The sequence below is a fragment of the Thalassococcus arenae genome (assembly GCF_019104745.1).
In the GTDB taxonomy this organism is placed as follows: Bacteria; Pseudomonadota; Alphaproteobacteria; order Rhodobacterales; family Rhodobacteraceae; genus Thalassococcus_B; species Thalassococcus_B arenae.
The window spans coordinates 1,148,969-1,204,707 of record NZ_JAHRWL010000001.1; the positions used below are offsets into that span (position 1 = coordinate 1,148,969).

56 protein-coding genes and 1 riboswitch (2 of these 57 running past the window's edge) are annotated in these 55,739 nt (G+C 67.0%); of the genes, 25 read left to right on the forward strand and 31 right to left on the reverse strand.

From position 1 onward, the window contains the following. The 3 genes in view from KUH32_RS18440 to argH are tightly spaced (each overlapping or abutting the next) and all read right to left on the reverse strand, a layout consistent with a single transcriptional unit that may run on beyond the window. Positions 1-60: the beginning of a DUF2834 domain-containing protein gene (locus tag KUH32_RS18440; RefSeq protein WP_348541085.1), read on the reverse strand. It extends 252 nt beyond the left edge of the window; 60 of the gene's 312 nt are visible here — the first part of the coding sequence; its start codon is at positions 58-60; its stop codon lies beyond the left edge, outside the window. Beyond that, positions 57-236: a hypothetical protein gene (locus KUH32_RS18445; protein ID WP_254898992.1), complete on the reverse strand. Its 180-nt coding sequence runs from the start codon at positions 234-236 to the stop codon at positions 57-59. The genes KUH32_RS18440 and KUH32_RS18445 overlap by 4 nt, the downstream gene beginning before the upstream one ends. Beyond that, positions 233-1,624 carry an argininosuccinate lyase gene (gene argH / locus KUH32_RS05710; protein WP_217777080.1) on the reverse strand — a complete coding sequence of 464 codons (1,392 nt, stop codon included), beginning with the start codon at positions 1,622-1,624 and terminating at the stop codon, positions 233-235. Before argH ends, KUH32_RS18445 begins: the two co-directional genes overlap by 4 nt. Positions 1,625-1,645: 21 nt before the next feature. On the opposite strand from argH, the gene KUH32_RS05715 reads away from it, so the two are divergent. Beyond that, the gene (locus KUH32_RS05715; protein ID WP_217777081.1) at positions 1,646-2,209 is read left to right on the forward strand and encodes a TlpA family protein disulfide reductase; all 564 of its coding nucleotides are present in this window, start codon (positions 1,646-1,648) and stop codon (positions 2,207-2,209) included. Positions 2,210-2,360: 151 nt separating this feature from the next. Here KUH32_RS05715 and KUH32_RS05720 read toward each other — a convergent pair whose 3' ends face one another. Continuing rightward, entirely contained in the window at positions 2,361-2,900 is a 540-nt protein-coding gene (locus KUH32_RS05720; protein WP_217777082.1) for a hypothetical protein, read from the reverse strand. 277 nt (positions 2,901-3,177) lie between these two features. Here KUH32_RS05720 and KUH32_RS05725 point away from each other — a divergent pair, with 277 nt between their 5' ends. Then, a complete protein-coding gene (locus KUH32_RS05725) occupies positions 3,178-3,570 on the forward strand; it encodes a hypothetical protein (protein WP_217777083.1) in 393 nt (130 codons plus the stop codon). Then, on the forward strand, positions 3,567-4,493 hold the full coding sequence (locus KUH32_RS05730; protein ID WP_217777084.1) for a sterol desaturase family protein: 927 nt from the start codon (positions 3,567-3,569) through the stop codon (positions 4,491-4,493). Before KUH32_RS05725 ends, KUH32_RS05730 begins: the two co-directional genes overlap by 4 nt. 12 nt (positions 4,494-4,505) lie before the next feature. On the opposite strand, the gene KUH32_RS05735 is transcribed toward KUH32_RS05730, so the two are convergent. Next, positions 4,506-5,453, reverse strand: coding sequence for an Acg family FMN-binding oxidoreductase (locus KUH32_RS05735; protein ID WP_217777085.1), 948 nt, complete (start codon positions 5,451-5,453; stop codon positions 4,506-4,508). A gap of 85 nt (positions 5,454-5,538) precedes the next feature. Further along, entirely contained in the window at positions 5,539-5,949 is a 411-nt protein-coding gene (locus tag KUH32_RS05740) for a VOC family protein (protein ID WP_217777086.1), read from the reverse strand. A 128-nt stretch (positions 5,950-6,077) separates the two neighbouring features. Between KUH32_RS05740 and KUH32_RS05745 the strand changes: the two genes are divergently transcribed. Both KUH32_RS05745 and KUH32_RS05750 read left to right on the forward strand, forming a co-directional pair. Further along, a complete protein-coding gene (locus tag KUH32_RS05745; protein ID WP_217777087.1) occupies positions 6,078-6,809 on the forward strand; it encodes an OB-fold-containig protein in 732 nt (243 codons plus the stop codon). A 39-nt stretch (positions 6,810-6,848) separates the two neighbouring features. After that, positions 6,849-8,498: a flotillin family protein gene (locus KUH32_RS05750; RefSeq protein ID WP_217777088.1), complete on the forward strand. Its 1,650-nt coding sequence runs from the start codon at positions 6,849-6,851 to the stop codon at positions 8,496-8,498. A gap of 26 nt (positions 8,499-8,524) precedes the next feature. Here KUH32_RS05750 and KUH32_RS05755 read toward each other — a convergent pair whose 3' ends face one another. The 6 genes from KUH32_RS05755 to pncA form a co-directional block, all read right to left on the reverse strand. Then, positions 8,525-9,205: an extensin-like domain-containing protein gene (locus KUH32_RS05755; protein ID WP_348541086.1), complete on the reverse strand. Its 681-nt coding sequence runs from the start codon at positions 9,203-9,205 to the stop codon at positions 8,525-8,527. Then, positions 9,202-10,116, reverse strand: a complete 915-nt coding sequence (locus KUH32_RS05760) for a prephenate/arogenate dehydrogenase family protein (RefSeq protein ID WP_217777089.1) — start codon at positions 10,114-10,116, stop codon at positions 9,202-9,204. Before KUH32_RS05760 ends, KUH32_RS05755 begins: the two co-directional genes overlap by 4 nt. Continuing rightward, the gene (gene hisC, locus KUH32_RS05765) at positions 10,113-11,198 is read right to left on the reverse strand and encodes a histidinol-phosphate transaminase (RefSeq protein WP_217777090.1); all 1,086 of its coding nucleotides are present in this window, start codon (positions 11,196-11,198) and stop codon (positions 10,113-10,115) included. The genes KUH32_RS05760 and hisC overlap by 4 nt, the downstream gene beginning before the upstream one ends. A gap of 324 nt (positions 11,199-11,522) precedes the next feature. Then, positions 11,523-12,941: a homospermidine synthase gene (locus tag KUH32_RS05770; RefSeq protein WP_217777091.1), complete on the reverse strand. Its 1,419-nt coding sequence runs from the start codon at positions 12,939-12,941 to the stop codon at positions 11,523-11,525. A gap of 91 nt (positions 12,942-13,032) precedes the next feature. Next, a complete protein-coding gene (gene pncB, locus KUH32_RS05775; RefSeq protein WP_217777092.1) occupies positions 13,033-14,325 on the reverse strand; it encodes a nicotinate phosphoribosyltransferase in 1,293 nt (430 codons plus the stop codon). 81 nt (positions 14,326-14,406) lie between these two features. Continuing rightward, on the reverse strand, positions 14,407-15,000 hold the full coding sequence (gene pncA / locus KUH32_RS05780; protein ID WP_217777093.1) for a bifunctional nicotinamidase/pyrazinamidase: 594 nt from the start codon (positions 14,998-15,000) through the stop codon (positions 14,407-14,409). A gap of 99 nt (positions 15,001-15,099) precedes the next feature. On the opposite strand from pncA, the gene trhO reads away from it, so the two are divergent. Then, positions 15,100-16,029, forward strand: coding sequence for an oxygen-dependent tRNA uridine(34) hydroxylase TrhO (gene trhO / locus KUH32_RS05785; RefSeq protein ID WP_217777094.1), 930 nt, complete (start codon positions 15,100-15,102; stop codon positions 16,027-16,029). A 167-nt stretch (positions 16,030-16,196) separates the two neighbouring features. On the opposite strand, the gene KUH32_RS05790 is transcribed toward trhO, so the two are convergent. Next, entirely contained in the window at positions 16,197-17,423 is a 1,227-nt protein-coding gene (locus KUH32_RS05790; protein ID WP_217777095.1) for an MFS transporter, read from the reverse strand. Positions 17,424-17,529: 106 nt separating this feature from the next. Between KUH32_RS05790 and KUH32_RS05795 the strand changes: the two genes are divergently transcribed. Next, positions 17,530-18,486, forward strand: a complete 957-nt coding sequence (locus KUH32_RS05795; RefSeq protein WP_217777096.1) for an aldose epimerase family protein — start codon at positions 17,530-17,532, stop codon at positions 18,484-18,486. Here KUH32_RS05795 and fliP read toward each other — a convergent pair. From fliP to fliF, 4 genes are read right to left on the reverse strand one after another with little or no spacing between them, the layout of a single operon-like run. Then, a complete protein-coding gene (gene fliP / locus KUH32_RS05800) occupies positions 18,477-19,205 on the reverse strand; it encodes a flagellar type III secretion system pore protein FliP (protein WP_217777097.1) in 729 nt (242 codons plus the stop codon). The genes KUH32_RS05795 and fliP overlap by 10 nt on opposite strands. 3 nt (positions 19,206-19,208) lie before the next feature. Further along, on the reverse strand, positions 19,209-19,496 hold the full coding sequence (locus tag KUH32_RS05805) for a FliM/FliN family flagellar motor switch protein (protein ID WP_217777098.1): 288 nt from the start codon (positions 19,494-19,496) through the stop codon (positions 19,209-19,211). Next, positions 19,489-20,094 (reverse strand): FliH/SctL family protein, encoded by a 606-nt coding sequence (locus KUH32_RS05810; protein WP_217777099.1) that lies wholly within the window; start codon positions 20,092-20,094, stop codon positions 19,489-19,491. Before KUH32_RS05810 ends, KUH32_RS05805 begins: the two co-directional genes overlap by 8 nt. Next, positions 20,091-21,710 (reverse strand): flagellar basal-body MS-ring/collar protein FliF, encoded by a 1,620-nt coding sequence (gene fliF / locus KUH32_RS05815; RefSeq protein WP_217777100.1) that lies wholly within the window; start codon positions 21,708-21,710, stop codon positions 20,091-20,093. Before fliF ends, KUH32_RS05810 begins: the two co-directional genes overlap by 4 nt. A 114-nt stretch (positions 21,711-21,824) precedes the next feature. On the opposite strand from fliF, the gene KUH32_RS05820 reads away from it, so the two are divergent. The 6 genes from KUH32_RS05820 (at position 21,825) to KUH32_RS05845 (ending at position 25,481) form a co-directional block, all read left to right on the forward strand. Beyond that, complete coding sequence (locus KUH32_RS05820) at positions 21,825-22,346, forward strand: flagellar basal body-associated FliL family protein (protein WP_217777101.1); 522 nt, start codon at positions 21,825-21,827, stop codon at positions 22,344-22,346. Between the two features lie 9 nt (positions 22,347-22,355). Next, complete coding sequence (locus tag KUH32_RS05825) at positions 22,356-22,727, forward strand: DUF6468 domain-containing protein (RefSeq protein WP_217777102.1); 372 nt, start codon at positions 22,356-22,358, stop codon at positions 22,725-22,727. Next, a complete protein-coding gene (locus tag KUH32_RS05830; RefSeq protein ID WP_217777103.1) occupies positions 22,724-23,320 on the forward strand; it encodes a MotE family protein in 597 nt (198 codons plus the stop codon). The genes KUH32_RS05825 and KUH32_RS05830 overlap by 4 nt, the downstream gene beginning before the upstream one ends. Before the next feature lie 157 nt (positions 23,321-23,477). Then, entirely contained in the window at positions 23,478-24,026 is a 549-nt protein-coding gene (locus tag KUH32_RS05835; protein ID WP_217777104.1) for a L,D-transpeptidase, read from the forward strand. An 18-nt stretch (positions 24,027-24,044) separates the two neighbouring features. Continuing rightward, complete coding sequence (locus tag KUH32_RS05840; RefSeq protein ID WP_217777105.1) at positions 24,045-25,193, forward strand: geranylgeranyl reductase family protein; 1,149 nt, start codon at positions 24,045-24,047, stop codon at positions 25,191-25,193. Positions 25,194-25,289: 96 nt separating this feature from the next. Further along, positions 25,290-25,481 (forward strand): hypothetical protein, encoded by a 192-nt coding sequence (locus tag KUH32_RS05845; RefSeq protein ID WP_217777106.1) that lies wholly within the window; start codon positions 25,290-25,292, stop codon positions 25,479-25,481. A 37-nt stretch (positions 25,482-25,518) separates the two neighbouring features. On the opposite strand, the gene KUH32_RS05850 is transcribed toward KUH32_RS05845, so the two are convergent. Beyond that, entirely contained in the window at positions 25,519-25,782 is a 264-nt protein-coding gene (locus KUH32_RS05850) for a hypothetical protein (RefSeq protein ID WP_217777107.1), read from the reverse strand. 76 nt (positions 25,783-25,858) lie between these two features. After that, a complete protein-coding gene (locus tag KUH32_RS05855) occupies positions 25,859-26,542 on the reverse strand; it encodes an arylesterase (protein WP_217777108.1) in 684 nt (227 codons plus the stop codon). A 16-nt stretch (positions 26,543-26,558) separates the two neighbouring features. Between KUH32_RS05855 and KUH32_RS05860 the strand changes: the two genes are divergently transcribed. The 3 genes from KUH32_RS05860 to KUH32_RS05870 all read left to right on the forward strand — a co-directional run bounded on the left by KUH32_RS05860 (position 26,559) and on the right by KUH32_RS05870 (position 30,699). Beyond that, positions 26,559-27,251, forward strand: a complete 693-nt coding sequence (locus tag KUH32_RS05860; RefSeq protein WP_217777109.1) for an ABC transporter ATP-binding protein — start codon at positions 26,559-26,561, stop codon at positions 27,249-27,251. Beyond that, on the forward strand, positions 27,248-29,773 hold the full coding sequence (locus tag KUH32_RS05865) for an ABC transporter permease (protein ID WP_217777110.1): 2,526 nt from the start codon (positions 27,248-27,250) through the stop codon (positions 29,771-29,773). Before KUH32_RS05860 ends, KUH32_RS05865 begins: the two co-directional genes overlap by 4 nt. Positions 29,774-29,841: 68 nt before the next feature. Then, on the forward strand, positions 29,842-30,699 hold the full coding sequence (locus KUH32_RS05870) for an inositol monophosphatase family protein (RefSeq protein WP_217777111.1): 858 nt from the start codon (positions 29,842-29,844) through the stop codon (positions 30,697-30,699). Positions 30,700-30,927: 228 nt separating this feature from the next. Here the strand turns inward: KUH32_RS05870 and gcvP are convergent, their stop codons facing one another. The 4 genes from gcvP to KUH32_RS05890 form a co-directional block, all read right to left on the reverse strand. Next, positions 30,928-33,777 carry an aminomethyl-transferring glycine dehydrogenase gene (gene gcvP / locus KUH32_RS05875; RefSeq protein WP_217777112.1) on the reverse strand — a complete coding sequence of 950 codons (2,850 nt, stop codon included), beginning with the start codon at positions 33,775-33,777 and terminating at the stop codon, positions 30,928-30,930. A 117-nt stretch (positions 33,778-33,894) separates the two neighbouring features. Beyond that, positions 33,895-34,257, reverse strand: a complete 363-nt coding sequence (gene gcvH, locus KUH32_RS05880) for a glycine cleavage system protein GcvH (protein ID WP_217777113.1) — start codon at positions 34,255-34,257, stop codon at positions 33,895-33,897. 22 nt (positions 34,258-34,279) lie between these two features. Then, positions 34,280-35,401 (reverse strand): glycine cleavage system aminomethyltransferase GcvT, encoded by a 1,122-nt coding sequence (gcvT, locus tag KUH32_RS05885; RefSeq protein WP_217777114.1) that lies wholly within the window; start codon positions 35,399-35,401, stop codon positions 34,280-34,282. A 157-nt stretch (positions 35,402-35,558) separates the two neighbouring features. After that, positions 35,559-35,645, reverse strand: a riboswitch (glycine riboswitch). Between the two features lie 6 nt (positions 35,646-35,651). After that, positions 35,652-36,137, reverse strand: coding sequence for an RrF2 family transcriptional regulator (locus KUH32_RS05890; RefSeq protein WP_217777115.1), 486 nt, complete (start codon positions 36,135-36,137; stop codon positions 35,652-35,654). A 90-nt stretch (positions 36,138-36,227) separates the two neighbouring features. Between KUH32_RS05890 and KUH32_RS05895 the strand changes: the two genes are divergently transcribed. Continuing rightward, entirely contained in the window at positions 36,228-36,824 is a 597-nt protein-coding gene (locus KUH32_RS05895; protein ID WP_217778317.1) for a gamma-glutamylcyclotransferase family protein, read from the forward strand. Here KUH32_RS05895 and KUH32_RS05900 read toward each other — a convergent pair. Then, positions 36,808-38,196 (reverse strand): MATE family efflux transporter, encoded by a 1,389-nt coding sequence (locus tag KUH32_RS05900; protein ID WP_217777116.1) that lies wholly within the window; start codon positions 38,194-38,196, stop codon positions 36,808-36,810. The two genes, KUH32_RS05895 and KUH32_RS05900, sit on opposite strands and share 17 nt — an antisense overlap. A gap of 6 nt (positions 38,197-38,202) precedes the next feature. Then, positions 38,203-39,540, reverse strand: a complete 1,338-nt coding sequence (gene gltX / locus KUH32_RS05905; protein ID WP_217777117.1) for a glutamate--tRNA ligase — start codon at positions 39,538-39,540, stop codon at positions 38,203-38,205. A gap of 77 nt (positions 39,541-39,617) precedes the next feature. On the opposite strand from gltX, the gene KUH32_RS05910 reads away from it, so the two are divergent. The 5 genes from KUH32_RS05910 to KUH32_RS05930 all read left to right on the forward strand — a co-directional run bounded on the left by KUH32_RS05910 (position 39,618) and on the right by KUH32_RS05930 (position 43,357). After that, positions 39,618-40,568, forward strand: coding sequence for a 1-phosphofructokinase family hexose kinase (locus KUH32_RS05910; RefSeq protein WP_217777118.1), 951 nt, complete (start codon positions 39,618-39,620; stop codon positions 40,566-40,568). Between the two features lie 16 nt (positions 40,569-40,584). After that, complete coding sequence (gene thpR / locus KUH32_RS05915; protein ID WP_217777119.1) at positions 40,585-41,121, forward strand: RNA 2',3'-cyclic phosphodiesterase; 537 nt, start codon at positions 40,585-40,587, stop codon at positions 41,119-41,121. Positions 41,122-41,214: 93 nt separating this feature from the next. Beyond that, positions 41,215-42,141, forward strand: a complete 927-nt coding sequence (locus KUH32_RS05920; protein ID WP_217777120.1) for an MBL fold metallo-hydrolase — start codon at positions 41,215-41,217, stop codon at positions 42,139-42,141. A 197-nt stretch (positions 42,142-42,338) separates the two neighbouring features. Then, positions 42,339-42,695 (forward strand): metallopeptidase family protein, encoded by a 357-nt coding sequence (locus tag KUH32_RS05925; protein WP_217778319.1) that lies wholly within the window; start codon positions 42,339-42,341, stop codon positions 42,693-42,695. A gap of 170 nt (positions 42,696-42,865) precedes the next feature. Beyond that, positions 42,866-43,357 carry a lytic transglycosylase domain-containing protein gene (locus KUH32_RS05930; protein ID WP_217777121.1) on the forward strand — a complete coding sequence of 164 codons (492 nt, stop codon included), beginning with the start codon at positions 42,866-42,868 and terminating at the stop codon, positions 43,355-43,357. Positions 43,358-43,498: 141 nt separating this feature from the next. On the opposite strand, the gene KUH32_RS05935 is transcribed toward KUH32_RS05930, so the two are convergent. Then, positions 43,499-45,157 (reverse strand): NAD+ synthase, encoded by a 1,659-nt coding sequence (locus tag KUH32_RS05935; RefSeq protein ID WP_217777122.1) that lies wholly within the window; start codon positions 45,155-45,157, stop codon positions 43,499-43,501. Positions 45,158-45,292: 135 nt separating this feature from the next. On the opposite strand from KUH32_RS05935, the gene KUH32_RS05940 reads away from it, so the two are divergent. The 3 genes from KUH32_RS05940 to KUH32_RS05950 all read left to right on the forward strand — a co-directional run bounded on the left by KUH32_RS05940 (position 45,293) and on the right by KUH32_RS05950 (position 48,701). Then, positions 45,293-46,804 (forward strand): MORN repeat-containing protein, encoded by a 1,512-nt coding sequence (locus KUH32_RS05940; protein ID WP_217777123.1) that lies wholly within the window; start codon positions 45,293-45,295, stop codon positions 46,802-46,804. Beyond that, positions 46,805-47,848 carry a glycosyltransferase family 4 protein gene (locus KUH32_RS05945; protein ID WP_217777124.1) on the forward strand — a complete coding sequence of 348 codons (1,044 nt, stop codon included), beginning with the start codon at positions 46,805-46,807 and terminating at the stop codon, positions 47,846-47,848. Between the two features lie 64 nt (positions 47,849-47,912). After that, a complete protein-coding gene (locus tag KUH32_RS05950; protein WP_217777125.1) occupies positions 47,913-48,701 on the forward strand; it encodes a hypothetical protein in 789 nt (262 codons plus the stop codon). Between the two features lie 6 nt (positions 48,702-48,707). Here KUH32_RS05950 and KUH32_RS05955 read toward each other — a convergent pair whose 3' ends face one another. The 5 genes from KUH32_RS05955 to gyrB all read right to left on the reverse strand — a co-directional run. Next, positions 48,708-49,208: a hypothetical protein gene (locus KUH32_RS05955; protein ID WP_217777126.1), complete on the reverse strand. Its 501-nt coding sequence runs from the start codon at positions 49,206-49,208 to the stop codon at positions 48,708-48,710. A 364-nt stretch (positions 49,209-49,572) separates the two neighbouring features. Beyond that, entirely contained in the window at positions 49,573-51,099 is a 1,527-nt protein-coding gene (locus tag KUH32_RS05960; protein WP_217777127.1) for a cryptochrome/photolyase family protein, read from the reverse strand. Further along, complete coding sequence (locus KUH32_RS05965) at positions 51,096-51,761, reverse strand: SDR family NAD(P)-dependent oxidoreductase (protein WP_217777128.1); 666 nt, start codon at positions 51,759-51,761, stop codon at positions 51,096-51,098. The genes KUH32_RS05960 and KUH32_RS05965 overlap by 4 nt, the downstream gene beginning before the upstream one ends. A 39-nt stretch (positions 51,762-51,800) precedes the next feature. Next, positions 51,801-53,495 carry an adenine deaminase gene (ade, locus tag KUH32_RS05970; protein WP_217777129.1) on the reverse strand — a complete coding sequence of 565 codons (1,695 nt, stop codon included), beginning with the start codon at positions 53,493-53,495 and terminating at the stop codon, positions 51,801-51,803. A gap of 28 nt (positions 53,496-53,523) precedes the next feature. Further along, a protein-coding gene (gyrB, locus tag KUH32_RS05975; RefSeq protein WP_217777130.1) for a DNA topoisomerase (ATP-hydrolyzing) subunit B crosses the window boundary here: on the reverse strand, positions 53,524-55,739 show its 3' portion. The gene runs 202 nt beyond the window's last position; the window shows 2,216 of its 2,418 coding nt (coding positions 203-2,418); its start codon lies beyond the right edge, outside the window; its stop codon occupies positions 53,524-53,526.

Below are 55,739 nucleotides of genomic sequence, written 5' to 3' on the forward strand. Positions count from 1 at the left end.
ATACATCGGGTGCACCGCGCCCCACAGCGCCAGCGCCAGCCACAGCCACCGCAGGCTCACAGCCCGACCCCCAGCGTGAATGACCCGCGCTGTTGCGTGATGGTGGTCGATGTCGACACGCCGTCGCTGCCCACGCTTACCTGCGTGGTGACGCGCGGCGGTTCGGGGCGTTCCGGTTCGCCATCGGCGCCGCAAGCCGCCAGCAACAGCAGCCCAAGTCCCGCCAGTCGTCTCATCCCAACACCTCTTTCCACCGCGCCACCTGTTCGCGCACCCGGGCCGGCGCCGTGCCGCCATAGCTGACCCGCGAGGCGACCGAGTTGTGCACGCCCAGAACGTCGAACACCGCCCCGGTGATCGCCGCGTGTTCGGCCTGCATCTCGGCCAGCGTCAGTTCCGGCAGGTCGCAGCCCTTCGCCTCGGCCCGGGCAACAAGTGCGCCGGTCACGTGATGCGCCTGGCGGAAAGGTAGCCCGGTTTCGCGCACCAGCCAATCGGCCAGGTCCGTCGCCGTGCTGAACCCCGCCGAGGCCGCGGCCTCCAGCGCCGGGACATTGGCGGTCATGTCGCGCACCATGCCCTCCATCGCGGCAAGCGCCAGCATCCAGTTGTCGGCGGCGTCGAAGACCTGTTCCTTGTCCTCCTGCATGTCCTTGGAATAGGCCAGCGGCAGCCCCTTCATCACCATCATCAGCGCCACGTTGGCGCCGAAGATGCGGCCCACCTTGGCGCGGATCAGCTCGGCCGCGTCGGGGTTCTTTTTCTGCGGCATGATGCTGGAGCCGGTCGAGAAGCGATCCGACAGCGTGACAAAGCGGAACTGCGCCGACGACCAGATCACCAGTTCCTCGGCGAAGCGCGACAGGTGCATCGCGCTGATGCTGGCCACGCTCAGGAATTCGATGGCGAAATCGCGCGCCGAAACCGCATCCAGCGAATTCGCCATCGGCCGGTCGAAACCCAGTGCCCCTGCGGTCATGTGCCGGTCGATGGGAAAGCCGGTTCCGGCCAGCGCGGCGGCGCCCAGCGGGCATTCGTTCATCCGTGCGCGCGCATCGCGGACCCGGGACAGGTCGCGCGAGAACATCTCGACATAGGCCAGCATGTGGTGGCCCCAGGTCACCGGCTGCGCGGTCTGCAAATGGGTAAAGCCGGGCATCACCCAGTCGGCACCGGCCTCGGCCTGGGCGACCAGCGCCCGCATCAGTGCCAGCAAACCGGCCTCCGCCGCGTCCAGCTGGTCGCGCACCCACAGCCGGAAATCGGTCGCCACCTGGTCGTTGCGCGACCGCCCGGTGTGCAGCCGCCCGGCGGGGTCGCCGATCAGGTCCTTCAGACGCGCCTCGACATTCATATGGATGTCTTCGAGCGCGGTGGAAAACGCGAACGTCCCGCCCTCGATCTCTGACAACACCGTGAGCAAACCTTCCCGGATCGCGCTTGCGTCGCTATCACTAATGATGCCTTGTGCGGCCAGCATCGCCGCATGGGCCCGCGAACCGGCAATGTCCTGCGCCGCCATCCGCTTGTCGAACCCGATCGAGGCGTTGATCGCCTCCATGATCGCGTCCGGCCCGGCGGCGAAACGGCCGCCCCACATCTGGTTCGAGGTCTTGTCGGTCATCTTTTGTCCTTCGGAGGCGACATGAAGAAACTGGGTCTCGCGCTGCTCTATACCGCCGCCCTCGCGCTTGCAAATCCGGGCAGCGCCGACATCGCCGCCGCCGAGGCCGCCCGCGACGGTGACATGAAGAAACTGATCTTCCACGCCGAGCCCCAGCCGGCCGGGACGGCGGATTTCATGACCTTCGACGAAGCGCCACTGAACTTGCGCGACTGGCAAGGCAAATGGGTGCTGCTGAATTTCTGGGCCACCTGGTGCGCGCCCTGCCGCAAGGAAATGCCGATGCTGTCGGAATTGCAGACAGAATTCGGCGGTGACGATTTCGAGGTTCTGACCATCGCCACCACCCGCAACGCGCCACCGGCGATGCAGGCCTTTTTCGACGAGATCGGCGTGACCAACCTGCCGCTGCATCGCGATCCGGGTTCGGCCCTGGCGCGCGAGATGGGCGTGTTGGGCTTGCCGATCACCGTGATCCTGAACCCCGAAGGGCAGGAAATCGCCCGGCTGCGCGGCGATGCCGACTGGGCTTCGGACAGCGCCAAGGCGGTGATCCGCGCCTTGCTCGGCCGCACGGAAGGCTGACGTGTAACATATGCCGCGCGGGGAACGCCGATCCTGAAACGCAAACAAGGGGCGGCCCCCGGACCGCCCCGAACTGGTTACCGAACCCCCGGCACTTTTTACGAAAACACAGAGAGAGAGAGAGAGAGAGAGAGAGAGAGAGACCTGAAGTTTACTTGAGGGCGATCATCACGCGTTTGGTCCGAACCTTCTTGCCGGATTTCTGCTTGCGCCAGCCACCCTTGGCCACACCGTCGGCATCCAGTTCGATCGCGCCCTCGGCCATCAACCCGTCCAACCCGTGTTCCTGCCAGACCAGCCCGTCGGCTGTGGCCCGAGTGACACGCACGCGGTTTTCGACAAAGCCGTCGGCATGGGTGATGGTGTAGCGGCATTCGCCCAAGGTGCGATTGCACCGATGCGGGGCAAATTGCGTCACTACGCCGTCGAATTCGATCTGCCGAACCACGTCGCCCGTCGCGGTCGTCAGGTAGCTGCCCAGATAGGTGGCGCCGGCGCCGCGCCCTGCATATGTGTCGAAGCGCTTGAGGCCTTGCACGTGACCGCGTGCCACATGCATCCGTTCCACCCCGTCGCTGTCCTTGAGAACCATGACCGATCCCGGAGTCATGCGGGCGGTGTTCCAGCCGATATCGGCCAGTGCCACGGTTCCGGAAAACGCAAGGGCCAGGACCAGTATCAAACCGCGCATCGTGATGCTCCGTGTCTCGGGCCCCCACCCGATGTCCGAATTTATGAGGCGGAATTGTGGCAGCCGTCCAGCCTCTGCCCGCAATTCCGCCGCATTTCGGATCACAGCGGAAACAATGCGCCGGCAGACGCTTGGGCCGTTTCCGGTCAACTTGGCAATCGCGCCACATTCCCGCCCCAATCTGCCGCAATTCCGACCGAATCGCGTGTCGCTTTGACGCCACGGCGGTTTTGACAGACCCGCCGTCCTGGGCAGAATGGGACGCAGGAGGGGGCGCATGCCGCTCAGCATTCTCATCGCTCTTGTTGTCGGCGGAATCGCCGGGATCGCGGTTCTGACGCATCTTGCGGGCTTTTCATCGGCCCGCCGTTTCGGCGACGCCGAGGCGGTGCGCGCTGCCTGGGCACGGGAATTCGCGACTGTCCCGGTCACGGCGGTCACTTTGTGCCAGACCGGCAATGCCGCGCTGGTGTCCACGCCGAACGGGCCGGGGATAGTCTGGGCGATGGGCGCCGACAGCACTGCGCGCTTGCTGATCGGCGCGCAGGTCCGGAGCCACGGCGACGGCCTGACGGTGACGCTTCCCGACTACACGGCGCCCAAGATCCGCCTGCGGCTCGACCCGCGGGAAACCGAGGAATGGCGCGCACAGATCGGAGCGACCGCATGACAGACCAACTCAGCTATCCCGACGTCGTCCAACTGGCGGTGCCGTTCTTCATCGCGGCGATCCTGGCGGAGCTGGCGTGGATCGCGATCAGGAAACGCGGCGGCCGTTACGAAACGCGCGACGCGGTGACCTCGCTCATCATGGGCGCGGGCAACGTCGCTTCGGGGATCGTGCTGGGCTTTGTCGCCTGGGGGTTCTTCATGGCGCTTTGGGCGATCACGCCGCTGGACATGGGCACATCGGTTTGGGTGGTGGTGCTGTGCTTCGTGCTGGACGACCTGCGCTACTACTGGGTGCACAGGTTCGGTCATCGCATCCGCTGGGTCTGGGCCAGCCACGTCAACCACCATTCGTCGCAGCATTACAACCTGACCACCGCGCTGCGGCAGACCTGGACCGGCACTTTCACCTTCATGATGATCGTACGCGCGCCGTTGATCCTGCTCGGATTTCACCCGGCCATGGTGCTGTTCTGCGGCGGGTTGAACCTGATCTACCAGTTCTGGATCCACACCGAGGCGATCGGCCGGATGCCCCGCTGGTTCGAGGCGGTGATGAACACGCCGTCGCATCACCGCGTGCACCACGGGCGCAACCCGCGTTACCTGGATGCCAACTATGCCGGGGTGTTCATCGTCTGGGACAAGCTGTTCGGCACCTTCGTGCCGGAACGCGACGACGAAAAGGTCGACTACGGGCTGGTGCACAACCTGGGCACCTTCAACCCGATCCGCGTGGCGTTTCACGAATGGGTCGCCATCTGGCGAGACGTCACCCGATCGGGGATCGGCTGGCGCGACAGGCTGATGTACGCCGTCGCCCCGCCGGGCTGGAGCCATGACGGATCGCGCGAGACGTCGCAGACGATCAAGGCGCGCCACCTGGCCGACCATCCCGAGGATCGCGGCCAGCCGGGATTCTGACGCACGAACCGGTCAGGCGATGACCATATCGCTCAGCGGTCGGCGCGGAGCGTGGCTGCCGGCCTCCTTGGGATGGCCGAACCGCAACAGAAGCTGCGGCTTGTCCTGTCGACCGGTCAAGCGGCGCAAGGCGCCGCGCAGCTCGCCCACCTGGATCGGCTGGTTGAGATAGCTGGCCTGCACGCCCTTGGTGACTGCGGTCAGCAAGACACGCTGCAGGGCCTGCCCGGCGGCCAGCCATTCGGCTTCGGTATCGCCATCGGTCGACAGCACCGCCAGCAACGGCGAAGCTTCGGCCAGTTCGGCATCCTTGGCGCCGATCCCGCCGCCCATGTCGAAACTGCGCACCAGCATCTGCGCCACCGGCACCGCGATGCCGGGCAGGCTGAGCCCGTCGCCCTTGCGGCGCGGATGCATCCAGGCCGCCAATTCGCGGCGCCAGCGGCGGTCGCTCCATTGCGCGGCATCGCCCTGCATCACCAGCGCCGCAGCCGAGTGCCGCGCGGCTTCGGAATCCAGCGGGATCAAGAGCGCGTTCTCCTGCTCGGCCTCGCGGATCAGCCGCGTGACCAGATCGGGATCGACCGGCGTGTCGCGAAACGCCTTGCGGTGGGTGTGCCGCAACGGGATCGCTTCGGCGAGACCGGCCAGATCCCTTTCGACCGGGCCTTCATGCCAGAGCCAGGCCAGCAGATCGGGATCGTCGGCCTCGGGAAAGCAATCGATGCGCATCCCGTCACCCCGGGCCGCGGCCGCGACCCTCAGGTTCATCAGCGCGCAACCGCAGCTGATCGTCAATTCCCGGTCATCCGGATCGTTGACGGGCAATGCCCGCGTGCGGTCGGCGATCAACCCGATGCGGCCGTTGCGGCGCTGGAACAGCCAGGGCTGTGTGTTGTGGCTGGACGGCGCGAGGCGGGCGGCATCGAGCAACGTATCGGGAAGCGGGGAATCCAACATGGGTGCACCTGTGCAAAGGTTGTCCCTTTCCCCCTACGCCCATTCTGCAGGTGCAACATTGATCTGCCGCAACGCAGCGAAGAATTCAGTCCGGTGCGACTTCGTGAACCTCGATGACGTTGCCGTCCGGATCGTAGAAGAAGATCTGCTGCCACCCCTGAACCGCGGTATGGCCCCAGTCCGAATAGGGCACGCCCTGCGCGTCCAGATGCGCCTTGAACGCGTCCAGATCGTCGGTGCGATACGCGATGTGCCCGCGCGAGACGGGGTTGACGATCTGCCCGGTCTTGAACCCGGCCAACACGTCGCGCCCCGCCAGGTGCATCTGGATCGCGCCATCGGTGACGAAGGCCACGTCGGCGGAATAGCCCTTGCCCTTTTCCAGAACCGGCAATCCGTCGGTTTCGGTCTTCAGTCCCAGAACATCGCGATAGAACGCATCCATGCGCGCGACGTTTTCGGTGCTCAGGTTGATGTGGTGCAGCGTGAGTTTCATGGCTTGTCCGATCCGCTGTTCACAATACCCTCGTACTGTTGCACGGTTTCAGAGGCGTTGCCATTGCAGCGCATGCGCGAGGGCCATATGTGTAGTATACAATTGCATACTGATTTTGCCGGTGCGTGATGATTGATCTGCTTCTCGACAGGGCGATGGCGCCTTTCACCTTCGCCATGGCCCTGCTTCTGGGCCTTGTGCTTCTGGAACTCGCGATGGCCCTGCTGGGTGGATCGCTGTTCGGCCTCGGCTCCGATGCCCAGATCGAAGCGCCCGAGATCGCGGCGCCGGACCTTGCCGAACTCGACCTGGCCGATCTGGATTTGGGCGAAGTCGAGCTCGACTTCGACGGTGTGGGATCCGAGCTGGATGCGACCGCCGGGCCGGACATGCCAGCTGTCGGCGGTCTGGCCGCCTGGATGGGGTTCGGGCGCATGCCCTTCCTGATCTGGCTTGGCACGGTTCTGGCGGGGTTCGGTCTGTCCGGGTTCGTCCTACAATCGGTCATGCAGGCGGTGACGGGCGGGTTTCTGCCAGGCGCGGTCGCCGCCATGCCCGCCGCCGCGACGGGGCTGTGGTTTGCCGGACGCTTTGGCGCGCTCTTTGCCCGGCTGCTGCCGAAAACCGAAACCCAGTCGGTGTCGGAACGCCATCTGGGCCGCCGTGTCGGCGTTGTCACGCAAGGCACCGCCGCGCGCGGCCGACCCGCCGAGATCCGCGTCACCGACCGATTCGGCAACCTGCATTACCTGCGCGCCGAACCGCTCCGCGACACCGCAGAGATCGCCCAGGGCACGCAGGTGATCGTCCTGCGGCATCGCATCGACGGCGGCTACCTGATCGTTCCACTGACCGACTGACACACATTCATCGCCTTCACCGACCTTACAGGAGACACTATGGACCTTTTCTCGTTGCTCATCCCCGTGCTGATCATCCTTGTCCTGCTGATGCTGATCGGGCTTGTCCTGGGTCGGTTGTATCGCCGCGCCACGCGCGAAGTGAGCCTGGTCAAGACAGGTGCCGGCGGCAAGAAAGTCATCATGGATGGCGGCACGATCGTCATTCCCCTGCTGCACGAAATCAGCCCGGTGAACATGAAGACGCTGCGGCTCGAGGTGAAACGCGACGGCGATGCCGCGCTGATCACCCAGGACCGGATGCGCGTGGATGTGGGTGTCGAGTTCTACGTCTCGGTCAGCCCCACCGACGAAGGTGTGGCCCGCGCGGCGCAGACGCTGGGCGCCCGGACCTTTGACATCGATCAGCTGCGCGAGATGATCGAGGGCAAGCTGATCGACGGCCTGCGCGCCGTGGCCGCGCAGATGACCATGGACCAGTTGCATGAAAACCGCGCCGAATTCGTGCAGGAGGTGCAGAACACCGTCTCGGAGGACCTGACCAAGAACGGTCTGTCGCTGGAATCGGTGTCGCTGACCGGGCTCGACCAGACACCGTTCGAGGCGCTGGACGAAAACAACGCCTTCAACGCCGTGGGGATGCGGCAGCTGGCCGAGGTGATCGCCAAGTCCAAGAAGGAACGCGCCGAGATCGATGCCGAGGCCGAAGTCGCGGTGCGGCGCGCGGCGATGGAGGCGCAGCGGCAGAAACTGCTGATCGAACAGGACGAGGAACAGGCGCGGATCGAACAGATCCAGAAGGTCGAGACGCTCAAGGCCGCGCAAGAGGCCGAGATCGCTGCGCGGCGCGAGGACTCGATGCGCGAGGCCGCCCGCGCCCGGATCGCCCGCGAACAGACCATCCGCGCGGCCGAGATCGCCAAGGAACGCGAACTGGAAGTGGCCGAGCAGGAACGCCAGATCATCATCCAGCAGAAATCCGAGGAAGAAAGCCGCGCCCGCGCCTCGGCCGATCTGGCCCGCGCCGAGGCGAAAAAGGCGCTCGAGGCAGTGACCACGGCGCAGGAAGTGGCCGAGGCCGAGCGTCTCAAGCAGATCGCGCTGATCGAGGCCACGCGCGAGGCGGAACGCGAAGCCACCCGCATCCGTCTGTCCGCGCAGGCCGAAAAGGATGCCGCGCAGGACCGTGCCGCCGCCCGGCGAGAGGAGGCTCAGGCCGAAGCCGACGCGATCACGATCCGCGCCAACGCCAAGAAGGCCGACATGCTGGCCGAGGCCGAGGGCAAGCGCGCCATCATCGAGGCCGAGAACGCCCTGTCGGCGGCCATCGTCAGCATGAAGGTCGATCTGGCCAGGCTCGAAGCGTTGCCGGAGATCATGGCCGAGATGGTCAAGCCGGTGGAAAAGATCGACTCGATCCGCATTCACCAGGTCTCGGGCCTGGGTGGCGGCAGCCTGGGTCACGGGGTCGGCGCTGTGGGCGACAAGCCCGTGGTGAACCAGGCGCTCGACTCGATCATGGGTATGGCTGTGCAGATGCCCGCCCTGCGCAAGCTTGGCGACGAACTTGGCCTGTCGATGCAGGACGGTATCGCCGGGCTGGCCTCGGGCGCCCTGGGCGTGGCACCGGACAAGCCCGCAGCCCAGGAAAAGGATCAGCCGTCAGGTGACGAAAAACCCGTCGCCTGAGTGCGTCGGGGCGCGGCGCGGATCGCTCAGCGGCAATAGCTGCCGCTGCGATACTGCGCCGTGTCGAAATGGAAATGATCGCGGTGAAAGCGGTCGGAGTTCGGGCCCAGAACGGTGCCGAACGGGCCGCAGGCCGACTGGTGCATGTCGCGCAGGATCTGACCGTGACGCTTGCTGTTCCAGCCGTTCAGAACGGTGATTTCCGAACCGTCGGTCAACCGGATGGCCGAGATGTCGATGGCGCGGCCCTTGCCATGTTCGCTGATCCTGGCGCCGCGCTGGTGGTTGCGCGTCCGGCAGGCGTAATGCGCCGCCACCTTCAGGCTCGAAATCTGCACCCCGCGCGAGGCCACCGCCGGTTTGGCCCCGGTGTCGATCCATTGACGCAGCGCCTTGGCGGTCTCGCAATTGATCGTGGCGGGCTGGCTCAACGCCACACTGCCCACCGCACGCAGCCGCACGGCCCCGTCGATACCGCAGGCGCCTTTGCCATCGACCGTTCCGATCGGCTCGCCGATCAGAACCGGATCGCCGCACAACCCGCCGCCGGCAAAGCTGCGCGGTTCCTCGCTGGCCGTCGAAGCGAAAGCGTTGTTCAGAAACCCGCGAATGCCGGACAGGTTGTCGGTTTCGGCGGGCGGCGTTTCCCGCGCCGAGCAGGACGCCAGGACCACCATCGCAACAATCGCAAGGCTCGTGCGCTTCACCGTTCCACCTTCACGCGGCCGAAATCTGGTGCAGAAGTATCCTGACCAGCCTCCAGAATACCACGACGGATTGCACGGGTGCGGGTGAAATAGGCGTGAAGTTGCTCACCATCGCCGGTGCGGATCGCGCGCTGCAGGGCGAAAAGCTCCTCGGTGAACCGGCCGAGGATCTCCAGCGTGGCGTCCTTGTTGGACAGGAACACGTCGCGCCACATCGTCGGATCGCTGGCGGCGATGCGGGTAAAGTCGCGGAACCCGGCGGCGGAATACTTGATGACCTCGCTGTCGGTCACCCGGCGCAGGTCGTCGGCGACTCCGACCATCGTGTAGGCGATCAGGTGCGGACAATGCGACGTGACCGCCAGAACCAGGTCGTGATGGTCGGGGTCCATGACATCGATGTTGGAGCCGAGCGCACGCCAGAAACGCCCCAACCGCTCGACCGCGTCAGCATCGGAGCCTTCGGGCGGAACCAGCAGGCACCAGCGGTTGTCGAACAGCGTGGCAAAGCCGGATTCCGGTCCCGAATGCTCGGTCCCGGCCAATGGATGGGCGGGCACGAAATGCACGCCCTCGGGCAGGTGCGGGCCGACGTCTTCGATCACTTGCCGCTTGACCGATCCCACATCGGTTACCGTGCAGCCCGGTTTCAGATGCGGCGCGATGTCCCGCGCCACCGCGCCCATGGCGCCAACCGGCACCGCCAGCACGACCAGGTCGGCATCGCGCACGGTCTCTTGCAGGCTGTCGAAAACCTGGTCGCAAAGGCCAATCCGGCGCGCGGTGTCGCGGGTTTCCTGCGACCGCGCGTAGCCGGTGACATGCCCGGCTTCGCCGGCACGTTTCATCGCCCAGTACATCGACGAGGCGATCAGCCCCAGCCCGATCAGCGCCACCCGGGGATAGATCATCGTGCGCCCGCCTTGAATTGCCCGATGCAATGCGCGACCCGGCGGCACGACGCCTCGTCGCCCACGGTGATGCGCAGCGCATTGGGCAGCTTGTAGCTGGTGACGCGGCGCACGATCACGCCCTGGCTTTGCAGGTAGGTGTCGCAGGCCTCCGCCTCGTCCTGACTGCCGAAGCGGGCCAGGATGAAGTTCGCGCAGGATGCGTCCGACGGCACGCCGTGTTCGGCCAGTGCTTCGGCCAGCCAGGCGCGCAAACGGGTGTTCTCGGACCGCGACCGCTCGACATAGGCGGTGTCGCCCAACGCCGCCTCGGCCGCCGCCAGGGCCGTCGAAGACAGGTTGAACGGCCCGCGGATGCGGTTCAGCACGTCGACGACGTCTTGCGGGCCATATCCCCAGCCGACGCGCATCCCGCCCAGCCCGTACAGCTTGGAGAACGTGCGCGTCATAACGACGTTGTCGCGCGCCTCGACCAGCCGCGCGCCGCCATCGTATCCGTCGACATATTCGGCATAGGCACCGTCCAGAACCAGCAGCGCCTGATCCGGCAGGCCTCCGGCCAGTCGTTCGACCTCGGCCAGCCCGATCATCGTGCCGGTCGGGTTGTTGGGGTTGGCCAGGAAGACCAGCCGCGTGGCATCGGTACAGGCCGCCAGGATCGCGTCGACATCGGTCACGCGTTCGCGCTCGGGCACCTCGATCGGGGTGGCGCCAACCGATTGCGCACCGATGCGATAGATCGCGAAACCGTGCTCGGTATGGATCACCTCGTCGCCCGGCCCGGCATAGGCCTGGCAGAGCAGGGTCAGGATCTCGTCGCTGCCGACTCCACAGATGATCCGGTCGGCGTCCAGACCATGCGCCGCGGCGATGGCCGCGCGCAGATCGGCATGATCGGTCGGCGGATACCGGTGCAGGTCCAGCGCGGACCGGCGTACCGCCTCCTGCGCGGCAGGCGAGGGGCCGAACGGGTTCTCGTTGGAGCTCAGCTTGATGACGTTGCTCACACCGTCGACATGGGATTTCCCGCCCACATACAGGGCGATGTCCATGATTCCGGGCTGCGGCGTGATCTTGGTCATGACGGGCTCTCCTTGCGCGTTGTGCTTACAAGGCCGCCACGCTCAAGAAAAGCGCCAAACCGCAACCGCACACGCCCCGCGGGCCGGCGGCGGGTCAAGGATCGCGCGTTGCGCGACCGCCGCGTGCGGCGGCATGTCCTTGAGGCGCCGCCGGACCGCTGCACACTCGAAACGGCGCCCTGGGGGCAGACCTGCCCCTCAGGCGCTTCTCAGCAGAATACAGGACAGCCGCGGCCCGACCCCGGTTCGGGCAAACGCGTCGCCCATCCGCTGGCAGCATGAAAGCGCGCGGTAGCGCACATTCGGATCACCGTCCGTTCGGGGTCAGCTGGCCAGCACGTTGCGGAACTGCCAGGGGTCGCTTTCGTCGATATCCTCGGGGAAATGTTCCCAACGGTCCTGCAACGGTGTCCAGTCGGTGTAATGCGCCTCGACCGGGCCCAGATAGGGGCGCTGCACTTCCAGGCAGCGGGCATGGTCCATCTCGTCCGTCTCGACGATGCCGGCATTCGGGTTCTCCAGCGCCCAGACCATGCCTGCCAGTACGGCGCTCGTCACCTGAAGCCCGGTGGCGTTCTGATAGGGTGCCAGGCGCTTGGTTTCTGCGTTGGACAGGCGCGACCCGAACCACAGCGCGTTCTTTTCGTGGCCATATAGCAGCACGCCAAGCTCGTCGATGCCGTCGACGATCTCGTCCACGTCCAGGATGTGATGCACGCTCTGCTGGCGGCCCGAGCCGAACATCTCGTGCAGGCTCAGCACGGCATCGTCGCAGGGATGATAGGCGTAGTGGCAGGTCGGCCGGTACTCGGGATCGGCGCCCGCGCCGACGGTGTAGTAGTCCGAGATCGACACCGCCTCGTTATGGGTCACCAGGAAGCCGAATTGCGGCCCCGGGGTCGGGCACCAGGTGTGCACGCGGGTGATCGCGCCGGGCCGGTCCAGCCAGATCGCAGCCCGGCAGCCGGTTTCGGGCCGATAGCCGTTTTCGGGGAACCAGGTCTCGTGCGTGCCCCAGCCCAGTTCGGCGGGCTGAAAGCCCTCGGCGATGAACCCTTCGACCGACCAGGTGTTGACGAAGGTGCCGCGCGGCTTGGGTTCGCGCCGCACCTGGGTGTCGCGTTCGGCGATGTGCACGCCCTTGACGCCCAGCGACTGCATCAGCCTCGCCCAACCTTCGCGGTCGGCAGGCGGGGTCGCGTCGCGGCCGGTGTCGCGCGCCAGGGTCAGCAGCGCCTCCTTGACGAACCAGCTGACCATACCGGGATTGGCGCCGCAGCAGCTGACCGCAGTGGTGCCGCCGGGATTGGCAGCCTTTTCGTCGCGGACTTTCTGGCGCAGGGCATAATTGGTGCGTTCGGCGTTGTCGCGGGTGTCGAAGTAATAGCCGGCCCAGGGTTCGACCACCGTATCGATATACGGCACCCCGATCTCGCGGCAGAACTTCATGATATCCAGCGACGATGTGTCGACGCTCAGGTTCACGCAGAACCCGCCGTCCTTGAACAGATCGCCCAGAACCTCGCGGTAATTGTCCGGCGTCAGGGCCAGCTGCATGTGGTTCAGCCGGTGCTGTTTCAGGAAATTGGCCTGGGCGGGGTCCGGTTCGATCACCACCAGCCTGGCGGCGTCGTATTCGAAATGCCGCTCGATCAGCGGCCAGGTCCCCTTTCCGATCGACCCGAAACCGATGATGACGATCGCTCCGTCGATGCGCCCGTAGACGGGGTGTTCCTTGGCCATGCCGAAATCCTCCTGGTCAAACGCCTTCCCGGATAGGGGCAAAGCGCGGTTCTTGCAACGAAAAGCACCCTTGGAACCGGGTCTCTGGCTGTCAGACGATGACTTCCAGCCGTTCCTGTTCGCCGACCCTGAAAACGCGTTTGTAGCGCGCGATCTGCTCGGCCGGGCCCATCGCCTTGTTGGGGTTGTCCGACAGCTTGACCGTCGGCCTGCCGTTGGCTGCCACGGCCTTGCAGACCAGGCTGAAGGGTGCCAGACGGTCATCGGGCGTCAGGCCGCGGAAATCGTTGGTCAGCAGCGTGCCCCACCCGAACGACACCCGCACCCGGCCGGCGAACTGGGCGTGCAATTCGACGATCTTCTTTTCGTCCAGCCCGTCGCTGAAGATCACCAGCTTCTGTCTTGGGTCTTCGCCCCTGTCCTGCCACCAGCGGATGGCGATTTCCGCCCCTGCGGCCGGATCGCCGCTGTCGATGCGGATACCGGTCCAGCCGGCCAGCCAGTCCGGCGCGTTCCGCAGGAACCCTTCGGTGCCATAGGTGTCGGGCAGGATGATCCGCAGATTGCCCTCGTGTTCGTCCTGCCAGTCCCGCAGCACGTCATAGGGCGCCTGGGCAAGTTCTGCATCGTCCCGCGCCAGGGCGGCATAGACCATGGGCAATTCATGCGCATTGGTGCCGATCGCCTCGAGATCGCGGTTCTTGGCGATCAGGCAGTTGGACGTGCCGACGAAACTGTCGCCCAGCCCCTCGACCATCGCCTGCACGCACCAGTCCTGCCAGAGAAAGGAATGCCGCCGCCGGGTGCCGAAATCGGCGATCCGCAGACCCTGCGTCTTGCGCAGATGTTCGACCTTTTCCCACAGCTTGGTCATCGCGCGTGCGTACAGCACCTGCAATTCAAAGCGTCCCATCTCGTTCAGAACCGCGCGGCCGCGCAGTTCCATGAGCACCGCAAGCGCCGGGATTTCCCACAGCATGACCTCGGGCCAGTTGCCTTCGAAGGTCAGCTCGTACTGGTCGCCGACGCGCTCCAGGTGATAGGCCGGCAGGCGCATCGCCTCGAACCATTCCATGAAATCCGGCCGGAACATCTGCCGCTTGCCGTAGAACGTGTTGCCCCGCAGCCAGGTGCTTTCGCCGCGCGCCAGCGACAGCGACCGGATGTGGTCCAGCTGTTCGCGCAACTCGCCTTCGTCGATCAGCCGGGCCAGGGGCACGTGGGTCGACCGGTTGATCAGGCTGAAGGTGACCTGGGTGTCGGGCTTGTTGCGGAACACCGACTGGCACATCAGCAATTTGTAGAAATCGGTGTCGATCAGCGACCGCACGATCGGGTCGATCTTCCATTTGTGCGACCAGACGCGGGTGGCGATATCGACCATGGGTCTCTCCTGACGGACCGTGGATTTGTGCCAAACTGCGGATCGGGGGGCAAGGCGCAAGCGGGCCGGGGCGCGACCCCGTCAGCGCAGCGCGACGCCGGCCGCCTGCATCCCCTGTTGCGCCGCGGCCAGCGATCCGTCCATGTCGATGGCGCGGCACAGATCCTGCCGGACGGTCACGGCAAAGCCCAGCCTGGCCGCATCGACCGCCGAGAAATTCACGCAGAAATCCGTGGCCAGCCCGACCAGGGTCAGCCTGTCGATCCCGCGGGTCCGCAGATAGCCCTCCAGCCCGGTGGGCGTTGTCTGGTCATTCTCGAAGAAGGCCGAATAGCTGTCGATGGCCGGGTTGTAACCCTTGCGCAGGATCAGGTCGGCCCGGTCGGTTTCCAGCGCGGTGTGAAAGGCCGCGCCCGGACTGCCCTGGATACAGTGGTCGGGCCACAGAACCTGCGGGCCATAGGGCATCTCGGTCATTGCGAACGGCGCCTTGCCCTCATGCGACGACGCGAACGACGAATGCCCCGCCGGGTGCCAGTCCTGCGTCAGGATCACCGCGTCGAAGTCCGCCATCAGCGCGTTGATCGGCTGCACGATCTCGTCGCCGCCCGCCACGGCCAAAGCGCCGCCGGGGCAGAAATCGTTCTGGACGTCGATGACAAGCAGCGCGTGCATGGGCGGCCTCCGGTCTGATGGGTCAGGCCTAGGCGCGGGGACCGGGTGCGTCAAGGCTTGCCATTGCATGGCGCGTCCCGCCTGCGTATCTGACCGGGCATGTTCACCGTCAGTGCGCTCTATCACTTCACCCGCTTCGACGATCCCGGCGCGCTGCGCCCCGGGCTTGTGGCGCTCGGCCGCACGCATCGGATCACCGGCACGCTGCTGCTGGCGCCCGAGGGGATCAACGGCACCATCGCCGGACCGGCCGACGGGATCGAGGCGATGCTGGCAGCGATCCGCGCCCTGCCCGGTTGCGCCGATCTTGAGGACAAGCGCTCGACCGCGACTGAGCGCCCCTTCGACCGGCTGAAAGTCCGGCTGAAACGCGAGATCGTGACGATGGGGCAACCGGATGTCGATCCGCGCGCCCGCGTCGGTCATTACGTCGAACCGGCCGACTGGAACGCCCTGATTTCCAGCGACGACGTCGCCTTGATCGACACGAGAAACGACTACGAGGTCGCCATCGGCACGTTCGACGGCGCCATCGACCCGCAGACCGACAGCTTCCGCGACTTCCCCGCCTGGTGGGAGGCCAACAAGGACCGCTTTCACAACAAGCGCATCGCGATGTTCTGCACCGGCGGCATCCGCTGCGAGAAATCCACCAACTGGCTGCTGGGTCAGGGGGTGGATCAGGTCTATCACCTCAAGGGCGGCATCCTGAAATACCTCGAAGAGGTGCCGCAGGATGACAGCCTCTGGCACGGGGCCTGCTTTGTCTTCGACAAGCGCGTGTCGGTAGAACACGGGCTGCGCGAAGGCGCGCATGTGCTCTGCCACGCCTGCCGTCGGCCGATCCTGCCTACCGACCGCGACCGCCCCGAATACGAACACGGCGTATCCTGCCATCTGTGCGTGGACCAGACCAGCGACGACGACAAGGCGCGGTTCCGCGAGCGGCAGAAACAGATCGCGCTGGCCGCTGCGCGGGGCGAACGGCATCTGCATGTGGATATCGAGGACGCGGACGAAGGGCTTTGAAGCAGCCTGCCGGATACCTGAGGCATTGAACGGCCATTCCGTTAGCGCCGTCCCGCGCGGTGGCGCCATCGTGCCGCCCCATGGGGGCGGGTCGGCGCGGCGCAACGGTGTCCGTTGCGCGGAACATGAAACCGAAGCGACGTGCCTCAGGTTTCAGGCAGGCCGCTTCAGGCCGTCGCAGGCACCGAACGGCCCGGCAGCCGTCGACCGCGGGTCAGGATCACCACCATGATCGCGATGTTCAACCCGTTCCAGACGATGCCGTTGACGAAGGCCCACTGGTAGGACCCGGTCAGGTCGTAGATCACCCCGGTCATCCAGCCGCCCAGGGCCATGCCGAGGATCGTCAGCATCATGACAAAGCCCACCCGCGCTCCGGCCTCGCGTGCGGGCAGATATTCCCGCACGATCACCGCGTAGGCCGGCACGATCCCACCCTGGCTCAGGCCGAAGATCAGGCTGACGACATAAAGGCTGACCAACCCGCCCGCCGGCAGGTAGAGAAACAGCGCGATGCATTGCAAGGTCGAGCCGATCAGCAGCGTCCGGATGCCCCCCAGCCGGTCCGACAACAGCCCCGACACGATGCGCGACGCGACCCCGCCCAGCAGCATCAGCGACAGCATTTCGGCGCCCGCTGCGGCGCCGAACCCGTAATCGACGCACAGCGCCACGATGTGGACCTGCGGCATCGACATCGCGACGCAACAGCCGATCCCCGCCAGGCCCAGCAACCAGGTGAACTGGCGCGGCGTGAACCCGGTCTCGCCGCGACGGGCGATGGTGGCGGTGTCGGCGGCGGCCAGCGCTTCGGGCGGGACGCGGCGGCGCAGGAATTGCGCGGCGGGCAGGATCGCGGCCAATGTCAGCACCGCCAGGATGCCGTAGACCGCACGCCAGTCTGCATCGGTGGCCACCGACCGGATCAGGATCGGCCAGATCGCGCCACTGAGGTAGTTGGCCGACGCCGCGATCGCCACGGCGATGCCGCGCCGCCGCTGGAACCACAGCGACACATCGGCGATCAGCGGCCCGAAACTGGCCGCGGTCCCGAAGCCCACCAGAAGCTGAACCAGGCTGAGCACCGCCATCGTCGGCGCCACCGCCGCCAACAGGTACCCCACGGCGCTCAGCACCGCGGCGGCGCACAGCGCCCAGGTGATCCCGAACCGGTCGACCGCGCGGCCGATCATCAGGTTGCCCAGGGCGAAGCCGATCATCGTCGTCGTGTAGGGCATCGAGGCCGCCGCCCGGCCCGAGCCGAATTCCGCCTGCACCTCGGGCAGGATCACGATGATCGCCCACATGCCGACATTGCCGACCACGCCGATCAGCAGCGTCAGGCCAAGACGCAGCCAGCTGTAACGGCTGTCGAACGGATCGGTTTCGGTCATGCCGTCAGGCTAAGCGCTTTGGCGGGGCCACGACAGCGCGAAAGCGACATGGGCTTGCCGGTGGCCGGTCATCCGGGGCATGACGACGACCAGGGAGGCGCCGCACATGACCGACGATCCGATCCGCAGACACGTTCTCGGCGACGGCGCCGTGTGTGTCACGGTGCTGTCCATGGGGGCCGCCGTGCAGGACTGGCAGGTCGGCGGGCGGCGCATGGTGCTGGGCTATGCCGATCCCGAGGATTATCGCGCCAATCCGATGTCGATGGGCGTGATCTGCGGCCGCGTGGCCAATCGCATCGGCGGCGCGCGGTTCGCGCTGGACGGCCGCGACTGGGTGCTGCCGGCCAATGACGGGCGCAATCATCTGCATGGCGGCCCGCGCGGCTTCGGCAGGCGAAACTGGGCGATGGAGACCGATGGCGACAACGCCGTCCGGATGACCCTGCATTCGCCAGACGGTGACATGGGATATCCCGGCGCGCTGGACGTGACGGTCGTGCTGCGCCTGTCGGGCCACGCTCTGACCTGGGACATGACGGCGATTCCGGACCGTGTCACGCCGGTCAACCTCGCCCAGCATCTGTATTTCTCGCTTGGCGTGGCGACCGTGCATGATCTGTCGCTGCGCGTGGATGCCGATGGCTTCACGCCCACCGCGCCCGACCTTGTGCCCACCGGACAGATCCTGCCGGTCCGGGGCCGGACCGATTTCCGGCAGGCGCGGCGGCTGGCCGAGGCCGATCCGCAGCGTCTGGGCCATGACGGCAATTTCGTGTTGCGCGGCAATGCCGATCCGGCGGCCGAGGCGACCGCGCCGGACGGCGTCCGACTGCGACTCCGAACCGATCAGCCCGGGTTGCAGGTCTACATGTCGAACAGCCTGCGCTCGTACGGCACGCCGCTGCCGGGCCAGCGTCATGACCGGTTCGCAGCGCTCTGTCTCGAGGCGCAGGGCTTTCCCGACGCGGTCAACCAGCCCGGTTTTCCATCGATCCTGTGCAGCCCCGACCAACCCTATCGGCAGGTCACGACGGTCGAGATCGCACCGGCTCAGAAATAGCTGCGCACCAGGCTTCCGGCCAGCAGCGCCCAGCCATCGGCCAACACGAAGAAGGCCAGCTTGAACGGCAGCGACACGATCGCCGGCGGCACCATCATCATGCCCATCGACATCAACACAGCGGCGACCACCAGATCGATGATCAGGAAGGGCAGGAAGATCAGAAAGCCCACCTGGAAGGCACGGGCGATCTCGGACAGCATGAAGCTGGGCACCAAAACGGATAGCGGCGCTTCGGGGGCCAGCGTCGTGCCGACCGCGTCGGGGCGCAGATCGGCCATCGCGGCATAGGTGTCGGGATCGGCGCGGGCGGCCATGAACTGCCGGAACGGCTCGATGGCGCGGGTCAGCCCCTCTTCCAGCGGGATCTGTTCCTCGACCAGCGGCGACAGGCCGGTTTCCCAGGCTTCGGTGAAAACCGGCTCCATCACGAAATAGGTCAGGAACAGCGCCAGGCTGACCAGCAGCATGTTGGGCGGCGATTGCTGCAGGCCAACCGCCTGGCGCAGGATCGCCAGCACCGTCACGATGAACGGAAAGCAGGTGATCATGATGGCGATGCCGGGCGCGAGGCTCAGCAGCGTGACCAGAGCGATCAGCTGCAGGCTTGCGGCGGTGACCGATCCGCCGCCTTCGCCGAGATCGAGGGACAGCTGCTGCGCTCCGGCCCAGTGCGGCAGAAACAGCAGGACCGCCAGCAGCGCCAGGCGCGCGGTCATGGTTCAGCCGGCCGGCTGGTTGTCGATGACGTCGGTGATGCGCACGGCCAGTTGCCCCGCTTCGCCGCCCTCGACCACCTCCAGCGCGCCGATGGCGATCAGCCGGTCGCCGACATACAGTTCGACGGGGTCGTCGAGCTTCTTGTCGAGCGACAGAACCGAGCCGTGCGTCAGTTGCAGAAGGTCGCGCACCGTGGGTCTGGCGCGCCCGACCGACACGACCACGTCGATCGGGACCGAGGTGAAGGGCGTGCCGTTCTTCTTGCGCGGCTGGGTCTGGACGTCATCCATGGGCGGTTTTTCTCCGTGTGTCGTAGGCAAAGCCCTGCACGGCGTCCTTGACACCCTGCAGCACCTCGCCCAGGTCGATCCGTCTTTCATCCCCGGCGAACCGGATATCGGCCTGGCCGTCGGCAAGGCTGTCGTCTTCGATCAGGCGCAGCGGAAATCCGAACGGCTCGTCAACGAGCGGCGCCAAGGCTTCGGCGTGAACGGGAGCGACCGCCAGATCCACCGCCAGCCCGTCGCCCTCGCGCGCGATGTCCTGAAGCTGGGCCACCAGGTGCAGCCTCAGCGCTTCCTGTTCGAGCCCGGGCAGAAGGACGGTCGCGATTTCGTTCAGCAGGGGCGTCATCGCCTTGAGCACGTGGCTGTAGGCCTCGTGATAGGTGAAGGACAGGTCCTGCAGGTTCTGCGCAAGGTCGCCGGCAATCCGCTTGCCGTCCTCGTTCTGGGCCTTGAGCGCATCGTCCCAGCCCGCGCGGTATCCCTGGTCGAAAGACTCGAGCCGAAGCTGTTCCACATCAACGCCGTCTGCTGCGACGGGGTCGGCGTCGCGAGCCCCGGGCCTGGTCCGGGCGAAATCCTCGAGAACCGACCGCAGGGTCACGACTGCACCTCTTCGGGGTCGTCCTCAAGCCAGCTGCGCAGGATCTCGACCGTCTCGGATTTGCGTTCCTCGATCAGACCGCGCAGACGGTCGACCGGATCTTCCGTGCTCGTCGCGTCGAAATCCATCATTCCCATGCCCGGGAAATCGCCGTTCGAGGCCAGCATCGGCAGATCGGCGGCGGTCTCTTCGGGGTCGATTTCGCCGGTAAGTGCCGGACCGGGCGCATCGCGCGGCCCTGGCAGAGCCATCCCGGGTGCCGGCAGCGCGGCGCCGCCGCGCGGCGACAGGACCGGTCGGACGACGAAGAGACCCAACAGCAGTGCCACCAGCGCGAGAGCCCCCACCTGGATGACCTGCATGATGTCCAGCGGCGCCGCGAGGATGCCCGCCGACGCCGCCTCGGTTCCCAGGCCCTCGGGGCGCTCGAAAGGCAACGAGTGCAAGGTGATGACGTCGCCGCGGGCTTCCTCGAACCCCACCGCCGACGCCACCAGGTCGCGCAGGGCGGTCAGTTCGGTCTCGGGCAGCGGAACGAACTGCGCCGAACCGTCGGCTGCGGTTTCGTAGCTGCCGTTGACCAGAACCGCGACGGTCAGCCGCTTGACCGCCCCGGGCAGGCGCGTGACCTCGCGCATGGTTTCGGACACTTCGTAATTCACCCGCTCGCGGGTCTCGGAATTCTGCGAGCTCGAGTTTTCTCCTCCCGCGGCATCGCCATCGGGCAGGTTCGACGCCACGGTGACGGCGCCGCCGCCGCTGTCCTGCGCGGAATTGCTGCGCTCCTCGGTATCGGTCGATACCACCACGCGGCCCGCCGGATCGAAACGGCGTTCCCGGATCGATTCGCTTTCGGTCACGGTGTCGACGCTGACTTCGACCACCGCATTGCCCAAGCCCACCCGTGCCTCGATCAGGCGCTGCACGCGGTCGCGCAGTTGCGCCGCCCGGTCCTCTCCGGTCATCGGTCCGCCGATTTCCTCTTCGGACGCAATCAACCCGCCCTTGCCATCGATCACCGCGACGCCATCGGGATCCAGGCCGGGCACTGCCGAGGCGACGAGGAATTTCAGCGCCCGCGCCTGCGACGGATCCAGCACGCCGCCCGTCGTCGTGACCGAAACCGAAGCCGATGCGGTCACGTCGCGCTGAAACGGGTTGGCCGAGCCGTTGGCGATATGCACCCGGGCCGACGCGATATGCGGGGCCGACACGATGGTGCGGGCCAGTTCGCCTTCCTTCGCACGCCAGTATGCGGCGTCGAACATCTGCGATGTCGTGCCGAAACCCGACAGCGTATCGAGCAGTTCGTAGCCTTGCGTGGAATTCGCCGGCAGACCTTCGGCGGCCAGGGTCATGCGCAGCCCGTCACGCTGCGCCACGGGAACGAAGATCGCGCCGCCGCGAATGTCAAAGGCGACACCGCGGCTTTCCAGCGCCTGCACCACGTCGCCGGCGGCACCGTTTTCCAGACCGGAATAGAGAAGCGCCATGTTCGGCTGCGCCGCGATGCGTGCAAGGGCGAGCACCGCGAGCATCATCGCGACCGTGGCAAGACCGACCACGACGCGGCGACCGGGCGACAAGGCGCCCCAGACTGACAGGACCTGCTGCAAGACCAACCTCCGTCCAAACCTTCTGTTCGGATGGCGGCACCTTGACCCGATCAGGCTTAACAATCGGTTAGCCCCTTTGACCTTATCGTCACGGCAATCGCAAAGAGGTTGAGAATGTCTGATACGACCGTTGCCGACGCTCCACCACCGGCGTCGAAAAAGGGAAAACTGCCTTTGATCCTTGGGCTTGTCCTGGCCCTGGCCGGCGGCGGCGGCGGCTTTTTCGCCGTCCAGTCCGGTATGCTCGACGGGCTTTTGGGCGGCAAGTCGGGTGATTCCCACGCCGCCCCCGACAAGGCGGCCAAGGATGACCACGACGATGGCAAGGGGGTCGGCGATATCGCTTTCGTCGAAATCCCGCCGCTTGTCATCTCGCTGGGCCCGAACAGCACCGCCCGGCATTTGCGCTTCACCGCCAGCCTCGAGGTGCCCAAGTCTTCGACGGGCGAGGTCACGACGCTGATGCCGCGCATCCAGGACGTTCTGAACGGCTATCTGCGCGCGCTGCGCCCCTCCGATATCGAATCCCCGGGCGCCTTGATCGAACTGCGCGCGCAGATGCTGCGCCGCATCCAGATGGTCGTCGGGTCCGGCAATGTCCGCGACCTGCTGGTCATTGAATTCATGTTGAACTGAGAGGCCGGGATGGATCTGATCGCCGATATCCTGCTCGCCGCCGGTGCCCTTGGGGCCGGCTTTTACTGTTTCATCCTGTCGCGGCGCCTGACCCGGTTCACCGACCTGGAAAACGGCGTCGGAGGGGCCGTGGCGGTGCTGTCGGCGCAGGTCGACGACTTGACCCGCACGCTGGCCCAGGCGCGCAAGGCGGCGGGCGAATCCGGCACCCGGCTCGAGGTGCTGACCGATCGCGCCGAAGACGTGGCCAAACGGCTCGAACTGCTGGTGGCCTCGATGCATGACGTTCCGGCGACACCGGCGCAGACCGCGCCGGCCGAACCGGTCGAGCGGGCCGAGCCGATTTTCGTGCGCCATCCGCGCAACGGGGCGTTGCGATGACGGCGCCGGTCCGCAAACCGGGCAAACGCCGCCGCACGCGCGGCGCGCTGGCGGTCATCGGGGGGTTGCTGGTGACTTCGGCGGTCCTGCGGCTGGCTTTGGGCGCCGAGGCCGCTCTGGCGTTGGCGCCCGGCGATGCGGCGTCGGCCGGTCAAGCGCCCGAAGCCCGGGAATGCCGCTCTTCCGACGACATCGCCCCGGTTCTCGCGGCGCTGCAGGCGCGCGAAGACCGGCTGGATGGCCGCGAACGGGATCTCAAGGTGCGTTTGCAGGCCCTGACAGTGGCCGAGACCGAAATCGACCGTAAGCTGGCCGCGCTCGAGGCAGCCGAACAGAAGCTGCGCGCAACGCTGGCCCTGGCCGAAACCGCGGCCGAGGACGACCTGACGCAGCTCACCGATGTCTATTCCAGCATGAAGCCGAAACAGGCCGCCGCGTTGTTCGAGGCGATGGACCCGGCCTTCGCCGCGGGTTTCCTGGGCCGGATGCGGCCCGAGACCGCCGCGACGATCATGGCCGGCCTCAGCCCCGAAACCGCCTATGCCGTGTCGGCGATCCTGGCGGGCCGCAATTCCGAGGTGCCCAAGCCCTGACATGCGCAATGGCCCGGCATGGGCTTTCGCGTCGCGGCCGGCGGGGGGATGTTGCACACACGCCATCGTGACGCGGGTCCGGTCCGTTGGGCCATTGATTTGCAGGGTCCGTTCGGCACAATGGGGTCTGTTTTGAAATGGAAAGACGAGTGCTGCCATGATCACCCGCCGTACATTTGTCGCCGCCGCTGCCGCAACCGCCGCCCTTCCGGCGCAGGCCTTCGAGATCGAACCGGTGTTCCGGCCGCAGCAGGTGCGCATCAAGAAAGACCTTCAGCCCGGCCAGATCCTGATCCTGCCGCGGGCACATTTCCTGTATTACGTGAACGGCCCCGGCCAGGCGATGCGCTATGGCGTCGGCGTCGGCAAGGCGGGTCTCGAATTCACCGGCAACGCCGTCATCCAGGTCAAGAAGGAATGGCCGACCTGGCGCCCGACCGACGAGATGATCGAGCGCGAGCCGCAGCTCTACACCAAGTTCATCGACAACGACTACGTTCAGCCCGGCGGCCCGGAAAACCCCCTGGGCGCGCGGGCGCTCTACCTGTTCCAGAATGGCCGCGACACGTATTTCCGAATCCACGGCACCACCGCGCCCCGATCCATCGGCCGGTCGGTGTCGAACGGCTGTATCCGGATGCTGAACGAACACGTCATTGACCTGTACCAGCGCGTCCCGATCGGCACGCCGGTCACGGTTCTCTGACGGCGCGGCGGCCAGTCCATGGCCGCCTTCGACCTGATCGTGCTCGGCGCCGGCCCGGCCGGTGCCGCGGCGGCGACGGTCGCGGCCCGCGCTGGCCTTGCCGTCGCACTGGTCGACAAGGCCGCGTTTCCGCGTGACAAGCTGTGCGGCGGCGGGCTGACCGGCCGAGCCCTCGGACAGTACCGGCAGATCTTCGAACGCGCCGCGCCGCCGGTTGCGACCGAATGGCGGGCCGAGATCACCTTTCGCGCGTTCGGCACCGATCTTGGCACCCTCGGCGACGTGCCGCCGCTGGCGATGATCATGCGCCGCGCCTTCGATGCGTCGATGGTCGACGACGCGCGGGCCGCGGGGGCAACCCTGTTCACCGGAACCGGACCGACCGGCCTGGACGCGGATACCGGCCGCGTCGACCTCCCCGGCATCCGGCTGAAAGCACCCCTTCTGGTGGCGGCCGACGGGGTCAACAGCCCGGTGGCCCGGGCGCTGTTCGGCGCCGCCTTCGACCGCAACCGGATCGGTTTCGCGCTCGAGGTCGAACAGCCGGATACGGATCGGCCGCTGCGAATCGATTTCGGGGCTGCGGACTGGGGCTATGGCTGGCAGTTTCCGAAAACGACGGGCACGACGATCGGGGTCGGGGGCGTATTGGCCCGCAACACCGACATCAAGTCCCGCCTCGCGGCCTATCTGGCCGATCTCGGAATCGACGATCCGGCGCCCGTGAAGGGCCAGTTCCTGCCCTTCGGCGACTTTCGCCGCCTGCCCGGCAAGGGCCGTGTCCTGCTGGCCGGCGACGCCGCGGGGCTGGTCGACCCGATCACCGGCGAAGGTATCGGCTACGCGTTGGAAAGCGGCGCTCTGGCCGCCCGGGCCGCCGCCGCCGCGCTGGCGGCCGGACGACCCGACGGGGCGCTGCGGCACTACGCAAAGGCGCTTGCACCGGTTCACCGCGCCATCCGCCAGGCCGGTTGGCTGCGCAACCTGATGTTCCGCCCGGCGTTCCGACCCGCCTTCATCCGCAGCTTTCGGCGGTCGCGGAATCTCAAGTTCGCCTATCTCGACGTGATGGCGGGAACGATGGAATACGACCGGCTGCTGCGCCGCATGACCGCCCGGCTGCCGGCCTTCGCCTGGCAAGCGATGGGCGGGAAATGGCCGATCTGAGGCCCATGCGCGTTGAATGCCTAATTCCTGCCCTAATTTCCCGTATTAAGTGTTTCGTAACCTGCGCGCTGCAAGCTGCACCCAAGGGAGCCATGCATGGCGATCATAGCACTGATATTCGGAAGCGTTCTGGGCACCCTGGCGGGCTTGCTCGGCTGGACGCTGTTCGGATTGTCGGTTGGATCGGTGTTGGCGCTTTATCTCGGCACCAGCCTGTCCTTCGTCGTCCTGCCCAGGATTCCCTGCCTGCTGCGCAGCGTGATGCGGCGCGGCGCCCCACAGGTCTGACAGGACCGGCCTGACGCCTTTCCGGGCAAATCGACCGTCACAGCAGAACGTGGATCACCAGCAGGTTCGGAACGATCAGCGCCGCGGCGATGCAGAACAGCTTGGCCAGGTGCGACGCTTTTGCAAAGGCAGAGCTTTCCTCGAGCGCATTGCCATAGGCCAGCGCGGCAAAGACAAGGGCGCCGGCCTGGCCTTCCTCGATGCGCCGGTTGCGCAAGAGCGCGGCCTTGGCCGAAGCATACCGATCTTCCAGCTTTCGCCGCTCTTCGAGGCTTTCCAGGCGGTCATCAACGTTGGACATGGCGTGTCTCCCTTGTTCGGTCGCACCAGATGGCGCGGCGTCGCCGGTTGACAAGGGTCGCGGACGGAACGCGGCGTCAATCCGCCGCGGCGCGGTCGATCAGGCGTTCGACCGCGGGTCCGAGAGCGGCGACAATGCGGGCGACGCCCTCGCGATTGGGATGGATGCCGTCCGCCTGCATGAACCGCGCCAGATCGGCGGGTGCTGCCGGTTCGGCGCCGGGTTCGCGCAACCCGTCGAAAAACGACGGCACCAGCAGGGCGTCATAGCGCTCGGCCAGTTCGGGATACATCGCGTCGAACGCCGCCTTGTAGTCGGGGCCATAGTTGCCGGGCGCCTGCATGCCGACCAGCAAGACCTCGACCCCGGCCTCCTGCGCCACCTGCAGGATGCCGTCCAGATTCCGGCGCGAAAACGCCGGGTCGATGCCGCGCAGCAGGTCGTTGCCGCCCAGCGCCACGATCATCGCGTCGGTGCCGGGACCCAGCGACCAGGCCGCGCGTGACAATCCGCCCGCGGTGGTGTCGCCCGACACGCCCGCGTTGACGACACGCACATCGTGGCCCCGCGCCGCCAGCCACTCGGTCAATTGCGGCACCAGACCGTCCTGGATCGGCAGCCCGTACCCCTCGGTAAGGCTGTCGCCCAGCGCGACGATTTCGACCGGTTCGGCGGCCGCCGGTGCCACGGCCAGCACCCCCGTCAGAACGATTGCCTTGCTGAGAGCACCCCAGGCCCCATATGTGAAAGCACGCAACATCCCGGTGCTCCTTGTCATGTCCGATTCCGTCATTGCCCTTAAAGATGTGAACCTCAGCCTGCAGGGCAATGCCGGCCGGGTGGATATTCTGCACGATATCACCCTCGACGTGCCGCGCGGCACGTCGCTGGGGCTGATCGGGCCCTCCGGGTCGGGCAAGTCGTCGCTTCTGATGCTGATCGGCGGGCTGGAACAGGCCAGCAGCGGCAGCGTGACGGTGCTGGGACGCGACCTGACCGCGATGTCCGAAGACGCGCTGGCGCGCTTCCGGCGCGACAACATGGGCGTGGTGTTCCAGTCCTTCCACCTGATCCCCACCATGACCGCGCTGGAAAACGTCGCCACGCCGCTGGAACTGGCGGGCCATCGCGACGCCTTCGACCGCGCCCGGGCCGAGCTCGAGGCCGTCGGCCTGGGCCACCGGCTGGACCACTACCCGGCGCAGATGTCGGGTGGGGAACAACAGCGCGTGGCGCTGGCCCGCGCCCTGGCGCCGCGCCCGGCGATCCTGCTGGCGGACGAACCCACCGGCAATCTCGACGGTGCCAACGGCCAGGCGATCATCGACCTGCTGTTCGGGCTCAGCGACCGCCACGGCGCGACGCTGATACTGGTCACTCATGCCACCGACCTCGCCAACCGCTGCGACCGGGTGGTGCGGCTGACCGACGGGCGCATCGACGAACCCGCGCGAAAGGCCGCCGAATGACCCTGCGCACCGCCGCCCGGCTGGCGCGCCGCGAATTGCGCGGGGGCCTGCGCGGGTTCCACATCTTCCTGGCCTGCCTCGCGCTGGGCGTCGCCGCCATCGCCGGGGTCGGCTCGGTGCGGGCGGCGATCGAGGCCGGGATGTCCGCCCAGGGCGCCGAACTGCTGGGCGGCGACGCGCTGGCCGAATTCACCTACCGCTTCGCCGACGACACCGAGCGCGCCTGGCTCGAGGACCGCGCGGTGCAGGTGTCCGAGATCGTCGATTTCCGGTCCATGGCGGTGGTCGACCGCGGCGGCGAGACCGAGCGTGGCCTGACCCAGGTCAAGGGCGTCGATGCCGCTTATCCTCTGAAAGGCGCGGTGCGGCTCGATCCGCCGATTACGCTGGAACAGGCTCTGATATCCGGCGATCAACCCGGCGCGGTGATGGCCCCCGTGCTGGCCGACCGGCTGGGCCTGTCCATCGGCGACAGGTTCAAACTGGGCACCCAGAGTTTCACCCTGACCGCGCGGCTGCTGGCCGAACCCGACGATGCCGGCGACGGTTTCGGCCTGGGTCCGCGCACCATCGTCCGGACCGACGCGCTGGCCGGGTCGTCCCTGCTGGAACCCGGCTCGCTGTTCGAAACCGAATACCGCCTGTCCCTGCCCGAGGGCACCGATCTGGCGGCCCTGCAATCCGAAGCCGAGGCACGGTTCGAGGAAACCGGCCTGCGCTGGCGCGACGCCCGCAACGGCGCGCCCGGCGTGGCGCGCTTCGTCGACCGGCTGGGCGGGTTCCTGGTGCTGGTCGGCCTGTCGGGCCTGGCCGTGGGCGGCATCGGCGTGTCCTCGGCGGTGCGCGCCTATCTCGCCTCCAAGACCAGCGTCATCGCCACGCTGCGGACGCTGGGCGCCGACCGGGCGACGATCTTCCAGACCTATTTCCTGCAGATCGGCGCGCTGGCGCTGCTGGGCATCGCGTTGGGGCTGATCCTCGGCGCGGCGGTGCCGCTGCTCTTCGCGCCGCTGATCTCGGCCTCGCTGCCGATCCCCACCCTGTTCGCGCTCTACCCCGCCCCGCTGGCCGAAGCCGCGCTCTACGGCGTGCTGACCGCGCTGCTGTTCACGCTCTGGCCGCTGGCCCGCGCCGAAGAGGTGCGCGCCGCAGCGCTGTTCCGCGACGCGCTGGATCGCGCCCGCGCGTTGCCGGCGCCGCGCTATGTGGTGCTGACGCTTCTCCTGATCGCCGCTCTGGTCGGCGTGGCGGTGGCGTTTTCCGGTGCGCCGGCGCTCACGCTCTGGACCGCGGGCGGCCTGCTGACGTCGCTGGTGATCCTCGCACTGGCCGCCTTCGGCATCCGCCGCCTCGCCCGGCGCGGCACACCTGCTGCGCGCGGCCGCCCGGCGCTGCGTTGGGCGCTGTCGGCCATCGGCGGGCCACGCGACGCAGCCGGCGCGGCGGTGCTGTCGCTGGGATTGGGCCTGACCGTGTTGGCCGCCATCGGCCAGATCGACGGCAACTTGCGCACCGCCATCGCCCGCGACCTGCCCGAAGTCGCGCCGTCCTATTTCTTCGTCGACATCCAGAAAGACCAGATGCCGGGTTACATGGACCGGCTGCAATCCGACCCCGCCGTCAGCCGGATCGACAGCGCGCCGATGCTGCGCGGCATCATCACCCGCATCAACGGGCAAAAGGCGTCGGATGTCGCCGGCGAACACTGGGTGCTGCGGGGCGACCGCGGCATCACCTATGCCGAAACCCCCGACGCCCGCACCACCGTGACCGCGGGCGAATGGTGGCCGGCCGGCTACGACGGCCCGCCGCAGATCAGCTTCGCGGCCGAGGAAGCCGAAGAACTGGGCCTGAAACTGGGCGACGCACTGACCGTCAACATCCTGGGGCGCGACATCGACGCGACGATCACCAGCTTCCGCGAGGTCGATTTCTCGACCGCGGGCATCGGGTTCGTGATGACGATGAACCCCGCCGCCCTGCAAGGCGCGCCGCATACCTTCATCTCGACGGTCTATGCCGACGAAGCCGCCGAGGCGGCGATCCTGCGCGATCTCGCCAGCGCTTATCCCAACATCACCGCGATCCGGGTGCGCGACGCGATCGAACGGGTCTCGTCCCTGCTCGACGGCATTTCCGAGGCCGTCCGCTGGGGCGCCGCCGCCACCCTGCTGACCGGGTTCCTGGTGCTGATCGGTGCCGCGGCAGCCGGAGAGGGCGCCCGCACCTACGAGGCCGCGCTGCTCAAGACGCTGGGCGCCAGCCGCGCCCGCATCCTGCAAAGTTTCGCCCTGCGCGCCGCCCTGCTGGGCGCGGCGGCCGGGCTGGTGGCGCTGCTGGCGGGCATCCTGGGCGGCTGGGCGGTGATCCGCTTCGTCATGGAGGGCGACTTTGCCGTGATCTGGCCCTCGGCCATCGGCATCGTGACCGGCGGCGTGGCGGCGACGCTGCTGGCCAGCCTGGCATTCGCCTGGCGTCCGCTGGCCGCCCGGCCCGCCCGGGTGCTGCGGGCGCGCGAATAGTCGCCTTGAACGCCGGCCGGCGGGCTGACACACCTGAGACCAGCCATAGCCGACCCGGGGGATTCGCCTTGACCGACCAGCTGCCCATGCCCGTCACCGCCCTGACCCGCGCCCAGCGCAACGCGGTGATGAACCTCGTGCGCCGCGCCGCCCGGGCCGAGATCATGCCGCGCTTCCGCAACCTGGGCGCGCACCAGATCGACCAGAAATCCGGGCCGCAGGACCTGGTGACCGAAGCCGACCGCGCCGCCGAGGCGATGATCGCCCGCGGGCTTCAGGCGATGTTCCCGCACGCCCTGATCGTGGGCGAGGAACACGCCACCGACCACCCGGAAATCCTCGACCGCATCGCCGAGGCCGAGCTGTGCTTCACCATCGATCCCGTGGACGGCACCTGGAACTATGCCCACGGCCTGCCGCTGTTCGGCGTGATGCTGTCGATCCTGCGTTTCGGCCTGCCGGTCTTCGGCCTGCTGTTCGACCCGGTGGTCGGCGACATGATCTGGGCCGATACCGACACCACCGCGCAGTTGCAGAACGCCCGCCGCCTGTCGCGCCCGGTGCGCGCCTCGGCCGGCGGCCCGGTGGAAAAACTGGTGGGCTCGGTGCCGCTCTACCTGGTGCCGGCCGACAAGCAGGCGCAGACCGCCGCGACCCTGCCGCGTTTCGCCCGCGCGGTCATGCTGCGCTGCGCCTGCCACGAATACCGGATGCTGGCGCAGGGCCAGCTCGATTTCGTGCTGTTCGCCAAGATGACCGCCTGGGATCACCCCGCCGGCGCGCTGATCGCGAAACAGGCCGGCGGCCATGTCGCCATGCTCGACGGGTCCGACTATCGCGGCGACGTCAAATCCGGCTACCTGCTGGCCGCCTCGGACGCCGCCACCTGGGGCCGCGTCCGCGACGTGTTCGACTTCCTGCTCTAGGCAGACCGGCGGACTGCTGAAGCAGGCTGGCGGAAACCTGAGATACGTCGCTTCGAATTCATGTGCCGCGCAACGGGCACCGTTGCGCCGCGCCGACCCGCCCCCATGGGGCGGCGCGATTGCGCCACCCCGCGGGTCGGCGCTAACGGAGTGGCCGTTTGATGTCTCTGGGTTCAGGCACGCCGCAGCCGATGCGCGGCGGGCCACCCCGGGCCTGACGAGCCGCCCCTACTCCGCCGCTTCGGCGTAATCGCTCATCGGCGGGCAGACACAAACCAGGTTGCGGTCGCCATAGACGTTGTCGACCCGGTTGACCGGCGGCCAGTATTTGTCGACCCGAAACGCGCCGGGCGGGAAACAGCCCTGTTCGCGCGAATAGGGCCGGTCCCAATCCTTGACCAGGTCCTCCATCGTGTGCGGCGCCAGTTTCAGCGGGTTGACCTCGCGGTCCATCTCGCCCGCCTCGATGGCGCGGATCTCTTCGCGGATGGCCAGCATCGCGTCGCAGAACCGGTCCAGCTCGGCCTTGGTCTCGCTCTCGGTCGGCTCGACCATCAGCGTGCCCGCCACCGGCCAGCTCATCGTCGGCGCGTGGAACCCGCAATCGATCAGCCGCTTGGCGATGTCCTCGACCGTGACGCCCGCGCTTTTCTCGAACGGCCGCACGTCCAGGATGCATTCATGCGCCACCCGGCCCTGGCTGCCGCGATAAAGCACGTCGAACGCCCCTTCCAGCCGCCGCGCGATGTAATTGGCGTTCAGGATCGCCACCCGCGTCGCCTGGGTCAGGCCGCCACCGCCCATCATCAGGATGTAGGCCCAGGAAATCGGCAGCAGCGACGGCGACCCGAAGGGCGCGGCGCTGACCGGTCCGGCGCCCTTGGCGTTCAGCGGATGGCCGGGCAGGTGCGGGATCAGGTGTTCCTTGACGCCGATCGGCCCCATGCCCGGCCCGCCGCCGCCATGCGGGATGCAGAACGTCTTGTGCAGGTTCAGGTGGCTGACATCGCCGCCCAGGTCGCCGGGCCGCGACAGCCCCACCATCGCGTTCATGTTGGCGCCGTCGATATAGACCTGCCCGCCATGGTCATGGGTGATCTTGCAGACCTCCTGCACCGTCTCCTCGAACACGCCATGCGTGCTGGGATAGGTGATCATGCAGGCCGCCAGCCGGTCGGAATGCCTTTCCGCCTTGGCGCGGAAATCCTCCAGGTCGATCGACCCGTTCGCGTCGCATTTCACCGCCACCACTTCCCAACCCACCATGTGGGCGCTGGCGGGGTTGGTCCCATGGGCATTGACCGGGATCAGGCAGACATCGCGCTGCCCCTGCCCGCGCGCCACCTGCCAGTCGCGGATCGTCAGCAGCCCGGCATATTCGCCCTGCGCGCCGGAATTGGGCTGCATGGAAATCGCGTCATAGCCGGTGATCGTGCACAGCTTGGCGTTCAGATCGTCGATCAGCGTCTTGTAACCCTTCCACTGGTCCTCGGGCGCATAGGGATGGATCAGCGAGAACTCGCGCCAGCTGACCGGCATCATCTCGGCGGCCGAATTCAGCTTCATCGTGCAGGACCCCAGCGGGATCATCGCCCGGTCCAGCGCCAGGTCGCGGTCGGCCAGCCGGCGCATGTAGCGCATCATCTCGGTCTCGGCCCGGTTCATGTGAAACACGTCGTGCTGCAGGTATTCGCTCTGCCGCAGCAACGCCTCGGGCAGCCGGTATTCCGGCGTCAGGTCGTCATCCTTGCGCACCAGGCCGAAGGCGCGCCAGACCGCCTCGATGATCTCGGGGCGCACCGCCTCGTCCATGGTGATGCCGACCCGCGACTTGCCGACCTTGCGCAGGTTCACGCCTTCGCGCACCGCGGCCTGCAGCACCCCGCGCTGCAACAGACCCACATCCACGGTGATCGTGTCGAAATAGACCGCCGGCTCCACCTTGAAGCCCGCCGCCTCCAGCCCCTTGGCCAGGCGCACGGTCTTGCGATGGATGCGCTGCGCGATGGCGCGCAGACCCTTGGGGCCGTGAAAGACGGCATAGAACCCCGCCATCACCGCCAGCAGCGCCTGCGCGGTGCAAACGTTCGACGTGGCCTTCTCGCGGCGGATATGCTGCTCGCGGGTCTGCAAGGCCAGCCGATAGGCGCGGTTGCCGTGGCTGTCGATGGAAATGCCGACGATGCGGCCCGGCATGGCGCGTTTATAGGCTTCGCGGCAGGCCATGTAGGCGGCATGCGGCCCGCCGAACCCCATCGGCACGCCGAAACGCTGCGTGCTGCCCACGGCGATGTCGGCCCCCATCGCGCCCGGCTCCTTCAGCAGGCACAGCGCCATCGGGTCGGCGCTGACGATGCCGATCGCGCCCGCTTCGTGCAGCGCCGCGATCTGGTCGGTGAAGTCGCGCACATGGCCATGGGTGCCGGGATACTGGAACAGCGCGCCGAACACGGTGTCGGCCTCCAGCGCGTCCGGACTGCCGACGATCACCTCGATCCCCAGTGGCTCGGCCCGCGTCCTGACCACCGCGATGTTCTGCGGATGGCAGTTCTCGTCGACAAAGAACGCCCCGGCCTTCGACTTCGCCACCCGCTGCGCCATGGTCATCGCCTCGGCGCAGGCCGTGGCCTCGTCCAGCAGCGACGCGTTGGCGATCTCGAGCCCCGTCAGGTCGCAGACCATGGTCTGGAAATTCAGCAACGCCTCCAGCCGGCCCTGGCTGATCTCGGGCTGATAGGGCGTATAGGCGGTATACCAGGCCGGGTTCTCCAGGATGTTGCGCTGGATCGCCGGCGGCGTGACGGTGCCGTGATAGCCCTGCCCGATCAGCGAGGTCAGCACCTTGTTCTTCGCCCCGGTCACCCGCATGTGGTGCAGCAACTCGCGCTCCGACATCGGCTTGCCGAAGTCCAGCTTTTCCGCCTGCCGGATGTCCCTGGGCACCGTCTGGTCGATCAGCGCGTCCAGCGACGGCACGCCCAGCACCTCCAGCATCTCGGCCATTTCCTCGGGCGACGGCCCGATATGGCGCCGGTTGGCGAAATCGTAAGGCAGGTAATCGATCGGCTGATAGCTCATTCCGTTCTCCGTCGCATGCGGGTCCAGACCTTCTCTGGTTCGAAAATATCCCGGGGGTGAATTGGCCCCATAGGGGCCAAGAGGGGGCAGCGCCCCCTGCCCCCCTTCTCCCGGCCCCTATCCGATGAATTTCTTGTAGGCGGCCTCGTCCATGTAGTCGTCCATCGCCGACAGGTCGTCCGGCTTGATCCGAAAGAACCAGGCCTCGCCCTCGGGATCGTCGTTGACCTTGCCCGGCTCGTCGGCCAGCGGTTCGTTGACATCGACGATCTCGCCATCCAGCGGCGCCAGGATGTCGGATGCGGCCTTGACGCTTTCGATCACCACGATCTCGTCATCCTTGCTGACGGTCTTGCCGACCTCCGGCAATTCCACGAACACCACGTCGCCCAATTGCTCGGCGGCATAGGCGGTGATGCCGACGGTCACGATTCCCTCGTCATCGACATCCAGCCATTCGTGTTCTTCGGTGTATTTCATGTCCCTGTCCCTTCTGTCCGGATCACCGTTTGAATCCTGCCGGCACGAAGGGCAGGCTGGCAACAGAAACCGCCAGCCGCTTGCCCCGCACCTCGCCCCACAGCCGCGTGCCCGGCTCGGCCAGGGCGGCGGGCACGTAACCCATCGCCACCGGCGCGCCCAGGCTGGGCCCGAACCCGCCCGAGGTCACGCGCCCCGCCGCAGTGCCGCCCGTCTCGGCATCGAACAGCGCCGTGCCCTCGCGCATCGGCGCCCGACCCTCGGGCCGCAACCCGACCCGCCGCATCGCGGGCGGGTCGGAAAATTCTCCCAGAATTTTCGCCGCGCCGGGAAAACCGCCGGCGCGGTCGCCGCCGCTGCGGCGCACCTTCTGGATCGCCCAGCCCAACCCAGCCGAAACCGGCGTCGTGGCGGCGTCGATGTCATGGCCGTACAGGCACAGCCCGGCTTCCAGGCGCAGCGAATCCCGGGCCCCCAGTCCGATCGGCGCGACGCGACCGTCGGCCAGCAGCGCCCGCGCCAGCGCGACCGCGGCGGCCTGCGGCACGGAAATCTCGAACCCGTCCTCGCCGGTATAACCCGACCGCGACACCCAGCATTCGGCCCCCGCTAGCGGCAGCGTCTCGACATCCATGAACCGCATGTCCCGCACGCCGGGATGATGCTCGGCCAGCACCGCCTCGGCGGCCGGTCCCTGCAACGCCAGCAGCGCCCGGCTCTCCAGCAGTTTCACGGTGATGCCCAGCGGTTCCAACGCCGCGCGCATCCGCGCCACGTCCGGCTCCTTGCAGGCGGCGTTGACCACGACGAACAGGTGATCGCCGCGATTGGCGACCATCAGGTCATCCTCGATCCCGCCATCGTCATTGGTGAACAGGGCATAGCGCTGGCGGCCCTCGGCCAGCCCGGCGATATCCACCGGCACCAGCGACTCCAGCGCCGCCGCCACGCCATCGCCGCGCAGCACCACCTGGCCCATATGGCTGACATCGAACAGCCCGGCCTGCGCGCGGGTGTGCAGATGTTCCTTCAGCACGCCATCGGGATATTGCACCGGCATCTCGTAGCCGGCAAAGGGCACCATCCTGGCGCCCAGGTCGATATGCAGATCATATAGCGCCGTGCGCTGCAAAGCGTCGCCCATGGGCCCTCCGGTTTTTCATCCCGGTTCGCGATGCTGCGCAATTCCGGGCATTCCCGACACCGGCGCAAACCGGTGCCACGAATGCCCCCTCTGTCCTTTCGCCTGAGATCGTTATCCCTTCGGCGGACGCCCTGCGGCGTCACTCTCCAGAGTGTTCGGTATCCCGTCGGTCCCTTGCGCCTGAGAGTTTCCGGGGCGGTTGCTCCTTCGGCACCGGCCAGGCCGGTTCTCCCGTCGAGATAGGCCCTGATTAATGCACCGCCGCGCGCCGCGCAACTGCGCTTTCGGCCGTTCTGCAGCGCCCCGTGGTGCCCAGCAGCGCCATCAGGGGTTCGTTGTCGCAGGTCAGCGTGTCCAGCGTCAGCGGGTCCAGCGTCTTGAAGAACGCCTCGGCCGCGTCGTTCAGCGCATCGCGCAGACGGCAGCAATCGCTGAGCGGGCAGGTATTGTCGACATCGCCGAAACACTCGGTCATCGGGATGCGGCTCTCGATCGTGCGGAAGATCTCGCCGATGACGATCTGGTCCGGCGCCCGCGCCAGTTCCAGCCCGCCGTTGCGGCCCCGCTGCGTATGCAGGTAACCCAGCTGCGCCAGCTGGTTGATGACTTGCGCCAGATGGTTTTCCGAGGCATTCGTGGCCCGGGCGATCTCGGCCTTGGTCACCAGCCGGTCGGAATTCGCCGCGCAGAACATCAGGACGCGCATGGCAATATTGCTTCGTTTCGTGACTCGCACCGTCTCGCTCCTTATCGGTCGGGTAAGGGTTTGAATACATCACTCCCAGGTAAATGAATTGACATAAGTCAATTGGGGTCCAATTTGCGAATCGGCGATGCATATTTCTTCGGATACGGGTCCCTGGTGAATCGCCTGACCCATGGCTATACGCCCTGCCACAAGGCGCGCCTGCGGGGCTGGCGGCGGGCCTGGCGCTATACCGCGGCTCGGCAGGTGGCCTATCTGACCGTCATCGCCGATCCGGGTTGCGAGATCGACGGGTTGATCGCCCCGGTGCCCGAAGACGGCTGGCGCGTGCTGGATCACCGCGAACGCGCCTATGACCGGCTGCCCGCCAGCCACGCGGTCAGCCATGCCGCGGGCGGCGATCCCGAAATCGCCGTCTACGCCATCGCTCCCAACCGGCTGCACCTGCCCGATGCCGATCACCCGGTGCTGCTCAGCTATATCGACGTGGTGATCCAGGGCTACCTTGCCGAATACGGCCGCGAAGGCGCCGAACGCTTCGTCGCCACCACCACCGGCTGGGATGCGCCGGTGTTCGACGACCGCGCCGCGCCGGTCTATGCCCGCGCCCAGCGCCTGACCGGCCCCGAACGGAATTTCGTCGATGCGGTGCTGCGCGAGACCGGCTGCAAGCCTTTCGCCGCGCCGCTCGACCGTGCGCCTACCGGCGATGCATGAACAGCGACAGCAATCGCGCCTGGCGCTGAAACGGCTCTGACGTCTGCGCTCCGCCGCGCTCGGCCATCACCCGCCGCGCCAGCACCCAGGCCAGCACCGCGAAAAGCACGCCGCCCGCGGCCTGTCCGATCAGCACACCCGGCGCGCCCAGCAGCGCCGCGCCCGCGATGACGAACGGGATCGTGCCCACCGTGTGCCGGCCCCAGTTCACCCAGGTCGAATAGAACGGCCGACCCAGGTTGTTGAACGCCGCGTTGGCCACAAAGATCACGCCGTTGAAGAAGAACGCCAGCGCCAGCGGCCCGCAGAACAGATAGACCAGGTCGCGGGTGACGCCGTCGGCGTCGAACAGCGCGGCGATGGGCGCGCGCAGACCGAACAGCAGCGCCGCCATGCCGGCCACGAACAGCGCGGTGAACAGCAGCGCGGCGCGGAACGCCTCGGCCACGCGGGCGGCGTTCCCGGCGCCGTAATTCTGACCGATGATCGGCCCCACCGCGCCCGACAGCGCAAAGATCACCCCGAAGGCCAACGGCGTCAGCCGCGCGACGATCGCCATGCCGGCCACCGCCGCTTCGCCGAACTCGGCCATGGCGCGGGTGACATAGGCCTGGCCCACTGGCGTGGCCAGCTGGGTCAGGATCGCCGGCAGCGCGATGGCCAGCACCGGGCGCAGATCGGCGGCCAGCGCGCCCGGTGCCGGCCGGGTGAACCCGCCATAGTGGCGGACCAGCGGCAGCACCGCGGTGGCCGCGATCACCAGCCGCGCCGCGACGCTGGCCAGGGCCGCGCCGGTCAGCTCCAGGTCCAGCCCGAAGATCAGGATCGGGTCCAGCACCGCATTGGTCAGCCCGCCCCAGATCGTCGCCATCATCGCCCGGCGCGCGTCGCCATGGGCGCGCAGGATCGCGCCGCCCATCATGCCGACCATCAGGAACGGCAGGGTCGGCACGATGATGCGCAGGTAGGACACCGCCAGCGCCGCCGTCTCGCCGCTGGCGCCCAGCAGGGCGACGAACCACGGCACGCAGACCCAGACCGCCGCGGCAAAGACCGCGCCGAAGGCGACGCCGTAGATCAGCGCATTGGTGGCCTTCAGCCGCGCTTCGTCGGGTTGCCCGGCCCCCAGCGCGCGGGCCACCAGCGCGCCCGCGGCGATCGCCATGCCGATCCCGAAGGAGGTGGTGAAGAACAGGATCGCCCCGGCATAGCCCACCGCCGCGGCCAGTTCCGCCTTGCCCAGCATGGCGATGAAGACCATGTCGATGAAGTCGACGGCAAAGATCGCCATCAGCCCGACCGACGCGGTCAGCGACATCACCGTGACATGCGCAAACAGGTTGCCGGAGAGGAACTTGGCCCGCTCCGACATGCGCGCCTACCCGCCGGCCAGACGCCGCGCCGGCACCTGTTGCAGCAAGGGCATCACGTCGGCCATCTCGGGTCCGCGCTCGCGGCCCGTGACGGCCTTGCGCAGCGGCATGAACAGCGCCTTGCCCTTGCGGCCCGTCGCCTCCTTGACCGCCGCGGTCCAGTTGGACCACGTGTCATGATCGAACGGACCGTCAGGCAGCAGCGCCATCGCCTGCGCGACAAAGGCGCGGTCCTCTTCGGTGACCAGCGGCTCGGCGCCTTCGGAGAACAACCGCCACCAATCCTTGAGATCGGCGCGCTTGACGATGTTCTCGCGGCAGACCCGCCAGAACAGCTCGGCCTTGTCCGCCGGCACGCCGATCTGCGCGATCTCGTCGGCGATCTCGGCAAAGGGCAGCTCGTGCAGCTTGCGCGCGGTCAGCGGCCACAGGTCGCCGGCGTCGAACTTGGTCGGCGCGGCGCCGAATTGCGACAGGTCAAAGCCTTCGGCGATCTCGTCCAGGCTCAGCCGCAGCTCGACCGGCTGGCTCGACCCCAGCCGCGCCATCAGGCTCAGCAGCGCCTCGGGTTCGACACCCTCGTCGCGCAGGTCGTGCAGGCTCAGCGTGCCCAGCCGTTTCGACAGCGACTCGCCCTGCGGACCGGTCAGCAGCGAATGATGCGCAAAGACCGGCGGCGTGCCGCCCAGGGCGCGCATGATCTGGATCTGGGTCGCGGTGTTGGTCACGTGGTCGGACCCGCGCACCACATGGGTCACGCCCATCTCGGTATCGTCGACGACCGAGGCCAGCGTGTACAGGATCTGCCCGTCGGCGCGGATCAGCACCGGGTCCGACACGCTGGCGGCGTCGATCGAGATGTCGCCCAGGATGCCGTCGGGCCACTCGATGCGCTCCTGGTCCAGCAGGAACCGCCAGACACCGGCGCCGCGCTCGGCCTGCAGTTTCGCGCGGTCGGTCTCGCTCAGCGCCAGCGCGGCGCGGTCATAGACCGGCGGCTTGCCCATGTTCAGCTGCTTCTTGCGCTTGAGGTCCAGTTCGGTCGGCGTTTCCCACGCCTCGTAGAACCGGCCCATCCGGCGCAATTCGTCCGCCGCGTCCTCGTATCGGTCCAGCCGGTGCGATTGCCGCTCGATCCGGTCCCAATGCAGGCCCAGCCAGTCCAGGTCGCGCTTGATGCCGTCGACATATTCCTCTTTCGACCGCTCCGGGTCGGTATCGTCGATGCGCAGGATGAACGTGCCGCCCGCCTTGCGCGCGATCAGGTAGTTGAAAAGCGCCGTGCGCAGGTTGCCGACATGGATCCGGCCGGTGGGCGACGGGGCGAAACGGGTGGTGGTCATGGGCGCCTCCTGACAGAGGCTTGCCATTCCACAGGCGGGCCGATTTGTCTAGGGTCGCGGCAGCATCGGAGACACTCATGACCGAGATTCTGACGATCACGCTGAACCCCGCGCTGGACCTGTCAACCAGTGCGCCGCAGGTCGTGCCCGGCCCGAAACTGCGCTGCGCCGCGCCGGTCGTGGAACCGGGCGGCGGCGGGATCAATGTCAGCCGCGTGGTGCATATCCTGGGCGGCGCCTCGCGTTGCCTGGTGGCCCTGGGCGGCAAGACCGGCGAACGGCTGGGCGCGCTGCTGGGCGCGGCGGGGCTGGATGTCGTCGCCATGCCGGCGCCGGGCGAAACCCGGCAAAGCCTGGCCGTCACCGATGACGGCAGCGGCGCGCAATACCGCTTCGTCCTGCCCGGACCACGCTGGGGCGAAGGCGATGTCGCCGCGGCGCTTCAGCTTGCCCAGGACACCGCGACCGCGAACGCCATCGTCGTGGTCAGCGGCAGCGCACCGCCGGGCGTGCCGGTCGATTTCACCGCCCGGCTGACCGCGGCGCTGACCCCGCAGGGCGCCCGGGTGATCGCCGACACGTCGGGCGCGGCGCTGGCGCATCTGGCCGAAGGCGGGCGCGCGGCGATGCCCGAGATCCTGCGCATGGACAGCGAAGAGGCCGAGGGCCTGGCCGGCCGCGCCCTGCCCGAACGCCGCGACAGCGCCGATTTCGCCGCTTCGCTGGTGGCGCGCGGCGCGGCGCGGCAGGTGATCGTGGCGCGCGGTGCCGACGGCTCGGTCCTGGCCAGCGGCGACGGACACTGGCACGTGCTGGCGGCGGATGTGCCGGTGCGCAGCAAGATCGGCGCGGGCGACAGTTTCGTCGGCGCCTTCACCTTCGCGCTGGCGCGCGGCGACACGCCCGACCGGGCGCTGGCCTGGGGCCAGGCCGCGGCCTCGGCCACGGTGACGACCGAGGGCACGCAGCTCTGCCCGCGTGCCCTGGTTCAAGAGCTGCTGCCGGCCTGCCCGGTCACGCCGCTCTGACCGGGCCGCGACCGCCATGCGCGCCTTCGTCGCCCTGCCGCTGCCCGATGCGCTGATCGACCCGGTTCAGGCGATCCAGGCCCGCCTGCCCGCCGGGCGCGCCGTGCCGCAGGACAACCTGCACCTGACGCTGGCCTTTCTCGACGACCAGCCCGAGGACGCGCTGGCCGAGATCGATTTCGGCCTGTCGGCGCTGCGCGCCGCACCGGTGCCGCTGCGGCTGGCCGGTCTGACCAGCTTTGGCGGCGATCACGGCCAGGCACTGGCGCTGATCGCCGATCCCGACCCGGCGCTGATCGCGCTGCACGACGCGGTGCGCCGCGCGGTGATGGCGGCGGGCGTGACCCTGCCCCGGCGCCGCTTTCGACCCCATGTCACCATCGCGCGGCTGCGCCGGGGCGACACCGCCCGGCCCGACATGCAGGCCGCGCTGGCCACACAGGCCGGTGTCGCGCTGCCCCCGGCCTTGGCCGACAGGCTGGCGCTGGTCGGCTCGACCCTGGCGCCGGGCGGCGCGCGGCACGAGATCCTGGCCACCTACCCGTTGGGTTGAGCGTTTTCGCGCAGCGCCCTGCGCAAAAGCGCACGCAAGACAGTCCGCGATTCCGGGCTACCTTACGCAGCGGAACCATACAGGGAGTCCATGATGTCACAGAAATTCACCCTCTCCCGCCGCGCCGCGCTGGCCGGCGCCGCCGCCCTGCCGCTTGCCGCCACCGCGCTCAGGGCCGGCAGCCATGCCGCGCCGATGCAGGGCGCCCAGGTGCCGCGCGTCAACCGCGTCATGCTGGGCGATTTCGAGGTCAGCACGCTGCTTGCCGGCACCGCCACGCGGGATGAGCCGCAGACCATCTTCGGCATGAATGTCAGCGCCGAGGAATTCGCGCAGGTCTCGGCCGAGGCCAAGCTGCCCATCGACAAGGCACAGTTCTTCTTCACGCCGACGCTGGTCAATACCGGCTCGGAACTGATCCTGTTCGATACCGGCCTGAATCCCGAAGGCATCACCGCCGCGGTTCAGGCGGCCGGCTACGGCACCGACCAGGTCACCCATGTCGTCATCACCCACATGCATGGCGATCATATCGGCGGGCTGATGGGCGAGGGCGGCGAAACCTTTGCCAATGCCGCCTATATCACCGGCCAGGCGGAATACGACCACTGGGCCGCCGCCGGAAACGAGGGTTTTGACGGCAAGGTCCGGCCGCTGGCCGAAAAGATGACCTTTCTCGGCGATGGCGGGGCGGTGACCTCGGGCATCACCGCGATGGCGGCCTTCGGACACACGCCCGGGCATATGGGCTACATGCTGGAAAGCGGCGGCAAGCAGCTGATGCTGATCGCGGACCTTGCCAATCACTATGTCTGGTCGCTGGCCTACCCGGATTGGGAAGTGCGCTTTGACGCCGACAAGGCCGCCGCCGCCGCCGCGCGCCGAAATGTGCTGGGCATGCTCGCCGCCGATGGTGTGCCCTTCGTGGGCTACCACATGCCGTTCCCGGCGCTGGGCTATGTCGAGACCCGCGGCGAGGGGTTCCATTACGTGCCGCATTCCTACCAGCTGATGCTGTAACGCGGATTGCGCCGCGCCTGTCGGCGCGTCGCCACGGGGGGCGGGCGCGGCCTGACGGCCGCGCCCGCCCCTTTGCGTCTGCCGCGCGGCCTTGCCCGGTGTCGGGATTGCGGCGGCGTCGGAAATGCGTATTTGGAAAAGAGAAGAAGCAGGGGGTGGGTTTGCGGCTGGAAACCGACATCGCGGGTTTCGAGGCCATGGCGCAGGCAGCGGTGGCGGGCTTTCCCGAGCCGTTCCGCGCATTGGCGGCGCCGGTGCTGCTGCGCGTGGTCGACTGGCCGCCCGGCGACATCCTGGACGAGATGCAGATCGACGACCCGCTGGAGCTGACCGGGCTGTATGACGGCATCCCGCTGACCGAGAAATCCGTCGCCGATCCGGCGCCCTTTCCCGATACGGTCTGGCTTTTCCGCGAACCGATCCTGGCGGAATGGCGCGACCGCGGCGATGTCGACCTGGCCGATCTCGTCGCCCATGTCACGGTGCACGAATTCGCCCACCATTTCGGCTGGTCGGACGAGGACATCGCGGTGATCGACCGCTGGTGGGAGTGAGCGATCCGGGCGGACAGCGCCCGTGTTCGCGCCCGGCGGCCATGCTGCGGCAGATCTCTCGAAACGGCCCGGCGCAGGCCGAAATCCGCGCATGACGGCCCGGGGCCATTGCAAACCGATCGCTTTCGGGCAGGGATCGCGGACATGGGGGCGGCCAGACGAGACCTTCGATGCGATACCTGATCCTGACGGCGGCGCTTTGTCTTGGCGCTTGCGGCGGTGCCCCCGAAAGCCCTGCGCCCGACGGGCCGGCAAGCCGCGCCGCGCCGCTGTATCCCGGCGAGACCGCCGCGCTGCGCGCGATGATCAACGAAACCGCCGATGCCCAGGGCGTCCCCCGCAGCCTCGTGCATCGGGTGATCCAGCGCGAAAGCGACTACCGGCCCCAGGCCCGCAACGGCCCGTATTACGGGCTGATGCAGATCCTGCCCGCGACGGCGCGCCAGATGGGATTCCGGGGCCGGGATTCGGACCTGCTGGATGCCCGCACCAACCTGACCTATGCGGTGCGGTATCTGCGCGGAGCCTGGCTGGTGGCGGACGGAAACGAATCCGAGGCGGTGATGTGGTACGCCCGCGGCTATTACTACGAGGCGCGCAACCGCTGCATGCTGGTCGAGACGGGGCTGCGCGACACCGAGGTGCGCAGGCATTGCGGATGACACAACGCTGGGCATGGCGATGCCGAAGGTCAGGTCCGCGGGGCAAAGCCGAGCTTCGGCGAGACCGTCCCCTGGCCCGGCGGTGTTCCGGCTCGGGTCGTCCGCCAGGGGCTCGACCCGGTCGATCCTCCTGCCCGCCGCCTAGCCGCCGTCCCGCCAGCGGTTGACGATCGGGTAACGCCGGTCCAGCCAGAAGGCGCGCCTGGTCAGGCGGGCGCCGGGCGCGGCCTGGAACCGCTTGTATTCGCTGATATAAATCAGGTGCTCGACCCGCTTGGCATCCGCCTTGTCAAAGCCCGCCGCAACGCAATCGGACACGCTGCCGTCCTGGTCCACCAGGATATCGAGGATGCCGTCCAGCACCGGGTAATCGGGCAGGCTGTCGCTGTCCTTCTGATCGGCGCGCAACTCGGCCGAGGGCGGCTTGGTGATGATCCGCTCGGGGATCACCATGCCTGCGGGCCCCTGCATCCACCCCCGGTGGTTGGCATTGCGCCAGCGGCAGGTCTCGAACACCCGGGTCTTGTAGAGATCCTTGATCGGGTTGTAGCCGCCCGCCATGTCGCCGTAGATCGTGGCATAACCCACCGCCACCTCGGACTTGTTGCCGGTTGTCAGCAGCATTTCGCCGAACTTGTTCGACAGCGCCATCAACAGCAACCCGCGCAGGCGCGACTGGATGTTCTCCTCGGCGATACCAGGCTCTGTTCCGGCGAAAAGCGGCGCCAGCGTGTCGGTGATCGCGCGGCGGCCCTCGGCGATCGGCACGAAATCATAGCGGCATCCCAACGCCTCGGCGCAGGCCCTGGCATCCTCCAGCGAATGCTCGGACGTGTATTCCGAGGGCAGCATCACGCAGCGCACGTTGTCGGCGCCCAGCGCGTCCACCGCGATGGTCGCCACCAGCGCCGAATCCACCCCGCCCGACAAACCCAAGAGCACGCGGCCAAAGCCGGTCTTGCCGCAATAGTCGCGCAGCGACTGCACCATCACGCGGTAATCCTGTTCCCATTCGTCGGGATGGGCGGTGAAATCGCCCTCCTGCGCGACCCAGCCATCGGGCCCGCGCAGGAACTCGACGGTCGAGACGGCCTCTTCGAGCACCGGCAGCTTGACGGCCGGCCGGCCATGGGCGTTCAGCACGAAGGAACCGCCGTCGAACACCTGGTCGTCCTGACCGCCGATCATGTTCAGATAGACCAGCGGCAGGCCGGTCTCGACGACCCGGGCGACCATCTTGTTCAGCCGCGTGTCGAACTTGTCGCGGAAATAGGGCGACCCGTTGGGCACCAGCAGGATCTCGGCACCGCTTTCGGCCATCGCCTCGGCCACGTCCGGGTACCAGGCATCCTCGCAGACCGGCATGCCGACGCGCACGCCGTTCACCGAAACCGGCCCCTGCATCCGGTCGCGCGAGAACACCCGCACCTCGTCGAACACATTGAAATTGGGCAGGAAATACTTGTGCGTGACCGCCGCGACCTTGCCACCCTCAAGCACGTAATAGCTGTTGTGCAGCTTGGTCCCCTGCGGGCAGGGCCCGCCGATGGCCAGCGCCGGTCCGTCGGCGCAATCGGCTGCCAGCGCCTCGATATGGCGCACGGCATCTGTGACGAAGGCGGGCTTCATCACCAGGTCCTGGGCCTGGTAGCCGGTGATGAACATCTCGGGCAGCGCCACCAGGTCGGCCCCGGCGGCACGGCCCTGCGCCCAGGCCTCGCGCGCCTTTGCGGCGTTGCCCGCAAGGTCGCCCACCGTCGGGTTGAGCTGCGCCATCGTCAGCCGGAACCGGTCGGTCATCCGCTGTCCTTTCCGTTCTTCACAGGCGTCACATAGCAGATGCTGGCGCAAGGAAAAGCCGATGCGGCAAAAGACATTGCCCCGCCCCGGCGGCTTGATTACCTTTCGCGCAAGGCAACAAGAGAGCACCCGAGCATGACCCGTGCAGGCTTCACCATCGCCGCGACCATCGCCCTGCTGGCCGCGCCCGCGCTGGCGCAGGACGAGGGCGTGCTGACCAAGCAATACGACGATGGCGGGGTCTACGAAGGCACCTTCAAGGACGGGCTGCAGCACGGCACCGGCACCTACCGGCTGCCCAACGGGTACGAATATACCGGCGACTGGGTCGATGGCGAAATCCGCGGCAAGGGCGTGGCGCGCTTCCCCAACGGCTCGGTCTACGAAGGCGATTTCGCCAAGGGCAAGCCCGAGGGCATCGGCAAGATCGTCTTTGCCGATGGCGGCACCTACGAAGGCAGCTGGCTGGACGGCAAGATCACCGGCCAGGGCGTGGCGATCTACGCCAACGGCGTGCGCTACGAAGGGTCGTTCCGCAACGCGCTGCATCACGGTCGCGGCACCATGACCTCGCCCAACGGCTATGTCTACGAAGGCGACTGGGTGAACGGCGCCAAGGACGGACAGGCCACCATCTCGTATCCCGACGGGTCGGTCTATATCGGTCGCGTGGCCGATGGCGAACGGGCCGGACAGGGCAAGCTGACGATGGCCGACGGCCTGGTCTACGAAGGCACCTGGAAGGCCGGCCAGATCGACGGCATCGGCACCCTGACCCAAACCAACGGCGACGTCTACGAGGGCGAACTGGTGGCCGGACGCCGCGAAGGGCGCGGCAAGGTCACCTATGCCAATGGCGACATCTACGAGGGCGATTTCCGCAACGACCAGCGCCAGGGCCAGGGCACCTTCACCGGCGCCGACGGCTACCGCTTTTCCGGCACCTGGGTCGCCGGGCAGATCGATGGCGAGGGCGAAGTCACCTATCCCGACGGGTCGGTCTATGTCGGCACCTTCCGGGGCGATCTGGCCAACGGCAAGGGCAAGATCACCTATCCCGACGGCTCGACCTACGAAGGCGACTGGGTCGATGGCGTGATCGAGGGCCGCGGCATCGCCACCTATGCCAACGGGCTGGTCTACGAGGGCGAATTCAAGAACGCCCGCAACCACGGTCGCGGCGTGATGACCTATCCCGACGGCTACCGCTACGACGGCGACTGGCTGGACGGTCAGCGCCATGGCCAGGGCACCGCCACCTATGCCGACGGCACGGTCTATGTCGGCCAGTTCCAGAACGGCCAGCGCCACGGCACGGGCGAAATCACCATGCCCGGCGGTTTCCGCTATGCCGGCGATTGGAAGAACGGCGAAATCGACGGCCAGGGCGTGGCCACCTATGCCAATGGCGACGTCTACGAAGGCATGTTCAAGGATGGCAAGCGCCAGGGGGTCGGCACCATGCGCTACGCCACCGGCGAAACCGCGACCGGCGACTGGATCAACGGCGCGCTCAGCGCCGACGACGCGCCCGCGCCCGCCGACACGGATGCGAATGCGGCGCCCGATGCCGAGACCGACCCCAACGCGACCACCGGCGCCGGTGCCGATGCCGACGCGGCCACCGGCGAGGCCGGTTCGAACTGAATGGCGCGATTGCTGTTCACCCTGCCGCGGTTCCACACCAACCTGTGGTTCGCGGTCCGCGCCATGCGCGCGGCCGGGCACGACCTGTGCTTCCTCGTCAATGAAAGCGCCAAAAGCGAAGACCACAGCCACCTGACCCCGGTGGTGATGGGCCGCCATCCCAGCCGCTCCGAGGTCGCCCGCGCCATCGCCGATTTCGCCCCCGACCTGGTGGTGGTCCGCAACGCCTGGGCGCTGTCGCGCCGCGCCGCGCGGGTGGCACGGCAATCGGACATCCCCTGCCTGCTCTACAACCTTCTGCCCTATCTCGGGAAAACCTCGCTGCTCCGGCAGGCCGAACTGCGCTGGAAGGGTCTTCCGGTGCAACGCATCACGCCGGTGCGCGGCCTTGGCCCCGACCGCCCCGCCGATCCCTTCGCGCGCTACCTGCCCTGGCCGGTCGGGCGGTTCGACGCCCCCGATCCCTGGCCGCGCGAACCCGGCAAGCTCAACGTGCTCTGCGTCGGCAAGCTGGGGCTGGCGCGCAAGAACCAGCCGTTGCTGCTCGACGCCATCGACAAGGCCGGGCTGCAGGACCGCGTCAACGTGCTGCTGGTCGGCTCGACGCCGCGCAAGACGTCGGCCCAGGCCAGCCACGCCGCCCAGCTCGCGGACCTGACCACCGCGCCCTGGGTCCGCATGATCGCCGGGCTGCCGTTCCGCGACATGGCCAATGTCTATGCCGGCGCCGACGTCGTCGTCCTGCCCAGCACCGGCGAGCCGCTGGGCGTCGCCCCGATCGAAGGCATGGCCTATGGCGCGATCCCGATCATCTCCAGCGAAAGCGGATCGGCAGGGTACCTGACCCACGGCGAAAACGGCTTCGTCGTCGACATCCGCCGGCCCGGTTCCCTTGCCGACGCCCTGCGCGCCGTGCTGCCCGACGCCCCGCGCGCCGCGATTTCCGCCGCCGCCCGCCGCACCGCCGAGACCGAGCTGGGCGAGGCGGCGTTCCTCGACCGGCTGCACGCGATCCTGCAAGGCGAAGGCGTGTCGGTCGGCTGATCGCGGCCCCGGGAAAATTGCGCCGCATCAATCGCGTCCTGCCGGTTCTCGCCATACTGGCCGCATGGGAAAATACGGCTATACCCGCAAATCCGCGATCCGCGCGACCCGAAGCACCCGGCTGGGTCAGGGCAACACCGCTCGGGGCGCCGCGGGCAAGGTCATCAAGAGCTCGCTGAAGAAGAAGGTCGGCCCGCTTCTGGCCTTCGGTGTCGGCTTCGAGATCGGCAAGTACCTGAATTACTTCGTCCACATGGCCGACGACCTGTCCGACCGGATCTTCAAGGCCCGCCATCCCAAGGACCCGCGCAGCACCGGCAAGATGATCTACAAGTTCAAGGGCGATGTCACCGTGACCGGCGATTACGTGCCCTGGACGGTCGCCAGCGACGATGCCGGCGGGCGCAGTTCGCATCCCGGGCTGTTCCGGCGCGAGGACCAGATCGGTGCCCGTCTCGATGCGCTGGTGAACGATCCCGGGCTGCACAAGGCCGTCGAAGGCTACATGCGCAAGACCAACCCGGTGCGCCGCCGCACCTTCCGGAAACCCAAACCCGCCACCCCCAAGACGCCGGCGATCAAGGCCGGCACCGCGGCCGTCCGGCGACGCAAAAAGGTCTCGTACACGCCGCAACGCCGCACCGCCAAGGCGCCGGTACCGAAACGGGCCACCTCCGACATCATCCGCATCGGCCATAAGTATTTCCCCGATACCAAGCCGTCGCAAAGCGCGGTCATCGGGTCGGGGCACTACCGCGACCCGATTTCGACCTATGTCAGCGGCAACCGCAGGCGGATCCAGCCCAAGCCGGTTTCGCCCGATATTCTCGATATCGGCCGGTCGATGAAGTGATGCCCCCTACTGCGCTTGCTTGCCGGCCTCGGCGGCCAAAGCCTCGCGCGGCACCGATATCGACCCATGCACCCAGATGTTGATCCGGTCGGGGTTTTCGGCATCGATGCTCCATTCGATGGATTGACCGTCCGGCAGCGTCGCGTAGGCCCGCGTGATGGCTTTCTGTTCCAGTGCCGGGATCAGCTTGACCATCAGCCGTTTCAGCGCATCGACGGCGACATCCTCCAGCGTGCGCCACAGCACCTTGCCGGCAAAGGCCATGACGCCCAGGCCGACCGCCGTGCCGATCATCGACAATTGCAGAACCACGTCCTCGTGGGTGCGCCGGGTGTCAAAGGTGTCGCCCCAATCCGTGACCGTCCAGTCATCCGATCCGTCAAGCGTCTGGCGCAGCACCGTGCCGCGCTTGCGGTGGGCCTCCCAGGCGGTCGGGGAATCGTCGCTTTCGCCCCGTGCGCGGTTCTCGAAATTCCGTCCGATGGTCAGTGCGATGTCAAACGCCATGCTTTCGCCCCCCCTTGGCCAAGGATCGGCTGGCAGTATGACACCCCGGCTGCGGGTCCGGATTGATCCGGTGCAGGGCGCACCGGCCCGGCTGCCGCGCCCGGATCGCAGCCGGCATCGGGGGGGCTGGTGGATTGCCACCAATTTCGGGAATTAACCATTTTTCGCCGAAACCGGGGCCCGCGCCGGGTGGTGCGGCAGCAATCTGTCCCGAACCGGCGGCGAACAGGACGGCTTGGTCGAATCCGTGCCGCGGACTGTGCGAATCCCGCCCACCGATCCGTCCCGAACGCGGGCCCAAAAGGACGGATCGCTGCCGTGAATCGCCCATCGACCGTTGCGTTAACCGCACCGCGCGCCGCGTTCAGACGATCTCGCCCTTTTCCATCCGCGCCAGGAAATCCTCGGCCTCGCGCAGGATCGTGTCGCGCTTGTCCTCGGTCATCCGGTCCCAGGTTCCATACATGTTGCCCATGCGCGGATTGCCCTCGAACTTGCCCCGGTGACGGTGCAGGAAATGCCAGTAGAGCAGGTTGAACGGGCAGGCCCCGTCACCGGTCTTGACCTTGACCTTGTAGTCGCAGGACTTGCAGTGATCCGACATCTTGTCGATGTAATTTCCCGAGGAAATATAAGGCTTTGACGCGATGATCCCGTCATCGGCGAACTGGCTCATCCCGATGGTGTTCGGCGCCTCGACCCATTCGAACGCGTCGATATAGACGCGCAGATACCATTCGTGCAGCTGCGCCGGATCGATGCCCGCCAGCAGTCCGAAATTGCCCGTCACCATCAGCCGCTGGATGTGATGCGCATAGGCCTCGGCTTCGGTCTGCTCGACCGCCTTGGCGACACAGCGCATCCGGGTCTTTTCGCCCCAGTAGAACGCGGGCAGATCGCGCTTGTGTTTCAAGGCGTTACGCGAAACATAGTCTGGCCCTTCGCGGAAATAGATGCCCCGGATATATTCCCGCCAGCCGATGATCTGGCGGATGAACCCCTCGACCGCGTTGATCGGCGCATCGCCGTTTTCATAGGCCTTTTCCGCCTCCCGGCAGACCTCCAGCGGGTCCAGCAGTCCCAGCGTGATATAGGGCGAGATCACCGCGTGATACAGGAACCGGTTGTCGTCCAGCATCGCGTCCTGGAAGTCGCCGAATTTCGGCAGGGCATGCCTGATGAAATGGCTCAGCGCGCGCTTGGCCTGGCCCGGTTCGGTGGCGAACCAGAACGGGCGCAACTGGCCGAAGGAATTGCCGAAGCGCGACTCGACCAGGTCCAGCACCTCTTCGACCGTCTCGTCCGGCGTGAACTGCATCGGCCCGCCGAAATCCACCTCGTCCGGCGCCGGCTTGCGGTTGTCGTGATCAAAGTTCCACTTGCCCCCAACCGGGTCGTCACCGTCCATCAGCAGCCCGGTCTTGCGCCGCATGTCGCGATAGAAATATTCCATCCGCAGCTGCTTGCGCCCCTTCGCCCAATCTTGGAATTCGGCATGGGTGGCGATGAAACGGTCATCCTCCAACTGCTTGATTTTCAAGGGCGCATCGTTCAGCGCCTCGATCAGCCGCCATTCTCCGGGTTCGGTGGCGAAGACCTCGGTCGCGCCGGTTTCCTCGGCCCGGCGCAGCAATTCGCCCGGGATCGATCCGGTATTTTCGGTGTCGTCCAGCTGGGTATAGCGCACGTCCCAGCCATCGTCGCGCAGCCGGGCGGCGAACTTGCGCATCGCCGCAAAGATCAGCGCGATCTTCTTGGGATGATGCTGGACATAGGACGCCTCGTCGGCGACCTCGGCCATGACGACGATGTCGGTTTTCCTGTCGGCCTCGCGCAGCGCGGCGATGGTCTCGGTCAGCTGATCGCCAAGAACCAGGATCAGCCTGCTCACCACGGCACCGCCTTTCCCGCCCAGTCGTAGAAACGCCCGGTCTGGGCCGGCGTCAGACCGTCGATGACCTGCAACAGGTTGGCTGCGGCCTGGTCCGGCGGCACCGCGGGATGGCGGCCCAGGTATTTCTCGGTAAAGGGCGTGGCGACGGTTCCGGGATGCAGACAGGCGACGCAAAGCTGCTTGTGCGTCCGCGCCAATTCGATGGCCGCACTGTGCATTAACTGGTTCAAAGCGGTTTTCGCGGCACGGTAGGAATACCACCCGCCCAGTCGATTGTCGCCAATGCTGCCCACGCGCGCGGAAAGTGCTGCAAAAACAGCGGGTTGATCGCGGGGAACCAGTCGAATCGCGTGTTTCAGAACCAGCGCCGGCCCAAGCGCGTTCAACGCGATCTGGTCAAGAAAAGCTTTCGGTTCCAATGTCTTAAGCGTCTTTTCCGGCTCTGCCCCGTCAATTTCCAACGCACCGCTGGCAACCACGATCAGGTCATACGGGCCGGTCAGATCGGCCAGCGCGGCCTTCACGCTGTCTTCGTCGGTCACGTCCAACCCGTCGGCGCTGCGCGACAGACCGGTCACGGCAGCGCCGCGCGCCTGCAACGCCTTGGTCAGCGCCCCGCCAATGCCGCCCGAAGCGCCGATGATCAATGCCTTTTCCATGCGCCTGCCAGCTAGCTGCGACGATCCGCGAATCAAGCCTCAGGCGATGATCTCGAACCGGTTCACGTCGACCATGCCACGATCGGTGATCTTGAGCGCGGGAATGACCGGCAAGGCCAGAAAGGCCAATTGCAGGAACGGCTCTTCCAGGGTCACGCCCAGCGATTTCGCCGCAGCCCGCAGGTCGGCCAGCCGGTCGCGAACCTCTTCGAAGGGCGACAGGCTCATCAGCCCGGCCACCGGCAGGGCGAGTTCGGCAAGGATCTTGCCGCCCTCCGCCACGACAAAGCCCCCATCGATTTCACCCAGCCGATTGGCGGCCAAGGCCATATCGGCATAGTCGATCCCGACACAGGCGATGTTGTGGTGATCGTGGCACACCGTCGACGCGATGGCGCCGCGGCGCAGCCCGAACCCGCGCACGAAACCGTTGGCGACATTGCCGTTCTTGCCGTGCCGCTCGACCACGGTGATGCGCGCCAAGTCGCGGTCAGGGTCCGGGCGCTTGTCGCCGTCTTGTGCGGCGATCTGCTCATGCAGATGGTCGGTCAGAATCTGGCCTTCGCGGATGCCGATCACGTCGGTTTCGACCCTGTTCGATGCAGTGCGGAAACTGTCGGCGGACACATGCGGCGCCCGGACCGAGCGGCGCCCGACGGGTTCGATAATCTTGCGCCGGGCAAATGCGGCATCTGTCACCCGGCAGCCCGCCGCCAGAACCAGTTGCGCATTACATGTATGCAATTCGTCCACCGCAACGATATCAGCACGCTTGCCCGGCGCGACCAGCCCGCGATCCTTCAGCCCGAACGCCTCGGCTGCCGAAAGGCTGGCGGCTCGATAAACCGCGAGCGGCGGACAACCCAGCGATATCAACGTCCGGATCATGTAGTCGAGATGCCCATACTCGGCGATATCCAACGGATTCCGGTCATCGGTGCACAGGCACATGTACGGCGCCGTGCGCTCTGTCAGCAACGGGGCCAGAGCGTGGAGATCCTTGGACACCGAGCCTTCGCGGATCAACACGCGCAGACCCTTCTGCAGTTTCTCGCGCGCCTCCTCGACGCTGGTCGCCTCGTGTTCGGTGCGGATGCCGGCGGCGATATAGGCGTTCAGATCGCGACCCGACAGCAGCGGACAATGCCCGTCGACATGGTCGCCATCGAACAGACGCAGCTTGGCCATGGCGGCGGCATCGCGATGGATCACCCCGGGATAGTTCATGAACTCGGCCAGCCCGATGCCCGACACATGGCCACGCAGCGCGGCCAGATCGTCGGCGGACAGTTCCGCTCCGGCGGTTTCCATGTGCGTCGACGGCACGCAGGACGACAACTGCACCCGCAAATCCATCAGCAGGTGCTGCGAAGCATCCTGAAAATAGCGGATGCCATCGGCTCCGACCACGTTGGCGATCTCGTGCGGATCGCAGATGGCCGTCGTGACGCCGCGCGGCGTCACGCAGCGATCGAACTCGAACGGGGTGACAAGCGAACTTTCGACATGCAGATGGGTGTCGATGAATCCCGGCACCAGTGTCAGGCCCGAAACGTCGATCACGTCACGCCCGTCATATTCCGCGCAGGTTCCGACAATGGTGTCGCCGCAGATCGCGACGTCGCCTTCCAGCATGTCTCCGGTGATCAGGTCAAAGACCCGCGCGCCGCGTAGAACGATGTCTGCGGGTTCATCCCCGCGCCCCTGGGCGATCCGCGATTCCAACTTGGCCATGGCGCAGTGTAACGCGCCCGATCGGCGCTCAGAAGTCGAGATTCTCGACGCTCAGCGCATTCTGCTGGATGAACTCCCGCCGCGGCTCGACGACATCGCCCATCAACTTGGTGAACAGGTCGTCCGCCTCGGTCATGTCGTCGATGGTGACGCGCAACAACGTGCGCGCGTCCGGGTCCAGCGTGGTTTCCCACAACTGGTCGGGGTTCATTTCGCCCAATCCCTTGTAGCGCTGCAGCGACAGGCCCTTTTCGCCCTCTTCCAGGATCGCCTGCAAAAGGTCGAGCGGTCCGTGGATCAACTGGCGGCGATCCTTGCGCTCCAGCGTTGCCGGCAAATCGTATACATCCTGCAGCGCCTTGGTGAAGCTGCCGGTCTTGCGAGCCTCGCCCGAGCGCAGCATCGGTCCGTCCAGTGTGCGCACCTCTTCGACGCCACGCAGGATTCGCGCCAGACGGATGCCGCGATCCTGGGTGATGCGGCCGACCCAACCCTTTTCGTATTCCACCGCGATCAGGTCGAGCCGTTCGGCCACGCGGTTGGCCACGCCCTGCAGATCGGCATCCACAGCGCCCGGCACAAAGGCGCCGGCGATCGCGGCTTGCTCCAGGATATGGCGCGGGTAATGCGTGGGGAAGGCATCGAGCACGCGCTTGAGCTGCCGGGCCTCGTCGATCACGCGGACCAGGTCCTGTCCGGCCACGACTTCGCCGTTGCCCTGGATCAGTTGCGCCCCGTCGATCCCCTGTTGAATCAGGTAGTCGTCCAGAGCCGCCTGGTCCTTGAGATAGACTTCGGACTTGCCGCGCGACACTTTGTAAAGCGGTGGCTGCGCGATGTAGAGATAGCCGTCCTCGATCAGTTCCGGCATCTGACGGTAGAAGAAGGTCAGCAGCAGCGTGCGGATATGCGCGCCATCGACATCGGCGTCGGTCATGATGATGATCTTGTGATAACGCAGCTTGTTTATGTTGAATTCGTCGCGCCCGATTCCGGTGCCGAGCGCCATCACCAGGTTGCCGATCTCCTGCGAGCCGAGCATCCGGTCGAACCGCGCTCGTTCGACGTTCAGGATCTTGCCCCGAAGCGGAAGGACCGCCTGGGTCCGCCGATCCCGCCCGGTCTGGGCCGAGCCGCCGGCGCTGTCGCCCTCGACCAGGAAAATCTCGGTCAGGGACGGATCCTTTTCCGAACAATCCTTGAGCTTGGCGGCGTTGAAACTGACATCCATCGCGGTCTTGCGCCGCGTCAGTTCCCGCGCCTTCCGCGCGGCTTCGCGGGCCAAGGCCGCCTCGATGATCTTGCCGACGATCGATTTGGCCTCGGTCGGGTTTTCCTCGAACCACTCGCCCAGTTTCTCGTTCATCAGGCTTTCGACCGCGGGCCGCACTTCGGAGCTGACCAGCTTGTCCTTGGTCTGGCTGCTGAACTTGGGATCGGGCACCTTGACCGACAGAACCGCGGTCAGCCCCTCGCGGGCATCGTCGCCGGTGAAGTTCACTTTCTCCTTCTTGGCGATTCCACTTTCCTGCGCGTATTTCTGGATCGTCCGCGTCAGCGCGCCGCGAAAGCCCGCCAGATGCGTGCCGCCGTCGCGCTGCGGGATGTTGTTGGTGAAGGGCAGCACCGTCTCGTGATAGCTGTCGTTCCACCACATGGCGATTTCCACGCCGATACCGTCCTTTTCGCCGGTCATGTAGATCGGGTCGGGCATGACCGCCTGCTTGGACCGGTCGAGATATTTCACGAATTCGCGCACGCCGCCTTCGAAGAACAGTTCGGATCGCAGCGGTTCGGCCGGGCGGTCGTCCTCGAGGATGATGCGGACACCGGAATTCAGGAAGGCCAGTTCGCGCAGGCGCTTTTCCAGCGTGTGGAAATCGTAGTCGAGATTGGAGAACGTGCCGGTAGACGCCAGGAACCGCACTTCGGTGCCCTTTTCGCCATGGGCATCGCCGACGACGCGCAGATGTTCGGTCGTCTCGCCATGTTCGAACTTGGCATAGTGCTCCTTGCCATTGCGCCAGATCCGCAATTCCAGCCAGACCGACAGCGCGTTGACGACGGACACACCGACGCCGTGCAGACCGCCCGACACCTTGTAGCTGTTCTGGTCGAATTTGCCGCCGGCATGGAGCTGGGTCATGATCACCTCGGCCGCCGAAACGCCTTCTTCGGCGTGCATGTCGACCGGGATACCGCGACCGTTGTCGCGCACCGAGACGCTGCTGTCGGCGTGGATTT

Coding starts and splice junctions, on each gene's coding strand:
- KUH32_RS18445 (WP_254898992.1), bottom strand. CDS start 236: ATGAGACGACTGGCGGGACTTGGGCTGCTGTTGCTGGCGGCTTGCGGC.
- argH (WP_217777080.1), bottom strand. CDS start 1,624: ATGACCGACAAGACCTCGAACCAGATGTGGGGCGGCCGTTTCGCCGCC.
- KUH32_RS05715 (WP_217777081.1), top strand. CDS start 1,646: ATGAAGAAACTGGGTCTCGCGCTGCTCTATACCGCCGCCCTCGCGCTT.
- KUH32_RS05720 (WP_217777082.1), bottom strand. CDS start 2,900: ATGCGCGGTTTGATACTGGTCCTGGCCCTTGCGTTTTCCGGAACCGTG.
- KUH32_RS05725 (WP_217777083.1), top strand. CDS start 3,178: ATGCCGCTCAGCATTCTCATCGCTCTTGTTGTCGGCGGAATCGCCGGG.
- KUH32_RS05730 (WP_217777084.1), top strand. CDS start 3,567: ATGACAGACCAACTCAGCTATCCCGACGTCGTCCAACTGGCGGTGCCG.
- KUH32_RS05735 (WP_217777085.1), bottom strand. CDS start 5,453: ATGTTGGATTCCCCGCTTCCCGATACGTTGCTCGATGCCGCCCGCCTC.
- KUH32_RS05740 (WP_217777086.1), bottom strand. CDS start 5,949: ATGAAACTCACGCTGCACCACATCAACCTGAGCACCGAAAACGTCGCG.
- KUH32_RS05745 (WP_217777087.1), top strand. CDS start 6,078: ATGATTGATCTGCTTCTCGACAGGGCGATGGCGCCTTTCACCTTCGCC.
- KUH32_RS05750 (WP_217777088.1), top strand. CDS start 6,849: ATGGACCTTTTCTCGTTGCTCATCCCCGTGCTGATCATCCTTGTCCTG.
- KUH32_RS05760 (WP_217777089.1), bottom strand. CDS start 10,116: ATGATCTATCCCCGGGTGGCGCTGATCGGGCTGGGGCTGATCGCCTCG.
- hisC (WP_217777090.1), bottom strand. CDS start 11,198: ATGACCAAGATCACGCCGCAGCCCGGAATCATGGACATCGCCCTGTAT.
- KUH32_RS05770 (WP_217777091.1), bottom strand. CDS start 12,941: ATGGCCAAGGAACACCCCGTCTACGGGCGCATCGACGGAGCGATCGTC.
- pncB (WP_217777092.1), bottom strand. CDS start 14,325: ATGGTCGATATCGCCACCCGCGTCTGGTCGCACAAATGGAAGATCGAC.
- pncA (WP_217777093.1), bottom strand. CDS start 15,000: ATGCACGCGCTGCTTGTCATCGACGTCCAGAACGATTTCTGCCCCGGC.
- trhO (WP_217777094.1), top strand. CDS start 15,100: ATGTTCACCGTCAGTGCGCTCTATCACTTCACCCGCTTCGACGATCCC.
- KUH32_RS05790 (WP_217777095.1), bottom strand. CDS start 17,423: ATGACCGAAACCGATCCGTTCGACAGCCGTTACAGCTGGCTGCGTCTT.
- KUH32_RS05795 (WP_217777096.1), top strand. CDS start 17,530: ATGACCGACGATCCGATCCGCAGACACGTTCTCGGCGACGGCGCCGTG.
- fliP (WP_217777097.1), bottom strand. CDS start 19,205: ATGACCGCGCGCCTGGCGCTGCTGGCGGTCCTGCTGTTTCTGCCGCAC.
- KUH32_RS05805 (WP_217777098.1), bottom strand. CDS start 19,496: ATGGATGACGTCCAGACCCAGCCGCGCAAGAAGAACGGCACGCCCTTC.
- KUH32_RS05820 (WP_217777101.1), top strand. CDS start 21,825: ATGTCTGATACGACCGTTGCCGACGCTCCACCACCGGCGTCGAAAAAG.
- KUH32_RS05825 (WP_217777102.1), top strand. CDS start 22,356: ATGGATCTGATCGCCGATATCCTGCTCGCCGCCGGTGCCCTTGGGGCC.
- KUH32_RS05830 (WP_217777103.1), top strand. CDS start 22,724: ATGACGGCGCCGGTCCGCAAACCGGGCAAACGCCGCCGCACGCGCGGC.
- KUH32_RS05835 (WP_217777104.1), top strand. CDS start 23,478: ATGATCACCCGCCGTACATTTGTCGCCGCCGCTGCCGCAACCGCCGCC.
- KUH32_RS05840 (WP_217777105.1), top strand. CDS start 24,045: ATGGCCGCCTTCGACCTGATCGTGCTCGGCGCCGGCCCGGCCGGTGCC.
- KUH32_RS05845 (WP_217777106.1), top strand. CDS start 25,290: ATGGCGATCATAGCACTGATATTCGGAAGCGTTCTGGGCACCCTGGCG.
- KUH32_RS05850 (WP_217777107.1), bottom strand. CDS start 25,782: ATGTCCAACGTTGATGACCGCCTGGAAAGCCTCGAAGAGCGGCGAAAG.
- KUH32_RS05855 (WP_217777108.1), bottom strand. CDS start 26,542: ATGTTGCGTGCTTTCACATATGGGGCCTGGGGTGCTCTCAGCAAGGCA.
- KUH32_RS05860 (WP_217777109.1), top strand. CDS start 26,559: ATGTCCGATTCCGTCATTGCCCTTAAAGATGTGAACCTCAGCCTGCAG.
- KUH32_RS05865 (WP_217777110.1), top strand. CDS start 27,248: ATGACCCTGCGCACCGCCGCCCGGCTGGCGCGCCGCGAATTGCGCGGG.
- gcvP (WP_217777112.1), bottom strand. CDS start 33,777: ATGAGCTATCAGCCGATCGATTACCTGCCTTACGATTTCGCCAACCGG.
- gcvH (WP_217777113.1), bottom strand. CDS start 34,257: ATGAAATACACCGAAGAACACGAATGGCTGGATGTCGATGACGAGGGA.
- gcvT (WP_217777114.1), bottom strand. CDS start 35,401: ATGGGCGACGCTTTGCAGCGCACGGCGCTATATGATCTGCATATCGAC.
- KUH32_RS05900 (WP_217777116.1), bottom strand. CDS start 38,196: ATGTCGGAGCGGGCCAAGTTCCTCTCCGGCAACCTGTTTGCGCATGTC.
- gltX (WP_217777117.1), bottom strand. CDS start 39,540: ATGACCACCACCCGTTTCGCCCCGTCGCCCACCGGCCGGATCCATGTC.
- KUH32_RS05910 (WP_217777118.1), top strand. CDS start 39,618: ATGACCGAGATTCTGACGATCACGCTGAACCCCGCGCTGGACCTGTCA.
- thpR (WP_217777119.1), top strand. CDS start 40,585: ATGCGCGCCTTCGTCGCCCTGCCGCTGCCCGATGCGCTGATCGACCCG.
- KUH32_RS05920 (WP_217777120.1), top strand. CDS start 41,215: ATGTCACAGAAATTCACCCTCTCCCGCCGCGCCGCGCTGGCCGGCGCC.
- KUH32_RS05925 (WP_217778319.1), top strand. CDS start 42,339: ATGGCGCAGGCAGCGGTGGCGGGCTTTCCCGAGCCGTTCCGCGCATTG.
- KUH32_RS05930 (WP_217777121.1), top strand. CDS start 42,866: ATGCGATACCTGATCCTGACGGCGGCGCTTTGTCTTGGCGCTTGCGGC.
- KUH32_RS05935 (WP_217777122.1), bottom strand. CDS start 45,157: ATGACCGACCGGTTCCGGCTGACGATGGCGCAGCTCAACCCGACGGTG.
- KUH32_RS05940 (WP_217777123.1), top strand. CDS start 45,293: ATGACCCGTGCAGGCTTCACCATCGCCGCGACCATCGCCCTGCTGGCC.
- KUH32_RS05945 (WP_217777124.1), top strand. CDS start 46,805: ATGGCGCGATTGCTGTTCACCCTGCCGCGGTTCCACACCAACCTGTGG.
- KUH32_RS05950 (WP_217777125.1), top strand. CDS start 47,913: ATGGGAAAATACGGCTATACCCGCAAATCCGCGATCCGCGCGACCCGA.
- KUH32_RS05955 (WP_217777126.1), bottom strand. CDS start 49,208: ATGGCGTTTGACATCGCACTGACCATCGGACGGAATTTCGAGAACCGC.
- KUH32_RS05965 (WP_217777128.1), bottom strand. CDS start 51,761: ATGGAAAAGGCATTGATCATCGGCGCTTCGGGCGGCATTGGCGGGGCG.
- ade (WP_217777129.1), bottom strand. CDS start 53,495: ATGGCCAAGTTGGAATCGCGGATCGCCCAGGGGCGCGGGGATGAACCC.